This is a genomic window from Marivita sp. NO-S04, assembly GCF_059070475.1.
The window spans coordinates 4,365,871-4,420,837 of the sequence record NZ_CM180980.1; the positions used below are offsets into that span (position 1 = coordinate 4,365,871).

The window sequence follows — 54,967 nt, forward strand, 5'->3', positions numbered from 1 at the left end:
GGGCATATCCGACCAGACCCTCAACAGCGCCTTTATCGTTGCCCTTACCCGGTCGGCCATAACGATCTTGGATGAAGTAATGCGACAGGAACCCACTGAACAGCTTGGTCCGCTTGCGCGAGCCGTCCGGCAGGATCTTCGCGACCAGGCATCGATCGTTGTCATAAAGAACCGACTGCGGAACCCGGCCGAAGAATGCAAAAGCATGAACATGGCCATCAACCCAAGCCTCGGAGACCGCCGCAGGATAAGCACGCACAAAGCAGGCATCGCTGTAGGGCAGATCCAGTGCAAAGAAATATGCCTTCTGCTCGACCCCGCCAATCACGACCATCGCCTCGCCAAAATCCGCTTGGGCATGGCCGGGGGCATGTGCCAGAGGGACAAACATCTCTCGGCTGCGCCGCCCTTGTTCCCGGACATAGTTCTTGACCGTCGTATAGCCGCCTTGAAACTGGTGCTCGTCGCAAAGCCGTTCAAAAATGCGCTTGGCGGTGTGGCGCTGTTTACGGGGACGGTTCAGATCGTCTTGCATCCATTCGTCGATGAAGCCGGTGAACCCGTCCAGCTTGGGCCGCTTGATCTGCGCCGTTCGCTGATAACCCGGCGGGACCGAAAACATCATCATCTTCTTCACGCTCGCACGCGAGATCCCGAAATGGCCGGCGGCCTCCCGTTCGCTCATACCGCCCCGACGCGCGAGGCGGACCTTCAAATATAAATCCACGACTAAAATCTCCCGCCCTCCCTGCAAACAGAAAGGGCCAAAGTGGCAACATTTTACGCTGCCCGCAGCGAGATTATCACGCCACTTCCGTGGCCAACTTTTGCACTGCCGTTCTCATTTCCTTGAGCTTGCGACGCGCATGCGCCCAGCAATGGGCGACAACGATCGGATCACCGCCCTTGCGGTCAGGGCGCGTCAGCCGGTTGTAGCCCTGGTAGCCATCGAGTTGCAGCGTGCCGTTGAAGCCGGTCAGGAATTTCTCGGCATTCTCCCCGCGGCGATCGGGAGCATAGAAAAAGACGACCCCGGGGGGATCATCGCCGCCCCATGACCGATCATCGCGCGCCAGAGCCCAGAGGTAGCCTGTTTTTGTCCGCCCGCGGCCCGGATCGAGGACCGGCGCCGTGGTTTCGTCCATGAACAGCTTCGTGGATGTCTTCAGGTGCTCGGCCAGCCGGTCCACGATGGGTCCAAGGTGGAAAGCTGCCACACCGACCCAATCAGCCAGCGTCGAGCGGTGAATGTCGATGCCAGAGCGGGCGAGGATCTGTGATTGTCGGTAGAGCGGGGCATGGTCCGCATATTTGCTGACCAGAACATGCGCGATGGCGCCTTCGGTTGGGAGCCCGCCCTCGATCAGCCATGCGGGCGTCGGTGCTTGTGTGACCCCATCGGTGCAGGTGCGGCAGGCATATTTTGGGCGGACCGTCACGATCACACGGCACTGTGCCGGGACGATGTCGAGCCGCTCGTTGCGGTCCTCGCCGATCCTGTGCATCTGCCCGCAACCACAGGGGCACATCAGGCTGTCGGGTTCGACTACCTGCTCGATGCGTGGCAAACCGGCGGGCAGGTTGCCGCGGTTGCGCCTGGCCACTCGCTTTCGCTTGGGCTTGTCGTCTCCGGGCGTCTGCACCTTCTTTTGTTCACGGGCCTCGGCGACGGCAGCTTCAAGATCCTCGAAGGTCAGCTGGCGATCATCTTCGCTGAGCTTCTCGGACTTCTTGCCGTGGACCACCTGGTTCAGCTCGGCCACCAGATGCTCAAGACGTTTGACGATGTCCTCCAGCTCCGCGGCCCGCGCAGCTTTTGCCTTCAAGGCCTCAAAAGCTACGCGGTATTCCGGTGGCAGGACGGACAGATCGAGGTCTTTGGCAGCGGCGCTCATGATCAGTATTATACACTGGGATCAAAGCCATGATCCCTGCATTCGTCGCCCCGAGTCACTCCGCCGCAGCTGGTGGGCGGGTCTCCAGCGCCTTGACCTTGCGCCAGTCCAGCCCGGAAAAAAGCGCCTCGAACTGTGCGTGGTTCAGCGCCATCATTCCGTCCTTGATCGTGGGCCAGGTGAAGGTCGTGTCCTCGAGCCGTTTGTAGGCCATGACCAGACCGCTGCCGTCCCAATAGAGAAGCTTCAGCCGGTCCAAGCGCTTGGCCCGAAACAGGAACACTGTCCCGGTGAACGGATCTTTGCGGAGCACGGTCTGCACCATGGCTGTCAGCCCGTCGTGTCCTTTTCTGAAGTCAACCGGCTGCGTTGCCACCAAAATGCGCACACGGTTCGAAGGGAAGATCATGCGCCACCCCCAAGCGCACGCACGATGTCCCCAATCCGGGCTGCAGGCGTGGCACCGTCCAGCCGGACAGAAACCGATCCAGCTACGATCTCGATTGCCCTACTCGCCGAACCCGTATCTTCCGCCGATGGCGAACTTTCGACATCGAACATCACCAACGGGGCGAAGTCCGTGTCAGCCTCTGGCGCGGGCAAAACAAGTTCACCATCCTTGGCCAGCCGCCGCCATCCCGACAGGTGGTTCGGGCGAAGGTTATACTTGCGCGCAACGTCATTCACCGTTGCTCCAGGCACCAGCGTTTCTGCCACGATCCGCGCTTTCACACGATCTGGCCACCGTCGGCTCCCGGTCCGTGAGACCTCAACGCCCAAACGCGTGAGAAACTCGTTCGTAGTCTCCATGGCGAAACTCACCTCCTGTTATCCAACAGGGCGTGAGTCTCAAATCACAAGGATCAAGAGAAGGTGGGCGCCACACAGCGCTTACGCGCTGATCACCAACGCCCCCGACCTCAGCCCTGCTGACGCAGTCGCACGCTACAAGGGTCTCGCGGACATCGAGCGTGGCTTTCGCGTTCTGAAATCGGATATCGAGATCGCGCCGGTGCATCACCGGCTGCCCGATCGCATCCGCGCTCACGCCATGATCTGTTTCCTCGCGCTTGTCCTCTACCGCGTCATGCGCATGCGCCTGAAGGCCAAGGGTCACAGCGCGAGCCCGCGCACCGCACTCGATCTACTCGAACGCATCCAGCGCCATACGTCCAAAATTGGCGAGCGCACCCTGAACGGACTTTCGACAATCACCCCAGAACAATTGGAGCTATTCGACACCCTCGATATACCAAAACCCGCTTGATCCCTTCTCGGTAGTCACACAATGGCAGATCCCGCCATAACAATATCAATCACTTACCCGTTTAACTGTCGAACTTAGGTGCCCCGGCCCAGGGTCGCTGATCACGCACATAGGCCCAGATCCGGCCTTGCTTGACACCCTTGCCAAGCCCTCTGTTGCGCATGCTGCGATCAAGCACCCGGATGGGGGTGTCGTCCGCATGCAGCAGGTCGCTGGCCATGATGTCCGCCTCGATCCGTACAATGAGCGGCTGTAAGGTCTTCATGGCTCGCCCGCACCAGCCAACAAGCGTGCTTTCGGGAATGTCTGCTCCCATGCGGGCGAAGATCTCGTGCTGGCGATATAACGGAAGGTGGTCGTCGAACTTCGAGACCAGCACATGGGCCAGCAAGTTCGGCCCTGCAATACTGCCGGGGATCGGACGGCTGGGTGCTGGTTCCTGCACCATCCGCTCACACCGGCGGCAGGATTTCTTGATCCGGGCAATATGGATCACCTTCATCTGAGCGGCGATCATGTCCAGCAGTTCGCTGACATCCTCACCCACCACACGCAGATCGCCGCCACAGTCGGGGCAGCAGGCACCGGGGTCCAGTTCACGGCGTTCGCGCGGGGTCGCATCCGAGACACGTGGCTTGCGGCGCAAAGTGGGCGCATCGGCAGCTTCCGCTGATGGCTCATCCGGCCCTTCGTCGATTGGCGCTTCATCGTCTTCGGCCACGGCAACCAGCAGGTCTTCAAGCGCCAGTTCCAGCTGTTCGATCTCGCGCTCAATCTTTTCCGAGGATTTGCTGAAGGCCAGTTTCTGAAGCTTGGCGATCCGTAGGCGCAGGGCTTGCACCAGCTGGTCGTGAACCCGTAGCGTGGCCGATATCTTGGCGTTCTCTGCCGCGATCCGCAGGTTTTCAGCCTGTAGAGCAGCGATCATAGCGCGCAATTCAGCGGGATCATCAGGCAGGTTTTCAGCAGGTTCAGACATGCGCTTGACTACCAAAAAACAGGCTCAAGCGCCATATAAATAACGATAATTCGTGCGTAGAATTACCCCACGCGCGCTGGCGGAGCGCCCCAATCCGGACGTCTCCAGTCGATCCCCTCCCACAGCATCGCGAGCTGTGCCGATGTTAGCCGCATCGACCCATCCGCAGCATTTGGCCAGGGGAAGCGGCCACGCTCCAAGACTTTGTAGTAGAGACAAAACCCCTGGCCATCCCAGAACAGAAGCTTGATACGATCCCCGCGTCGCCCACGAAACGCAAATACCGCACCATTGGCTGGTTTCTGACGCAACACATCCTGCGCCAAAGCGGCCAGCCCCGCGATTCCCTTTCGCATATCCGTGACACCACACGCCAGATACACACGCACACCAGTGCCGGGACCGATCATGCGGCGTCCACCGCGCGGATCAGCACCGACAGTGCAGTCGGATCAATCGTGCTTTCAAAATGTAAACTACGGCCGCCACGCAAACGCAATTCAACCGCAACCGGTGGCGACGTTTCAGCGGCCGTATCCTGCGCTGTCGGCACTCCAGCCGCCACTGGCATATCCAAAGGGTAGAAAAGCGCCCCGGCCTCCGGCGACCACAGACCCTTCTTCTTCAGGTCGTGCCGCCAAGCGTAAATCTGCTGCCGCGTCACTTCATGGCGCTGCGCCACCTGCGTCACCGTTGTGCCACCAACCCCGACCGACATGATGACCTCGAGCTTGTCCTCATCACGCCAGAAGCGCCGCCGCTCCATCCCAAGAATTTCACCACGCATCAGGGACCCCGCATAAGACACGTCGCTAACGACGTAGTTAAACACGTGTCTTAGATCACCGCACCAACCTCAGGCAGGCGGTGCCAATGGCGCGGTTACGCAACGCAGCCGGTTGACTTCAGAAAAGGACACGACGGGCTGAGAGCCATGGTGCAGACCGTGCTCCGCAAAGATCCGTTCACCGGGACAGTGTTCCTGTTTCGGCCCAAGCGCTTGGACCGGCTGAAGCTTCTCTATTGGGACGGCAGCGGTCTGGTCATGGCCTACAAACGGCTCGAGGACACGACCTTCACCTGGCCCACGATCAAGGACGGAATGATGGCGCTGAACCACGCACAGTTCGAGGCGCTTTTTTCCGGGCTGGACTGGCGCAAGGTCAAGGCGCTGGAGACCCGCCCACCAGCTGCGGCGGAGTGACTCGGGGCGACGAATGCAGGGATCATGGCTTTGATCCCAGTGTATAATACTGATCATGAGCGCCGCTGCCAAAGACCTCGATCTGTCCGTCCTGCCACCGGAATACCGCGTAGCTTTTGAGGCCTTGAAGGCAAAAGCTGCGCGGGCCGCGGAGCTGGAGGACATCGTCAAACGTCTTGAGCATCTGGTGGCCGAGCTGAACCAGGTGGTCCACGGCAAGAAGTCCGAGAAGCTCAGCGAAGATGATCGCCAGCTGACCTTCGAGGATCTTGAAGCTGCCGTCGCCGAGGCCCGTGAACAAAAGAAGGTGCAGACGCCCGGAGACGACAAGCCCAAGCGAAAGCGAGTGGCCAGGCGCAACCGCGGCAACCTGCCCGCCGGTTTGCCACGCATCGAGCAGGTAGTCGAACCCGACAGCCTGATGTGCCCCTGTGGTTGCGGGCAGATGCACAGGATCGGCGAGGACCGCAACGAGCGGCTCGACATCGTCCCGGCACAGTGCCGTGTGATCGTGACGGTCCGCCCAAAATATGCCTGCCGCACCTGCACCGATGGGGTCACACAAGCACCGACGCCCGCATGGCTGATCGAGGGCGGGCTCCCAACCGAAGGCGCCATCGCGCATGTTCTGGTCAGCAAATATGCGGACCATGCCCCGCTCTACCGACAATCACAGATCCTCGCCCGCTCTGGCATCGACATTCACCGCTCGACGCTGGCTGATTGGGTCGGTGTGGCAGCCTTCCACCTTGGACCCATCGTGGACCGGCTGGCCGAGCACCTGAAGACATCCACGAAGCTGTTCATGGACGAAACCACGGCGCCGGTCCTCGATCCGGGCCGCGGGCGGACAAAAACAGGCTACCTCTGGGCTCTGGCGCGCGATGATCGGTCATGGGGCGGCGATGATCCCCCCGGGGTCGTCTTTTTCTATGCTCCCGATCGCCGGGGGGAGAATGCCGAGAAATTCCTGACCGGCTTCAACGGCACGCTGCAACTCGATGGCTACCAGGGCTACAACCGGCTGACGCGCCCTGACCGCAAGGGCGGTGATCCGATCGTTGTCGCCCATTGCTGGGCGCATGCGCGTCGCAAGCTCAAGGAAATCTTCGATCGCGATGGTTCCGAGATCGCCGCCGAGGGCCTGCGCCAGATCGCAGGAATCTATGCCGTCGAGAAAGACATCCGCGACACGTCCCCGGGCCAGCGCCTGTCAGCGCGCCAGGCACGATCCGCGCCACTGGTCGAAGCCTTCGGCATCTGGCTACAAGCGCAGCGCCTGCGCATCTCGGCCAAATCGCGCCTCGGAGAGAAGCTTGCCTACATCCACCGACACTGGGATGGTTTGCAGACCTTCCTGACGGACGGACGCGTCGAGATCGACTCCAACAAGGTCGAAAATCTGGTCAGGCCGATTGCTTTGAACAGGAAAAACGCATTGTTCGCCGGTCATGACGAGGGGGGCAAGGCATGGGGCCGCATCGCATCCCTGATCGAGACCGCCAAGATCAACGCCATCGAGCCTTTCGCCTATCTCAAGGCTACGCTCGAAGCCATTGCGGCCGGACATCCGCAACACCGCATCGACGAGTTGCTTCCTTGGAACTTCCAGCCGTCAAGCTGAAACCCAAGTGCCCTTCAGACACCGCTTACCATCAACTCGGAAGACTGCCGCAACTTTTTCAAAGCCGCCGGATCCACCGTAACCGCCTCGTTGATACCGCGGCCTACGCGGCTTGACTGCTCATTGCGGATGTCACTGGCGCCCAGTTCCACGGCAGCAATTCATCGAGCCTTTTGATCTTGTGATTGTGGATGCGGTCGTAAGCCTTCGGGGGCAGCCGTCTGATCTTGGGATCGCTCCGATGGTAAGTCCGCCCTTATGTCCGACTTTATCAACCGCCCTCAAATCGAAGTTCTGTCCGCTGCCGATGGTGAACGCCGCCGGTACTGGTCAGATGATGACAAACTGCGCATTGCTAAGGAGAGCTTTATCGGCCACCGCCAGGTGGCAGCCACGGCGCGGCGACATGGCATTTGCCGATCACTGCTGACCACGTGGCGGCGGCAGTATCGGAACGGTGAGCTTGGATCTTCTCGCCCGGTATCGTTCGCGCCGGTGAGCGTGACGAAAGCGCCCGCGCTGCAGACCAATTCCGTTGATCCCTGTCTGCCGCCGGACTGTCAGGTTGAAATAGTCCTGCCAAATAAGCGCCGTCTGATCGTGCCGGTGGGCGTGGAGCCTGAAGCGCTTGCCCGGATTCTGGCAGTGGTGGACGGGCAATGATCGCGTTTCCGGCGGGCGTGAAGGTTTGGATTGCGGGCGGCACCACCGATATGCGGCGGGGCATGAACACTCTGGCGCTACAGGTGCAGGAAGGGCTCGGCCGCGATCCCCATGCGGGCGAGATCTTCTGCTTCCGAGGCCGTAAGGGCGATCTGGTCAAGATCCTGTGGCATGATGGCGTGGGCATGTCGCTTTATCTCAAGCGCCTGGAAGCGGGCAAGTTCATCTGGCCAGTGAACCGGTCCGGCGACGCGGTGCAGATCTCGGCGGCGCAGTTGGGCTATCTTCTGGAGGGCATTGACTGGCGCAATCCACGCTGGCCGCAACGCCTTGCCAAGGCTGGATAAATCGTTCTGAACACCCTGTTTTTATTGGTGTTTCGTGGCTCCGGCTGATAAATATCGGCTATGTCTGATGCCGCCTCCGAACTCGCCAAATTACGCGCTGCCCTGGCTGCTGCCGAGGCCCGTGCAGATGTTGCGGAAAGCGAGCTGGCACAGACCCGCGCGGGGATGTCCCGCTCTCTGTTGAAACTCGCCTGAGCGGCGCTGCTTGGTTCGAGGTTATGCGGCGTCCTTCATCTGTTCAAGCTGGCCTTTTTGACGGTAGTCAAGAAGAGCTTGCTTGAGAATGGGCAGCTGCTTGTAAGCCTTGAGGCGCCGGAAGCCCTTCTTGGCTTCGAACATGCCTGCGGCGGTCCAGCGCAAAGCCATCTTTGCATTCCGCCACCGCTTCACGTTCCGGCAGACCTGTCGGATGACGCTGTTCATCGACTCGATGATATTGGTGCTCGCCAATGAGCGCCGGAGTTCAAGCGGCAGCCCCAGCCTGACCACGGTGAGGATTTCGTCGAGCCCTTCGAGGATCGAACGCGAGACATCAGGGGCCTCCTGCTCGAAGCGCCGTGCGAGATTGCGGATCAGGCGCTCTGCCTTTTCAGCATCGTGCATCTCCCAGGCCTGCTTCAGGGCGCGGCGTACAGCGGCATGATGCTTGGGAGCGAGGCGGTCGGTGATGTTGCGCGCCTTGTGGACCTGACAGCGCTGGATCGGAATGTCCGCCCCGAAGGTTCGGCGCAGCGCCGTGCTCAGAGCCTTAGCCCCATCCACAATGAACAAGTAGCAGCCCGCGGGGTTCACTCCACGCTCGATCAGGTTGTTGAGCAAGGCTTGCACCGTTGCTGCGTTCTCGGTCGCCCCCTCGACGACACCCAAAGGGTGCTTTTGCCCGGAAGCCTCAATCCCGACAGCGCCAAGCATCAGAAGATGATCGTCCAGATGCACCCCGTCGATCTGGATGGCGACCAGATCCAGCTCCGACAGGTCGGAGGCCATCCATGCGTCGAGTTTGGCCTGCGTCAGCGCCTTGAACCGCCGGGAGACCGCAGACTTGGATAGGCCGCTGCCCGCCTCCGCAGAGATGCCCGCTTCCGGTAGTCGCACAGCGCGGCCGAACTTGCGCGTCGCCATGTTCATCACCATCAGATTCACGGCCCATTGGTCGAGATACCCGTCAGCAGATATCTCTTCCCAACTTGGGCGGGCCATTTCCTTGCCCGTCGCCTTGCTGCGCACGCGCGGGCGATCGACCTCGACCTTGCCGCCGTGAAAGCCCGCTTGGGATTTCGTGTGACCCCAACGGTAACCGGGTTTATCAGGACAATGCTCGTAGCGATCCCCCGCCAATCGGGCCACGTCTTCGTTCATCATCTGCGTCAGGCTTTCGATGCCCGCCATCAGGCAGAACTGCTCAAAACTCTCCGCCAGGGCGCCATAAGCGTCCTCGACAAGCGACGGCCCGACAGGTGCGATGGCCAGGGCGCTGGCAGATGTGGTAGTCGTCTTCACGGTGTTGCTTCCTTTCTTGGTTTGAACACCCCGAGCCTATGGCTCAGGGGAAGCAACGCCACCCTTTTTCAAAGTTTCAACACCGGCCGGGACATCCCCCTGCAGGACCTTGAGCTGTGCTGCGACTAGGTCGAGCATCTCGCTGACATCCTCGCCCACAAAACGCAGGTCGCCACCGCAATCCGGGCAGCAGGTGCCAGGGTCAAGCTCGCGACGCTCGCGCGGCGTGGCATCTGACACGCGGGGACGACGGCGGGGCTTGTGCTCAGCGGTATCTTTGCTGGCATCTGCAGACGCGTTATCTGCGGCATTCTTGTCCGCGGTGGCGCTTTCGGCGGCTGCGATCAGCAGATCTTCCAGCGCCAGTTCGAGCTGTTCGATCTCAGTCGGTTTCTGCGAGAATGGCGTAATGGGTGACCCATCCATCGAGATGGGGCAGGCCTTCGGGGATGCCGTGACTGGCCTCGGTCTGGGCGGAGATGCCGCGGCGTTGCCATTTGTCGATCGTGGCCTCGAGGGCGGATTTGGTGTTGGTCTCGCCAGAGCGCAGGGAGTCGATGACATCATCGGCGAAGTGACGTCCCATCTTGCTGTCGAGGAAGTCGCGGATGCCGATCATCTCGGCCTCGCCTTGGGCGTTGATCGCCTCGGCGATCAGGGTGCTGGCCAATGTCCAGAAGACGGCGCTGGCGCAGTCGCGCAGCGGGCAGGTCGTGACAGTGCCGTAAAAGCCGTAGGCGGTGTTCTGGCTGGGCAGAATGGTGCGGTTGGTCATTTGGGTGTCTCCCCGTGTTCATGGCGCGCGCGATGCGGGCTTGCTTGCGGCCGCGTCCATCGCGGCGCTTCTACCGCCGCAAGCCCGGACCAGCCGGGCAGGGGGGCACGCTGCGTGATCAGGACCATGAGAACTCGATGCTGGCGAAGTCCTCTTTCTCGAACCCGTCTGTCGCGAAGTCGTCAAAGATGTCCTGCGGGGTGCGTTCGGTGTCGAAGTAAAAGCCCCCGATCAAGCGGTTAGCGGTCTTGGCTTCGGTCTCCAGAAGGATGCTGCCAAGGGCACGCTCGATGCTGTCGTGTGCGGTGCGCGGGTTTGCAAAGCGGATGGTGACTTGCATGTCGGTGTCTCCCAAGACGGGGCCGCGTGCATCGCGGGCCTTCTACCGCCGCGAGCCCGAAGGTCCGGGCTGTTGACGCACGCCGAGGGTCAGGCGGCTGTGTGGGTCTGGATGCAGATCTCTGCGAGGTAATCCCGCAGGGGGGTGTTCACCGCGAGTTCGGCGAGCATCTCCGTGATCGGCATGTCCACCTTCTTGGCGAAGACCTCGACGGCGGTGGGCAGGGCGATCAAAGCCTCAGGCGGCATGCGCATCTGCGCGGCAATCGGGGCGAGGGCTTCAGGTGTCAGGGCCATGTCAGGTCCTCCGGGTTTGGGAGCCGTTTCCGGCGAGGGACCAACATGTTCGCTCTGCTGAGCCCGATAGTGTAGCCAATTCAGCATCATAAGATTGCTGATATAGGCGGGCGATTGTCCAATCAGAGCACATCGAACCAGCGCATGGCGGTTTGCAGCAGGTGGTCATAATCGCCGGATGTGGCCTCGGTGACGAAGGCGTTGATCTCGCTGTCCCGCAACCCGGCCTCGCGGGCGGCTTTGCGGCAGCGCCCAAGGACGGCGAAGGCGTTTCCATCCTCGCCGGTGAGCGGAACGGTGATGTGCGGATGCTTGGGATTCATGGTAATGTCCGTTTTTCCAACTGTTTGAATGCGATTTGCATGCGTCATGGGCGTGTCTTACTGCGCTTCGTCTTTCCAAATCGGGCTGTGGCCGCGGCCTTTCGCATGGGTGATGGCCGCCTCCACTGTCTCGAAGCTGGGGGCTTTCCACATCATGGGGTCGTTGGTTTGAGGGTCGCGGAATGCCCTCTGCCCCAGGATGGCAGCGCGATCTGCGGGGACCTGTTCGCAGATGTCTGTGGGCACGGACCCGACATAGCCAAAGCGACCAGACGGGAATTGAATGATGTGCAGGCTGACCTGTGTGCCAGTGATGCCAAGCATGGGTGTCTCCTCGCTGTTGCGTCGCGCCGCGCAGATCGCGCAGCTGCTACTGCCGCAAGCCCGGAGGGGCCGGGCAGACGCGGAGGAGGGGATGCCGTCAAAGGCTGTTTCGGCACACAGAATTGATCGTTTCGCTGCTGTTATCCACAATAATCGGGGTCAGAAGATGGCTTTCTCGCCGGCATCCTTGTCATGATCTTACCCGGGGTTGCCATCGGCTTCGCTGTCGGTTTTTTCATTGGTGCTGGCCTGCGCGTCAGAGCGCGCCCCAAAGGCCTGTCCAGTGCTTTCCAGCACGGCAACCTCTCCCGTGAAGTCCTGCCAGCGTGTAACTGCGACATCGACATAGGCCGGGTTCAATTCGATGCCCAAACAGACCCGTCCGGTCATCTCCGCGGCAATCAGCGTGGTGCCTGATCCCATGAAGGGCTCGTAGACGGCCTGACCCGGGCTCGAGTTGTTCTCGATCGGCCGACGCATGCAGGCCACTGGCTTCTGGGTGCCATGGATGGTGCTGGCATCCTGATCCTTGCTGGAGATGTGCCACAGGGTGGTCTGCTTGCGATCCCCCGCCCAATGGCCCTTGCCGGAGGTGCGGACAGCGTACCAGCATGGCTCGTGCTGCCAGTGGTAATCGCCGCGGCTCAGAACAAGCCGCTCCTTGGCCCAGATGATCTGGGAGCGGATCGCAAACCCGCAGGCCTCAAGGCTCTCGGCCACGGTCGCAGAGTGCAAGGCGCCGTGCCAGACATAGGCCACATCGCCGGGAAAGAGCGCCCAGGCCTCGCGCCAATCGGCCCGGTCGTCATTCAGCACCTTGCCCGTCCGCTTGGTCTTGGCAGCACCCGCCTGGTTCCGCCAACCGGGATCATACGCCACCCCGTAGGGCGGATCGGTGCACATGAGCAGAGGTTTGACGCCTCCCAGCACCTTTTCGACATCGGTCGCCACGGTGCTGTCGCCGCAGAGCAGCCGGTGCACGCCGAGGATCCACACGTCACCCGGCCGTGTCACCGGGGTTTCAGGCAGGTCCGGCACATCGTCCGGATCGGTCAAGCCGCCTGTGGTCTCCAACAGGGCGTCAGGCAGCATCTCCGCCAGGTCGTCCGCGCTGAAGCCGATCATTCCGAAATCTTCGATCCCGAACTCCGACCGCAGGTCCTCGATCTCCAGACGGAGCATCTCCGGGTCCCACTCGGCGATCTCGGCCAACCGGTTGTCCGCCAGCGTGTAGAGCCGCCGGTCTTCCTCCGTCCAGCCACGGGCCACCATCACCGGCACTTCAGCCAGGCCCAGCTGTGCCGCCGCCATCAGCCGTCCGTGGCCCGCGATGATCGTGCCATCCTCCGCCACAAGCATCGGGATGGTGAACCCGAACCGCTGCATGGACGCCGCAATCTGGTCGATCTGGTCCGCCGGGTGCTGCCGGGCATTCCGGGCATAGGGCACAAGATCGGCGACCTGCCACATCTCGACCTGCGCCGCGGGCCAGGCCCGGGCGGTGTGTTCTACATCAGCTGTCATCTTGGACCTGCTCTTTGGGTGCGAAAACTGGGCCGGCGAACCGAAACGGGGCCGGAGTTAGATTAATCAATCTGGGGTGGTGCTGCGCCAGCCCTGCGACTGATCAAGCGGGTATTCGATGCAAAAAACACGCTGTTTTGCAGCGCCGACTGTTCGCTAATTCGACGCCTAAGTCATTGAAAACATTCGGTCAGACGCCCTCTGAACCGAACAAGATCGCGGTTTCAATTGGCGAAACCAGCGGGGGGCATTTCGGCAATTTGAGACCTAAGCCATTGAAATCCTTGCATCGGACCCCCTCTGAAACGAAGCGAAATGGATTTTTCAAAAAATAAAAAACACGAAAATCCCGCGAGGCGGCGGCCCCGCATGAGATCAAACCCCCGGAAGGGACCCAAGGGGTGGGGGGCTGGAGGCCGCGGCTGGCCGACATCGCGCCGAGTCGGGCTGCGGTGCGGCCGCTCGCGTTCAGAGCGGCAACGATACGGGCGTGTTTGTGCGTCATTGGGCTGGCGTTCGATCCTATCGTGCCTGATCTTCGAGCAGGTGTTGGAGCTGTCGTGTGGCCTCTGCCAGCACGTCTGGCTGCGCGGCCTCGAAGGCGGCGCGCGTGGCGTCCTGTACCAACTCCTTCGGGATGGATGGGCCGAACATCTTCTTGATCGGGAACCTGGCCTTGCCCTCACGGACAAAGGCGTTGTTGCCGAGGGAGCCGAGGAGGAACGCGCTCTCGAACCGTTGCCAGCGGCCCCAGGGCTTGGCACGGACGCCGTAGCCGAACTGCCGTGGGCTGAAATGCGACAGACCGAGGTAATCACCACGTGCCTCGATCGTGTAGGTCAGGTGTGCAAAGGTTGACCGGATCGTGCGTGTCTCGCGGTTGATCAGCGCGGCTTTTGCGCCGGTCTGTTTGCGCAGGGCACGGTGCACCTGCGTGCGGACCTTGTTGCCTTCGGAGTTGAGCGCGCGGTTAAAGGCGCGCGTGGCTGCCTGTTCGCCAACCCGGTGGATCGCCGCTTCGAAATGTACACGGGTCTGGTCGAGATCGCGCAAGATCACGTTCATGGGCCACCTTTATCGAGTTGATTGTCATCGGTGTCAGAGCGACACCAGTCATGCTGCATCGCGCCCGGCCCGCCAAACTGCGGGCTCCATCTGGTAGAAGGCAGCGCGCGACGCGTTGTCCCTGACCACCAGAGGACACGATGCTGAAACTCACCGATACCCAAAACCTGATCCTCAGCCGCGCGGCGACACGCCCGGGCAATCTGGCCATGCCGCTGCCCGAGGGTCTGCACGGCGCTGCCGCCAGGAAGGTCGTCACGATGATGACCGATCGCGGTTGGCTTGAGGAGGTCGATGCAGACCTGCGCAAGGGCGAGCCGCTCTGGCGCGAAACCGGCGATGGTCACGGCACCACGCTGGTGGCCACCGCGTCCGGACTTGAAGCCATCGGCATTGAGCCCCTTGTGGCGCAAGTTACCGCAGCCGTTCGAAAAGCCCGCACGCAGAAGGTCGCGCCCAGCGCGTCTGACACTCCCGCCCAGCGCGCCGGCACGAAGCAGGCTCAGGTGATCGAGATGCTGCAACGCCCCGACGGCGCGTCCATAAAAGAGATCGTGGCGGCCACGGCGTGGTTGCCGCACACGGGAGTTATGGCTGAATCTGGTGTCTGGGCGGTTTGAATGACGGCGGTGCATCTGGTTGGTTTGTTGTTGCGACACAAGCCACCATCCAAAGGAGCACCACCATCATGGACGACGCTACCATCATCGATTTTGCGGGTCGAGACGCCATCACGGACCCGCTGACAGACCTTCTGCGAAAAGGAGCCCGGGAATTGCTTCAGGCCGCTGTTGAAGCTGAGAGAGACGCCTTTCTCGCCGCGTTTGCTGAACGCCGGACAGCAGAAGGCCGTGCTGCGGTTGTTCGCAGCGGATATCATCCAGAGCGCGCGGTGCAGACCGGGATCGGACCGGTCACGGTGAAAGTGCCGAAGGTACGGGCGAAGGACGGCAAGCCCGTGACATTCCGCTCGGCGCTTGTGCCGCCCTACGTCCGAAAGGCCAAAACTATCGAAGCCGCGCTGCCCTGGCTCTATCTCAAGGGTATCTCGACAGGCGAAATGGGCGCGGCTCTGAAGATGCTCTTGGGCCCGGAGGCAACCGGTTTCTCTGCCAAGACAATTTCACGTTTGAAAGGCCAGTGGGCGGCGGAATACAATGATTGGCGCAAGGCCGATCTGAGCCGTGACGAGTGGGTCTATATCTGGGCGGACGGCATCTACAGCGGGCTCCGTGACACTGATGATCGGCTCTGCGTGCTCGTTGTGATCGGGGTCAACGCCCGTGGCGAGAAGCACTTTCTGGCCATTGAAGATGGCGTCCGGGAAAGCACGCAAAGCTGGCGCGAGGTGCTTCTCGGCCTCAAAGCCCGTGGGCTCGCTGCTCCGAAGCTGGCCACCGGTGACGGGGCCATGGGGTTCTGGGCGGCATTGGAAGAGGTTCTTCCAACCACGCGCCAACAGCGCTGCTGGATGCATAAAACGGGCAATGTGCTCAATTACCTCCCCAAGCGCACCCAGCCCAAGGCTAAGAAGATGCTTCACGACATCTGGCAGGCCGAGACCCGCGAGGATGCCCATGCTGCGTTCGATCTGTTCATCGAAACCTTCGAGGCGAAATATCCGAAGGCGACCGAATGCCTGATCAAGGATCGGGATGAACTGCTGACATTCTACGACTTCCCAGCCCAGCATTGGCAGAGCATCCGGACGTCAAACCCGATCGAAAGCGCGTTCGCCACGATCCGGCACCGGACCAAGCGCACCAAAGGCTGTCTCAGCCGGGACGGCATGCTTCACATGATGTTCAAACTCGGACAATGCGCTGAGCAAAGCTGGCGCAAGCTGCGCGGCTTCGTTCATCTCGCCGACGTCATCCAGGGCGTCGATTTCGTCAACGGCATCAAGCCAATAAACCAGCAGCTAACCGCCGCATGATGATCGCTTGGGCACCAGATTTGACAATAACTCCGCACACGGCGCGCGCGGTGATTTCGTCCGCGCTGAAGAAACGCCTTGGTCTCCCCATCACCTCGCAGAAAGAACCGGGTAGGGGGACCGTGTACAGGTTGCCGTCTGCCTGACGGTACAGATTATCGCCAGCGTTCAAACACACGGCGCAGCGCATAGCTGCGGATCAATGAGACGCCGACAAAGGCTGCGCCGATGGCAAGGTTGTCCTGCAGGCTCACGGTTAACCCGAACCACGGGAACAAGATCCTCTGTGTCAGCACGGCCAGCGCGTAGCCAACGACGACGTTGGTCACTGCCTCAAGCAGCGACAACCGACGAGATTGCGGCATGGGTTCGCCTCACGAGGAAGTTGGTGAAGAACATCGCGGCGCGTTTACGGGCGAGCTGACGTAGGGCCCAGCGCGTCCATATGTTCAAAGAAAAAGCGCCCGGGCGAACTTTCATCCGGGCGCAACTCTTCGATGATTAAGGGGTACGTCAAGGGGGCTAGAAATGTCAATCGTAAATGTGAATCGGAGTCACTTTTCTTGAAGATGTTGATTTGCGTGAAGTCACTGGAAAACTGTGCGGACGACAAAGGCAGAAAGACAGCAACCGAATATGCAGCTTCCTTGCCGCGTTATCCGGCCTGAGCGGCCATTCGATCATGTGGCCGGGGATGCGAACTGCCGGAGTGTAAAAACGGCAACGACATTTACTTTAGTTATTTCAAGGAGACTTGAAGATGCAGCTGCATTCTTTGCTGAAGTCTCCACGAAACAAAGTCAGGTCATCACAATTTTTCCCGTTCCAGAAACTGTCGCCAGTCGCCAAAGCCGCTGATGTCTTCAGCCTGACGCTTACCGAATGCTTCGCAAAGGAAGCCTTTCACTTGTGAGCCATCCTCAATCTCGACGGTGCCGATAACGAGCGGCGCGGGAATCCGATTGATAAAGTCGCCAAACGCCTCTTTCGGTATGGCCCAGACCTCCAGTGCGATGGATGTGCCCTGTTCATCGTCGCAACGGAACAGGCCAGGTCGAGCGGGGGGCCCACCTGGCAGGGCATAAAGGGAGTAGCAAGGAGCTGTCCTGGTAGCCCTAAGGAAGCGCGCGCCACGCGACGTTAATTCTATGTTGAGAGGCAAACCCGACATATGGGCGCCGCAGACGGCAAGGCTCATCTCGCTCTCGGACAAATCCGCAAGCTCCCTGTTCGGTATATCGGGCGTGCGACTCCCCGTCGCCCCAAGCAAGGGCCGGCGGGCCTCCATCAGGCGCTTTCCTTCCGCTGCAATCACTCCATCCCCACCTGCTGCTGCGATAAGTGTTATCCCTCCGGGGCGACCGTCGCTGCGGGGTCCGGTCGGCACGGCCAATGCGCAGAGGTCCAGCAGGTTCACGAAGTTTGTATATGTTCCGAGGTTGGAATTGGGCGTAACCGGGTCGGCCTCAAGCTCGGCGCAGGTGGCGAAACGCGGGATCGTCGGCACGCACAGCATGTCGGCCGCGTCGAGGATCGGGGCGCAGGCGCGGCGCAGGTCCGCCAGCCGGTAGAACCCGTTGAACGCGTCGACCGCACTCTGGCCCTCGGCCTTGGCGATGATTGCCCGGGTGACGGGATGGACGGCATCTGGCCGATCGCGCATCATGCCTTCGATCGCGGCATAGCGCTCGGCGATCCATGCGCCGTCATAAAGCATTTGCGCGACGTCATAGAACGGCTTGAAATCGACCCGGTGGATCCGTGCGCCGCCTTCGGCCAGCGTCGTCAGCGTCGCTTCGAAATCCGCGGCCTGCACGTCATCGCCGAAGAAGATCAGGCTGGCGGCATCCGGCGCCGTGATGCGCGGTGCGGGGGACGGGGCGGGCATCGGCGCCGCTGGCAAAGGACGGGAATAGGCGTCTGCCGGATCGAACGCGGCGGCGGCACGGAACACGTCATGCGCATCCGTGACGGTCAGCGCGAAGATCGAGATCGTGTCGAGCGTCCGGCAGGCGGGCACGACACCACTGGTCGAGAGCGTGCCAAGGCTGGGCTTCAGCCCGACGATCCCGTTCAGCGCGGCGGGCACGCGGCCCGATCCTGCGGTGTCGGTCCCCAGAGCAAAAGGCACGATCCCATGCGCCACCACGACGGCCGAACCAGAAGACGACCCACCCGGCACGATGTCCGCATCCAGCGCGTTGCGCGGCACTCCGTAGGGCGAGCGCACGCCGACAAGGCCGGTGGCGAACTGGTCAAGGTTGGTCTTGCCGACGGGAATGGCGCCCGCCGCGCGCAGGCGGGCCACGACAAAGGCGTCGCTGTCAGCGGCATAGGCATAATCCGGACAGGCGGCTGTCGTGGGCATTCCTGCCACGTCGATATTGTCCTTGACGGCAAAGGGTATGCCCCACAGCGGACGGTCGGGGTCGAAGGCTCCCAAGGCGGCGGCCTCGGCTGCGAGGTCTTCGGCACTGGCAAGGTGAATGAAGATCGCTGGATCGCGGACAGCCTCCAGTCGGGCAAGAACCTCTGTCATGACCTCTGCGGGTGTCACGCCCGAGGCATAGGCATCGCGCAGGGCGGCAAGGGTGAAGGGCAGGTCTGAAAGAGGCGTGGTCATGGGCATGTTCTCTTATTCGGCTGCTGATTTCGCAGCTTGGGTGGTCGTATTCGTGGTCGGGGGTTTCGGTGCTGCGGCCAGCAGGGTGCGGGTATAGGGATGGCTGGGCGTGTCCATGACCTGCGCTGCAGGCCCCTGTTCGACAATTTCGCCGCCCTGCATGACGATGACGTGGTCACAGAGCAGGCGCACCACGTTCAGGTCGTGGCTGACGAAGAGGTAGGTCATGCCAAGACGGGCGCGCAGGTCCGCCAGCAGGTTCAGCACCACCGCCTGGATCGACACGTCGAGCGCCGCAGTCGGCTCGTCCAGGATCAGGAACTTGGGATCAAGCGCGATGGCCCGCGCGATGCCGACCCGCGCCTTTTGCCCGCCCGAGAGCTGATGCGGAAAACGGTCCAGCAAGGGCAGGGGCAGGCCGCAGAGCGTCGCCAGTTCCTCGATCCGCGTCTGCAGGGCTGTCCCGCGCAGATCGCTCATCCGCAGGATCGGGTCGGCGATGGTCTGGCGGGCGGAATGGCGGGGATTCAGGCTGTCGGTGGCATCCTGGAACACCATCTGGATCTGACTGCGCCGCTTGTCACGCACGAAGCGGTCGGCGGAAATGTCGGCAATGTCCAATCCCTCGAATAGGATATCGCCCGACGTGCGGTCGAGCAGCCGCACCAGCATCGACGATGTCGTGGACTTGCCACAGCCCGACTCGCCCACGAGACCAACGCTTTGACCCTCGCGGATGATGAAGGAAATTCCCTTGACCGCGTGGACCGGCCCGGATTTGGCCGGATAGGTCTTGACCAGGTCGCGCACCTGAACCAGCGCGCGGTCGCCCGGCACATGATCGGCCAGCGGTGTGCGCGCCTCAAGCGGCAGCAGGTCGCGCAACCCTGCGCCCGCGCGCGGTGTGGCATCGACCAGTTTGTGCGTATAGGGGTGTTGTGGGTCTGCGAACAGCGCGGCGGCGGGGCCGGTTTCGACGATCTGCCCGTCCTTCATCACGGCCAGCCTATCGCAATACTCAGCGGCCAGGCCAAGATCGTGGGTGATCAGGATCGACGACATGCCGCGTGCGCGGGTCAGGTCGCGCACCAAATCCATCACGGCCTTCTGGGTGGTGATGTCGAGGCCGGTCGTGGGCTCGTCCGCGATCAGCAGGCGCGGCCCGCAGGCCAGCGCAATGGCAAAGACGACCCGCTGGCACATGCCGCCGGACAATTCGAACGGATAGGCGTCGTAGCGGGCCTCGGCGTCGCGGATGCGCACCGCCTCCAGCGCCTCGATGGCCTTGGTACGGGCATCGGTGCGGGTGGCGCGCCCGTGGCGGCGCAGCACGTCTTCAAGCTGATGCCCGACCTTGCGGATCGGGTTGAGGGCTGCGCGCGGGTTCTGAAAGATCATGCTGATCTCGCGACCGCGAATGGCCTGCATGTCGCGCTCGGCCGCCTGCGCCAGGTCACGCCCGTCGAAGATGGCGCTGCCCGCCTTGATCCGACCACCTGCGTCAAGAATGCGCATCAGCGCGTAGGAGGTGACGGATTTGCCGGACCCGCTTTCGCCGACGATGCCGAGCGTCTCGCCCTCTGAGAGGTCCAGAGAGATGCCACGCACCGCCTGCACCTCGCCACGCCTTGTGCGGAAGGAGACCGCGAAATCCCGGATGTTCAGCATGGCTCAGGTCCTCCGGCGCGGATCGACGATGTCGCGCAGACCGTCGCCCATCAGGTTGAAGGTGAAGACCGCCAGCATCAGCCAGAGCCCCGGGAACAACGCGACCCACCAATGACCCGAGATGATGTAATTGGCCCCCTCGGCGACCATGATGCCCCATTCCGGTGTCGGCGGACGCACGCCGAGCCCGATGAAGGACAGACCGGCGGCGTTCAGGATCGCCCATCCCATGTTGAGCGAGACCTGCACCATCATCGGCGGCAAGGCGTTGGGGAAGATGTGAAAGGCCAGCGTGCGGAAGTGGCTGTTGCCCGACAGACGCGCGGCCAGCGCAAAGCCCGCCTCGCGCCGGATGTTCACCTCGGCCCGGACAAGGCGGGCGTAGAAGGGGATGTTGATCAGTGCGGTGGCGTAGATGATGTTCTCGACCGTGTTGCCCAGGGCCGCGACGATCCCCATGGCCAGCACGAAGAGCGGGAATGCCATGATCGTATCAAGCACCCTGTTCAACACCGCGTCGATCCAGCCGCCCCAATAGCCTGCGATGGCTCCGAGCACGGACCCGATGACAAAGGAAATCGCCACCGCCAGCACCGAAATGGTGAGGTCCAGCCGCGTCGCCACCACCACGCGGCTGAACACGTCCCGCCCGAGGCTGTCGGTACCGAACCAATGGCTCCAGTTGGGCGGTTGCAGCGCGTTCGCGGCATTGGTGGCCAGCGGATCATGTGGCACGATCAGCGCACCGAAAAAGGCCTGCAGCAGGAAGAACGCGAACATGCCGAAGGACAGCATTGTCACCGGGTTTTCGCGCAGCACATGCAGCAGATGTGCCCACGCGCCATCGGGCTTTCGGCCCGGTATATCGGTAGCCTGCGTCATTTGGTGTCGAACCCGATGCGAGGATCGATCAGCGCGTAGCTGAGGTCGATGATGAGGTTGAGCGTGACGAAGAGAAACGCCATGGCCAGCACGAAGCCCTGCACGGCGGCATAATCCGAGGCGACCAGCGCCTCGACCGCGTAGGATCCGATGCCGGGCCAGGCAAAGACCTTTTCCACCAGTACGTTGGCGCCCAGAACGAAGGAAAACACCATGCCCAGCGTGGTGACGACAGGCAGCAGCGCGTTGCGCAACCCGTAGCCGAACAGGATCTTGCCCCGCGACAGGCCGGCCGCACGGGCGGTGCGGATGTAGTCCGACGACAGCGCTTGAAGCATCGCCGCTCGGGTCATCCGCGCGATGGGAGCCAGCGTGAAAAGGGCAAGCGTTATCGTCGGCAGGGTGAGTTGGCGCAATGTGGCGGCGAAGGTCTGAAGATCACCCGCGATCAGGCTGTCGACGAGGTAGAAGCCGGTCACGCGCGGAGGCTCGAAATAGATGAAATCCAGCCGACCCAGCGGCGAGGGCGCCCAGCCCAGCAAGTAGTAGAAGACATAGACCAGAAGGATGCCGGTGAAGAACGTGGGCAGGGACACGCCCGCCGTGACCAGCACGCGGCACAGGTGATCGACCCAAGACCCCTGCCGCACAGCCGCCAGAACGCCCAGCGGAATGGCGATAAGACACGAAAGCACCAACGCCGACAGCGTCAGCTCCAGCGAGGCAGGCAGGCGCGCGGCCAGATCGGTCAGCACCGGTTGCCCCGTGCTGATGGATCGGCCCAGATCGCCCTGCGCCAGATCTCCGACATAGAGGAAGAACTGCGTCACCAGCGGCTTGTCGAGGCCAAGTGCCTCGCGCACCTGCTGGATGGACTCGGCATCCGCCATGGCACCCGCGAAATAGACCGCCGGATCGCCGGGCAGGGCGCGGGTCAGGATAAAGCTGATCACGATCACACCGATGATCACCGGCACGGTCTGTGCCAGCCGCATCCCGATCGCGCGCGTCCGCCCGGCCATGGCTCAGACCCCCGTCATGCGGCGCGGGTCGAGCTGGCGGTGAAACCAGAACTCGTAGCCTGACGCGCCATTGACCGCGACGTTCAGCGCCGGCTGATAGAGAGGGATGCGCGGCAGGTCGTCGATCACGATCTGGAACATCTTCTTGACCAGCGGCGCCCATTCCGGGTCATCCATCGACATGTGCAGCGTCTGTTCGGTAAGGGCGTGAACCTCGGGATTGTCGTAGTTCGACGAATTGAACAGCCGGTCCTTCTGATAGGCCCAGAAGAAGTAGTAATCGGGCGTGTTCAGCCATCCACCGAAGTTCTCCAAGTGGAAATCGAGCGACTTGTCGACCAGCGCCACGGTGCGCCAGTTAGCACCGGGGATGCGTTCGACGGTGGTGGTAATGCCAAGCTGACCAAGGCTTTCCTGAATCAACAGGGCTGTCGGTTCCATCCAGCTTGCCAGGTCGAGGCTGATCGACATCTGCACCGGGAAGCCGCTCGCAAAGCTGGACGCCTCGAGATGTTCGCGCGCCTTGTCCATGTCGGTGGCGTAGGGGAACGGGCGGGGCCAGGCGGTATCGGTGATCTCGGTCGGGCCGCCCCACATCGGCGCGCCGCGCCCGTAGGCGGCGGATTGAAAGATCGCCTCGTAGGGGATCGCATGTGCGATGGCCTTGCGCACCTCGGGGTCCTGGAACGGCTCGAATTTCGTGTTCAGGCAGGCGCAGTGGATGCAGTTCTCGATCGGGGTCGAGAAAACATCGACGGTGCCCACCAGTTCCGAAGCGTCGCGGTCGGGGATGTCGAAGGACACCTGCACGTCGCCGCGTTCGATCAGCGCGCGGCGGGTCGAGTTGTTCGGCACCTCGCGCATGATGACACGCCGGATCTCGGGCACCGGTCCACCGACCCAGCCGTCGTTGCGGTCATAGACGATCTGCTGGCCCTGATCCCACCGCGTCACCGTATAGGCACCCGATCCGGCAGTGGTGGTGTGCAGGTATTCCATGGCCCAGGGATCGGCCTCCGTCGCATTGGCGATGGCCACCTTTGAGTTGATGATGAAGGGCACAGGCACGGCCAAATTCGGCAGCGACAGCTTGGACGGGTAGTCCAGCCGCAGCACGAAGGTCTGGTCGTCCACAGCCTCGAACTGGTCGGGTCGGAAGAACCCACCGGCGCGCATCTGCGTGGACGGGAACCCGCCGACCGAAACGGCGCGGTCGAAGGACCATTTCACATCCGCCGCCGTCACCGGGCTGCCATCGGTGAAGGTGGCGTCGGGCTTGAGCGTGAAGGTAAAGACAAGGCCATCGTCGGAGATGGTCCAGCTTTCGGCCAGTTCCGGCACGATGGTGTCATAGTCATACGACATCTCGCCGGTCGGCAACTGGCGCGACCCGAAGCCGACCAGCCGGTCATAGCAGTTGATCGCGACCTGATAGCTGGCGCGGTTGGTACCGGTGCGGTGCAAGTCCAGACTGTTGATCGTCTGGCCCGAGGCCACGACCATCGTCTCGAGCCCTTGCGCATCCGCGCGTGTGGCCCATGCAAAGGGCGTCATGGCGGCACCGCCCGCGGCGGCGGTCAGTTTCAGAAAATTTCGTCGATTGGTTTGCATCGCTTGCAGCCCCCTTGGCATCGGTCAGATTTCTGCTGTGCAGCATGGCATGTTGTAGCCAGTTCGAAAAATGCTATGATTTCACCAATCCGGTGCATTCAATGCACCACTTGGAAAGCGTCATGATGCAGCACCTGGACACATTCCGCCTGATCGAGGCGATTGCGCGTGCCGGTTCGATCCGCAAGGCGGCAGAGGATTCCAACATCACCGCCTCGGCCCTGAACCGACGCCTGGCCCGGTTCGAACGCGAATTCGGCTCGCAAATTTTTGAACGGCTGCCGCGCGGCGTGCGCCTGAACCCGGCCGGAGAGTTGGTGCTGCAGCACTACCGCGCGCAACGCTCGGACCTGGCGCGGGTGAAAAGCCAGGTCGCCGACCTTTCGGGGGTGCGCCGCGGTCATGTCACCATCGCCTGTTCGCAGGCGCTCCTGCCGTTTTTCCTGCCGCAGCAGATCGCGGCCTATCGCAATGCGCATCAGGGCGTGACCTTTGCCGTCAACGTGCGCGACCGCGAACAGGCCGAGGCGGAGCTGGTCAGTTTCCGCAGCGATCTGGCGCTGGTGTTCGAGCCCCGCGTTCTGGTGGATTTCGAGGTGCTGCACGCCATCCCGCAGCCGGTTTGCGCACTGTTCACGCGGGATCATCCGCTTGCGGATCGGGCCGAGCTGCGGCTGCGCGACTGTCTTGACCATCCGCATATCGCACCTGCGCACAAATACGGCGTGCGCGGGCTGCTCGACATGGCGGGCAAACGGGTTGGCCGGACTGTGACGCCGGTGGTGGAGACGGAATCCTTCGAGTTGATCCGCTACTACGTGATGCATGAACGCGCGGTCGGATTCCAAATCCCCATCGGTCTGTCGGCGGAACAGGATACCGGCATGGTGTTCCGACCGATCTCGGATCGGGACATGCCACCGGGTAACCTTCTCTTGGGTCAGATGCGAGGGCGGGTCTTGTCCGTCGCCACGTCTCGCTTTGCAGATCAGGTGTCACTTGCGCTTGCGCAGATGTCGGATGCTTAAGGCCGCAGGGATGCGGGTGGAAAAGAGGTACGATTAGGCCTATGCTGAACGCACAAAATGTCGTTGCACTTCCGCATAGAACCAAGCTGTATCGCAAAGACCCGACCGAGCGTCTGAACAAGGCGGTGAAGCGGCGTGTCGACGTCGTTTTTATCTTCCTGAACGATATACCTACTCAAACGAATTACCTAACAAGCCAAGCAATGGCAGCAAAAAATCACCGGTCACTGGGTCTAAAGCGTTTGCGTGGAAGTTGTCGATAGTTTGCTTTGCTGTTTGGAGGCTTAGGTCACTTCCATCGTATAATGCCATCGCTATCGCTGCTTCTGATGTATCAGAAAGGCCTTTGTGCACGGCAAAATAAGCCCCAACATTGACCTTGTTGTCCAAATAGTTTCTATCAGATGAATCGCCTGCGACTCCGCCAAGAACTTCCAAAATGAATCGGTCTCGGCTAACGGACCCGGAGTTAAGGCTATTGACCCAAAAATCAAATCCGGCCTGATCTGGAGTTCTCCCGAGTACATTCTTGTACACAGTTGTTGCAAATTCTGTGCTTGATGTGCCCTCTGGATAGGTTCTGAGCGTTTCAGATTGTCCGGCGAACAGCGTGGCCATTTCTTCCTTACTGGTCCCGTTGGCGTAAGCTGTACCCCAAAAGTTGAGGCCAATCGCATCCGGTGCACGATTGTAATAGGCGATATAGAGCTCAATGAACTCTCTTAATTCGACCTCACTGAGAGATGAAGCTCTACCGAACTGAGCGAGGTTGAATTCCTTATAGGGACCGTCGTCGAACAGCAGAAATTCCGTATTCGTCAATGTGTCGGTGCCATTGCCATCGGTCCGACGGTCGTGGACTTGAACGCCTGAATATGTCAGTATCACCGTGTAGTTGTTTTGGTTTCCATCATAGGAAACTCTATCTATGCCGCTTCCGCCATCAATGGTGTCATTGCCTTCGCTTGCCGTGATAAAATCATTTCCGCCTTTGGTCGAAATCACCTCGGATGATTCTGTTCCTATGAAGCTATCGGCAGCATCCGTCGGATTGCTGGTTTCGGGGTGCATTTCGCTGTTGCCCGTGCCGCCGAGGTCGGTGTCCAGAAAATCGCCCTGGTGCTTTGCGTCACCCGGATCGAGATCAAGCCCGATCAACAGCGGGTCATGGTCAGAATTGCGGAATGGAGAGCTGCCATCGAATAATGCTGGCAATCTCTCGAAATCGAGATTGTAGTCTAGAATATCCGGCTCATCGGCGTTGACAGGCCATTTTGTGGCGCCGGTGAGCTGTTCCGCCAGACTGCCATTCACAAGCCCATAATCGAGCGTGCCGATCGTTCCATCGAACAGGAACGAATATTGCGTTCCATCGCTGAACAGATCGAACACGTCGATATAACCAGCTTCTTTCAAAACAGTGATCGGGTCTTCCATGGCGTACGAATTCAGATCTCCGATGATCATGAAATCCTCGTCACCGGAACCTGTCGGATCAGTCTCGAGCCACTCCGCGAGTGCCCTAGCAGCACCGGTCCGAATGCCGTTGAACGCGCCTTGGCCGTCGCCGATATCGGCATCGTCCGCTTCGCCGGTGCCACCCTTCGATTTGAAGTGATTGACGGCCACGGTGAACGTGCCGCCCGTGCTCAGTTCGGTAAAGGTAGCGGCGAGAGACGCACGGTTGGTGTTGATGCCGTCGAAAAGTGGCCCAAGATCATCCAAGCCAAGCTCGGGCAAGATACTATCGTCGAGGATTGCGATCGAGGTGCCATAGGTCACCTCGACGGTTTGCGTGTCGTAAATGAAGCCATTCGAGATTGCATCGCCGGTGTCGACAAAGCCGCGGCCGGGATCGACTGGTGCATAAACACGACCGGTGGCGCTGTTAAGACTGTCGACCAGAACTTGGATTGCGAAGCGACCGTCACCGTTCTGATCGAACGAGAACTCGTTCTCCAACTCGATAAGCCCGAGGATATCGGCGTCGAGCGCTGCTATGGCTGTTGTCAGCTTTTCGAGTTGGCGTTCGAATTCCTCGACACTGTCGGCACCGCGCGGCTCCAACCTGTTCGGGCCGGACCTTGCATCGGGATCGCTATCTATGGTCGTGAAGAAGTTAAGCACGTTGAAGGAGGCAACCGACAACGACCCACCCACATCTTCTGGCGCGGCCCGACGGGGGTTGGTGCTGATCACAACTGTGTCGAACAAATCTTCAACCGGCTGAATGCGGTATTCCCCGAAGGTGTAGCTGAGAACGCCACCCAGCCCAGTTACCTGATCGCCGCCGCGAAAGCTGTTATCGGATGAGAATGCGCTGCCGTCAGGCAAGTGCAATTCGGTCGGATTCTGGTTAATTCGACCGTCGTCCAGAAGGATCGCTCGGGTCTCAAGTTCGGCCTGAAACGCCGCATATCCTTCGATGCTTGGCGCGTTCAACTGAGTATATTGGTAGGGTCGACCGTTGAAGCCGACTTCGAAATCTAGGCCTGCTGTCACAGTGTCACCGGCAAAGAGCCGGATCTCGCCAAAGCGGTCGTAGTTGAAATACTCGGTGATCGTTAGGGTATTCTCGATCTCGACAAGCGTCCCTTCGAGCGCTTCGAGGTTCGCGCTGTCACCTGGCAGACTGATGCTGCTTGCCGTAGGAAGTGCATTGCCGGAACTATCCACCGTGACGGCCACCTCGGTGAGTTGAGTAAGGCCGTGGAATTCGATAACGCGCCCCGTTATTGTGACAAGGTCTCCCTTGGCCACGTTGACGGTAGGCGAGTCGCCATCAAAGATGAACAGACCCTCCGAAGTAAGGACATCTGTATCCTTGTCGGCATCTTCCTCTTGCACGAAGAAGCCGTTGAGATCGCCGTCAGTACCTGCGCCGCCGTCCTGATAATCGCCGACAACTATAGCCTGGATCGTGACCGTTTTCCCTTCGAGCGGGCTGGAGGCGCCCCGTCCCTGAACCTCATGGATCCTGACAGCCGAGGGCTCGGGCAACTCTGTCAAAGTTGACGATGTGGGCGTGTTTGCGGAACCCAAGTTGAAGTCGGAGATTTCCCAGTCGCTTGCGGCGTCGGTATCGACGAAGTCCGTGGCCCGACGTACTCCGGCGGGGAAGAAGGAACCGTCCGGCCCGATCACAGGCGCATTGAAGAAGAAACTGTCGCCAGCTCCGCCATCGGTGATCGCAACGGTATCGATCACGACTTCCGCACCGGTCACTCCGCTTCCCGCGAGGCTTGCCGTCTCGACCAAGGCGATAGTCAGGCTGCTGTTTTCAAGGAAATTGTCCCCGATTATGAAATCAGGAAGGACGCCGTAGTTTTGGGCGAGACCATTAGGATTTCCGATCAGGAAAATGCCGTTTTCTCTGATCACATCTGACGACGTGAAGTCTATCCGTCGATCGATCTCGCCGTTCGATATGCCGGCGTCACTTTCGACGACTATCAGGCTCAAACCCTCCAGCGAGGCTCCTGCCGTTCCGCTGATCTCGATAAACTCGGTATCGTCGGCGCCTATATGCGATGCCAGCACTTCGTTGATCAGGATGGGGTTCGACGGCTCCGTGCCTTCTTCTGTCACGGTGAAGGCCTCGGTCGGCATGATTTGGCGATCCGTGTTGCTGCCGCTCCAATTTGCCGGATTGTTTATCGCGGCAAGCAGCGCTGCCCGGGTGCCCGACGTCGTGCCAGAGTAAATGGCGTTGTCTATTTCGCTTAGCGCAATGGCCGTCATGCCATCGACTAGGCCCGTTGGAAGAGCTGATGCGTTGGAATTTAGCGCGTCCGTCTGCCAGATGCCTAGACCGTCTGAACCCTCGGAGTTGATGGCCGCGACGAAGATTGGCGCGTTGCGGTCACCCTGATACGCAATGATCTGGTCACCACTGGTCGCGAGTGCCACACTCGACACAGCCGGATTGATCACGGTCCCAGCCGCAATGAACGCTGGCGCCGTCCATGTGAAAGAGCCCTCGGTTTCGCGGAACCCGCCAGTCGCGAACCAGCCGTTGTCGGTAAATATGACTTCCGTGCCGGCATCGATATCAACTAGGGTAACAAACGCAAATTCATCTGGATTGCCGAAATTGAATCCGACAAAAGCGATATCCCCCGCGCTGAGAACCGTCGGCACTGTGACCTCCAAGGGCGAGCTTTTGCCCAAGCGATTTTGCTACAAGATAAGATTTTTTATATTGGCTTTCTAAGCATTTATGGTTGCATGCCTCGGACACGCATACAAGTCCCTTGAGCCGAGTCTCGGGAGTCCGCCGAGAACAGCTCGCTCATCAATTGCTTCGATGTTCCGTGTGCTTGTGGTCATGTCGGCAAACGCACCCTGTCCACCACCTTTAGCTTCCGAGCGTCACTGATCCCGGCGGAATAAATCATGGGTTCGGACAATTCGGACAGGCGCATCCGAGGTCAGTGACAGCGCTACAGCGGTGAGCACCGCTTTCGTCATCCGCGGCAAGAGCTCATCGATGTAACCCCGGTCCTCTGCGGGTCCACGGCTGCAACGATGGCATTGTTTCCGACAGTTTCACGTCCCGCAGTAATCCAACCGTACTTAACCCATCGCGAACCCAATCCAGCGCCTGCCACCAATCTTCGTAGGATTGCCGTGCGCTATCGATTTGGCGCCGGTCTGGTGAAAATCGAACGGGGCATGCGCGCACTTCGACGCTACGCCATTTGCCATCGACCAACGCGCGCTCGGTACCGACCACCTCGCTGACTGCGCGATCCCCATGTCGGTTTCGTTTCATAGCCACGGGCACACAGCGTGGCACGGCTCCCGGCATCCAGTCTGGCGTCATCCCCGCCCGCGCGAGCTCTGCCACGCGGATGGCCATGCGCTTGCCGCCGAGGCTGTCGGGGAGCCCGGCAACAATCGCGGCAATGACCTCGGCGTCGGGATGGGTGTAGCTGCCCAACTTGTAGCGGCCACCATCGACAGCTGTGCCAAGGACGGCGCGCTGCGCCAGGACGTATTGCAATCCAAAGCTCTGGGGTTCCCCACCGTCGGTTTCAGGCTCGGGCAGCTCGAGCTGGGCTTTCTCGACCCCGAAGGCCCATTCAAGGGCCTGCTGGACGGATAATCTGCGCTTGGCGCGGGCGCCTGCGCCGGAGCATCCGTGCAGGCTTTGATCGTGTTTCACTGGATGTTCCTTTCGCGCAGGCGCTGGGCGGTGACGAGGCCGCGGTTCAGCATCTGATCGCGCATGGCGTTGGTGATGGCGTTGGAGGGCAGGTAGCGGTTTGAGTTGACCCAATCGGCGTAGAAGGCGGGTGGATCGGCGCTGGGCGGGCTCGCCGTGCACGCGGCGGTGGCCTTCGCCGAGACGCGACACGGCGCGCCTGCAGCTTCCGCCTTGCGCCGGGCTGCACGCTGCATGACGCGATCCAGCGCCTTGGGCCCATCCGGCGGGGCAGGGTGGGTGTCCCGAGAGGCCGAGGCCGCCGCAACGATCTCCGCCTCGGTCAGACCAAGATCGATTTGCCACCGCCGGACGTGTTCCCGGGGCGGCCAGCCTTGCCACCAGCCGGGCAGGGCGCCGCTGGGATCGAAGCCCAGCGCCGTGAGCAGCGCTCCAAAAAAATCTTCGTCGAGGCTCGCGCGCGCCTGCGCGCCCTCCTCCTCCTTTACTGGTTTACTTAAAGGTTCCCTTACAGGGTTAGTGTCCCATTTTGAGACACGGGAATCGCCATTTTTGAGACACGGGTTTGCGCCAAAATGAGACACGGGCCCGTGTCCCGGTTCGAGACACGGCGGAGCTGGGCTGGGGGGCTGCGCGCCCATGCCCTGCATGGCGGTGTCGCCTGTACCCCCGTGTCCCAAATCGAGACACGGGGCGTCTAGCGGCGCTGCAGGTGGATGTGATGGGGTTTCCGCCCCGCCATCAGGATCCGGCGCGCCCTTGGTCAGGCCAGTGAGCTCGAAGCCGAGCAGATACCGGGTCGGGCGCTGCTGGCCGGTTTTGGTGTCGATGATCGGCACCCGGCGGATGAGACCACGGGCCTCCAGATCGTCGAGATGCCGGTTCAGCGTGGCGCGGCCGATCTCGCAATCCAGAGCCAGGCGCTCCTGCGTCGGGAAACACCCGAAGTCGGGATTGTAGCGATCGCAAAGATGCCAGAGGACAATCTTTGTTGTGGGCTTCAGCCCGCGTTGCTGGATCGCCCAATTGGTGGCGGCGTGGCTCATGACGACGCCCTCCCGGAACAAGCTCGAGACCCGGAGACGCCCAGCGCCGGGCTGCCGACAGCGCCAACCACCCGTGTGGTGAGCCCGTGATCCGCCAGAGCGCCCAGCGCGTCATCCAAGGAGCGCACCAGCGCCCAGCCAAACCCCTGCGCCTGCACCGCGTCGCGAAACGCCTGCTGCGCCGGGCTGAGCTGCCCCTTGCGGGATTTGAGCTCCAGAAACAGCACACGGCCATCACAAAGCACCACCAGATCGGCAAAGCCGGGGTGCACCCCCATGCCGGTCAGGATGGCCTGGCGCTTGGCGCCCCGAGGCCCGGCCTGCGCGACCTCGTTTGCGCTGTGATGCACGATCGCCCCTTTGGGCAGGACGACCCGCAAGGCGCTGACCATAGCGCGCTGCAGGTCCGCCTCCGGTGTTCCGCGTGTCTTCATCGCCGGTCCTCCGGATCAGCCCAGGCGGGGCGCCCGCGGCCATGGGCTTTGCCCCCCAGAACGACGAGCAGGATGCGGGCATCCTCGCGCTCCTCGGGCGTCTGGCCATGCTGGACCAGCACATTGCAGGCCAGCCTGACCATGTGGTCGGAATGGTGCACCACATCGGCCACCACGATGCGGGCCTCGCGCAGGCGCTCGTCGACCCAGTCCTGGCGGCTGTCATCGCGCGCACCGCGCCGGCGTTGCGCACGGAAGGGAAGGGGAAGGCTCATCGGCGTGCCCTCCGCGCATGAGAGGGCGATGCTTCCTGCTGTAAGAGCCACTCCTGCACAGCGTCGCGGCGATAATAGATTTTCCGGCCGGCCCGGACACAAGGCGGTCCAAACCGCAGCTTTTCCCAGCGATGCAGGGTCTCCACGGTTACATCAAGTTCCAGCGCGAGGTCGAGACGGCTTATCCAGCCGCTCAGCACGCGCAGTTTACTGGGTCCGGGGGACGTCATGGTTTCTGTCATCTGATTTCTCCTGTTCGGCGCCCAACACGGGCGCAGGTCAGGACGTCAGAAACGCAGACAGAAAGGGGTGGCAGGAAGGCAACGACCGGCAGCGAAACGCCAAACCCTTGCCGGTCATCGATATCATTGAGTTTTTCGGATTTCGGTTCAGGCGCATATCCTTGTTCAACACGACTTTGTGTCTCGGAAAATCGCTCTGCCCCGATCGTGAAACTCTGATCCACCGCTGATTTACAAGAATTCAGCGTGTTTTCAGGTGATTGACTGACATTGAAACGGATTGGCCAAACCGGCAAGGGGTCAGACCCCTTGCCGGTCATTGATTTTAAACGGAATTTACAGATTTCGAGCTTCCAAATGGGTGAACTGGCTGTTTGAGCGGTTCAATTATCGTTCTTTGGCGCCGATCGTCGGCCTCGATTTTGGCCGCTTGGCCGCAGTCCTGGCAGCAGAGAACGCATATTGTTCAACAATTTCAATGACCGGCAAGCTTTTTCTGTTTCGCTGCCGGTCGCTGCCTAGACGCCGGTCGGTCGCACATGATCCGCTTGATACCTCTGAATATCTACGCCTGTGTCCCAGGCGGAAGGAGCTGTGACCATGGTGAACCGACCGCGCTTGACCGAAAAATTGGTACGTGACCTGATGCCCGACGTGGATCGCGCGTATCAAATCTTTGATACGGATGTACGCGGGCTCTCCATTCGGGTGATGCCCTCTGGCGAGCGATCTTTCGTGTTGGACTACCGTTTTGCGGGGCGGCAACGCAGGATGACGATTGGGCGTTGGCCGGAATGGAGCGTGACCACGGTTCGAGACCGTGCCCGCGAATTGCGCCGACTGATCGACGCAGGGACTGACCCGCTTGACGAACGAGGTGCACTGCGCGAGGCACCAAGGTTCAAGGATTTGATCGATCGGTATCTCGCCGAGCATGCGTCGACCCTGACGCCACTGAGCGCATCGGATCACAAATCTTTCCTGTCCAAACTGGTGGCGCCACATTGGGGCAACAAGCTTGTGGCAGAGATCTCCCCACAGGATGTGGCCTCGCTGCTCAATTTGATCGCCGAGGGCAGGGCCCGGCCTTCCAAGGCAAAGCCCAATAACCGGGCGCGCAAATTGCAGGGGAGAAAGCCCACCCCGGTTCGGGCCAATCGGATCGGGGAAGTCCTGCGAAAAATGTTCAATCTCGCCATCCAATGGGGCTGGCGTACAGACAATCCCGCACAAGGGTTCAAGAAACGCGTTGAAACCGCGCGCGAACGCTTCTTGTCCCACGAGGAGATTGCGAGGCTTGCGGATGTCTTGGACGCGGCCGAAGATCAGCGGGCTGCCAGCATTATCCGGTTGTGCATGCTGACGGGTGCGCGCGTTGGTGAGGTGCGGCAAGCCCGGTTTGAGCAATTCAATCTTGAACTCGGTATCTGGTCAAAACCTGCAGCCACCACCAAACAGCGCAAAGTCCACAGGGTGCCGATTTCGGCGGATGTGGCAGCCATCGTGCGACAGCGGTCAGGCAGTGTGCCCAGAGGCAACCCGTGGCTGTTTCCCGGCGATGTGCCGGGCCAACCCGTCAAAGAAATCCGCCGCTTCTGGATCATGGTCCAGCGAGAGGCAGACCTACCGGGAGTTCGGATTCATGATTTGCGTCATACATTCGCATCGCTTCTGGTCAGCGGTGGAGCCTCGCTGGAAATGATCGGCAAGCTGCTCGGGCACAGTCAGATGCAAACCACGCTGCGCTATGCGCATCTGATGGACTCGCCGTTGCGTGCCGGCGTTGATGCTGTGGCGGGCATGGTCAGACCACGCCCCAAGCTCGTCCACAACGCGGATGCAGAGCCGAAAACCAAACGCGCCTGAGACACGCTCAGGTCTTGCCACGCATAGCGCGCCAGAACGGACGCAAGCGACGACGGATGGTGCTCTCATCGGGGATATCCCCATTCTCCGCGACTTCAATGAACCAGTCCTGCAACTCCGCGATGAGTTCCGCCTGGGTCTCAGGCAGGCCGTTTTCATGCACGCGTTTGAGCAAAGTGACATACATCCCCTCCCAGTCATAAGGGGAAAAACCACCGGTGCCGCCACTGATCCGCCGAAACAGATCGTAATCGTCTTCAAACTGCCGGACGTCTTTGCCGCTGATCATCAGGTCGGCAATCGACACTTCGACGCCGTCACTGGGAACCGTGACATAGCACCATTCGCCCAAATCCTCCGGCTTGATCCGCTGGAGCTTGATCACAGTAGGGCCGGTACCGTTGCGGCGAAAGAAGGGCAGCATGTCCATGGGGGAAATGGTGATCTTGCCGGACACCATTTCGGTGCCGCAGATGGCCAGGGGAATGCCGGTGACGATCTCCAGCTTGCCTTCGTTGGCCCAACCGCCAATATCGGCAATGGTGCAGCCCCATCGCGACGCGGTTTCGTGCAGGGTGAAGAACGCTCGTGGTGGTAGTGCCATATACGCCCAGTCTCCTTTTGCGTTTACGTGGTCAGGCACGAGACGCTTGTTGCGCGCCGTGCGGGCAGCTTTGAGGGACCAAACGACCAGACCTGATCGGGTGCCCGGTAAAGGCTCACTTGAGTCACGGCATTGATCAAACTCTGTGTTCGGCGAATCGCCCTCATATCGACTATACCGGAGCCACTACGTCAAAAACTGTCGGGGTTGTGCGCTTATGTCGTTTCAGAAAGCAAAGGACTTGCTGAAGCTCGCCAACATGTCCGCCAGCCGACACCGAGGTATCAGCGTGCAGGAGATCGCAGAGGAATTTGCCGTCAACGAACGGACCGCCCAGCGCATGATCCAAGCATTAAAAGATGTGTTTCCCACCGTCTCGCATGTGACAGACAGCGACCGGCGGCGAAGATGGAAGGTACGCGAGACCAGCAAGCTTGGGATGCCGGGTCTTTACGATCACGAGCTTGTTGCGCTGGAGATGAGTATCCGGCGGGCAGAGCGGGAAGGCGCGCAGTCGGAAAAGGACGCTTTATCTGGGCTGCGCGATCGCCTGATGGCGACATTGCCGCCATTGCATGCGCGCCGCGCAGAGGTCGATGCCGAGACACTTCTGGAAGCGCGCGGTTATGCGTGCAGGCCAGGTCCCCGCGTGAAGACCTCCGAGGGGATGTTGAAAAGCATTGCCGGAGCCATGAGAGGACCCTATCGGCTGACATTGATGTATCAAGGTGAACACGATCCTGAACCGAAACATCGTGTCATCGAGCCCTATGGTCTGTTGTTTGGTACGCGCCATTATTTAATTGGGCGCGATATCGCGAAAGATGACCGGTTTCGTCGCTTCCGCCTGGATCGCATGTCAGATGTGGAAATCACCATTCAATGGTTTGAAAAGGACAAGGACTTCGACTTGCAGGCTTATGCGGAGCAGTCTTTCGGCTCCTTCCATTCCGATTCAGAGTTCACGCGGATCGTGTGGCGATTTTCAGCGGCTGCAGCGGCGGCTGCGCGGGAGTTTGAGTTTCATCCCAAGCAAGAATTTATCGACCAAGATGACGGGTCACTTCTTGTCATTTTTGACGCCAGCGGTCTCGTGGAAATGGCATGGCATCTGGCCAAGTGGGGGGATGCGGTAGAGGTCATCGAGCCTGCTGCTTTGCGTGATATGGTGTCTGTCTATCGCAACTCGCCAATCAAAGTGCGGCCATGACCAGCACCACGCCGAACAATTTCAGCTCCGATGACAGTGGCGCCACATGCGATGGCAGTGCGGGCGAGATGTCGACACAGAACGCATCCAAGAACGAAGGGACGCCGAATGTTGAACGGCTCTATCTTGATTTCGACAGTTTCTTTGCGTCGGCCGAGCAGCACTTCAACGCAGAGCTGCGCGGCCGGCCCCTTGGCGTCGTGCCACTGGACTCGCCTCATACCAGTTGCATCGCAGTCAGCCGCGAGGCCAAGGCACGCGGTGTGAAGTCCGGAGCAACAATCCGTGCTGCCCGCCAAGTGATCCCCGACATGGTGTTTGTGATCGCACGGCATGACGCCTATGTCCGGTTGCACAAACGCATCCTTGCCGTCATCGGCACCATCTTACCAGTGGAGCGCGTTCGGTCTATCGACGAGGTTGTCTGCCATTTGACGCCGAGCGAGGCGGCGGAAGGAAGAGCACTTGCAGATCGCATCAAGACCGCACTGGCAGGTGCGTTCAGCCCAGCGCTGACATGTTCCATCGGCATGGCCCCAACCGAGTTGCTCGCCAAGATTGGTGCTGAAATGAACAAGCCAGACGGGTTTGTGCTGATCAAGGTAGAAGACCTCCCTGGATGCCTGTCACATCTCGACCTCCGGGACCTGCCGGGCATCTCGAAAGGCATTGGTGCGCGCCTCGCGGCAGCTGGAGTCGAAGACATTGACGCTCTTTGGCGGCTGGCACCGAAACAGGCGCGGAAAATCTGGGGCAATGTCGAAGGCGAACGATTCTGGAATGAACTCCACGGCATTCACGCCGAGCGACCCGACACCAAGAAAAGCATGTACGGCCATAGCCGTGTTCTGCCCCGAGACTCCCGCACACCTGACAAGGTGGAAGCCTGTGCCCGGCAACTTCTGCTGAGTGCCACCCGCCGAATGAGACGAGACAACCTGCGAGCGACAGAGCTGACCCTGGCGTTTCGGGGCGGACGGGGTGCCGAGGATGGTCGATGGAATTGGCGTGATACATTCCCGGCAGCTCGGGACGACCGTACCTTCATGCGCGCTCTGTCGGAGGGGCTTCGTGAGGCCCGCCGGACGCTGCGCTTTTCGCCGCAAGCAGTCAGCGTGACGATACACGGCGTGGTCTCCGATGCGGAGATCACCGGTGACCTTTTTGGCGGCACACTGGAGATGGGGTCGGACACCGCTTCGCGGGAAAAATGGGAGACGGTCAGTGACCTCATGGACACTCTTCGCAAATCACACGGTGCGAAGGCCTTGTCCCTGGGCGTACAAGACGAGGTCTTTGGTGGCTATGTCGGGGCGAAGATTGCCTTTGGTCGTATCCCGGACGAAGCTGATTTCAGCGAGGCGGCAACGGCGGACGAGGAGACGCACTTCCTGTCCTTTTGAAGTGGATTTGGGTGGACAGCCAGATCGCTGTTCATGAAAAGGAGGCGCGGCACATAGGTGCGCTGGGTTGTACAAGGTGGTGATGGAAATGATCGAGACTTGTCTGATGGACCGTCCAAAGACCGATAACGAGAGAAGCACGTTGCTCTGGGTGAATCGTTGGGCTGTGCAACTGTCGAATAATGCGGATGCGGTCCTAGACCTCGTCGATGCACTGTCCGAAGACGAGTCTGACTGCGCTGATGATTGCCTCGTCCTGCTATCGCGGATTTTGGACGAAGCGCGTATGAACATCGAAAATGACGAGCGCGGGGCTGCTGATTTTTTCGAGGGTTTGGCCGCGGGCCTGGCAGAGCGTGCTGATGCAGATGAACTCGATGCTGGAACCTGCTTTGGAATTTCTCAGGCATACCTCCGTGCAGGGCTGACGCCTCCCGATCAGCTGCGCAGCGCACCAGAGGCCTTTATGGAGGTATTTGCGGCAGGGGAACCTGTTGAACTACCGGACGTTGGGGATTTGGTAAACGGGCTGGTTCCAGAGGGTTCGACACCTTTTGAAATATATACCGGGCTACGAGAGATGCTCGGTGCCATGCAAACCGAGGTAACGACGACAATTCTGACGCATATGATCGGGCAGGGTAACCCACGCATGGTTGCGATAGGGCGGTATTTTCTGCTCGATCCCGTGGCCGAGATGCGCGATGCGGCTATTAGCGGCTTCGAACTTCTGGCGGATCATGCCAAGATCGACGCGGCCGTGTTGTCCGATCTCATCCGGGTCCGTAACTGGATCCCGAATGGCCCAGCGCTGGATAAACTGATCAAGACTGTGCTCCGACGGGAGCCCTCTGGGGGCACTGTTCCGCAACCCTGGCAGCTTCACCGGGTCATGACGTCTCTTCCGGATGGGACCGGTTCACAAAGCATCATGGGCGTCTGCAGCCGCGGCAACACACGCGCCGTGGCCGCGGTCATGATCAAGGCCGGACACGGGATCAAGGATGCGTATGTCATCGCCTGTGCCAGCCGAAATGATCAAAAAATGATGGTTGAACAGATCGAACGCGCCATGGCGATGTATGATGTGTCACCTTCCTATCTCGCCCGCGCCTTTGGCGTTGCGCTTGGAGATGGGCTAGAGCGGGGTAGGGTGACGGCACCGGGGTTTCTGGATGTCGCCCTAATGTTCGGCGTGAGCGATGTGACGCCACAACATGGTGCGCATGACGCTGTGCTGGCAGCGATCGATCCCCTGGGAGAGCTTGCTGCGCTGTCGGACAATCGCCGTAGCCGGTTGATTGGCAAGAGTCGGGACTGGTTCTCCGAGTATGACATCACGAGCAGCTGGTTTATGTCCGATGCCAGTTTGATGACCGCGCTGGAACAAGCTCGGACGGAAACATCTGCCAAGAAAATTGTAGCAGGGCACCTTGAGACAAAGCGTGAATTCTGGGCAAAACTCTTCGCCCGTTCCGCGCTGATCCTGAGCCATGACAGCAGCGCGGCGTCTGATGCCTGGTTGAGCTTTGCTGCTGTCGCACAGGCGCTGGCATCCGGACGGGAAACCAAAAAAATACCCGTGTTTGAGGATATTCTCCAGCATACGCTATACGTCGCCGCGGAGCGCGCGATGGAAGAGCTCGAAGCTGAAGGTGCCTGGGACGACGACGAAACTGGACCGCCAGCGATCGCGCCCGAGCAAAAAGGTGAACTGGCCAAGTTGCTCAAAGGCAGTCGGCTCAAGCCAGATCAGATTGACGGGTATTTGACCGCCGTTCTGGTCGCCCCGGAGTTCATGCCACCGCACGCATGGCTCATGCCGCTGATGCAGGGGGTCGAAGTGAAAGGGCAGGGCTCCATCCAGCGCATACTGGACATCATCATGGTGCGGTTCGGCCTGCTGAACGAGGCCGTGCTCCTTGGTGAAATCGGTAGCAATCTGCGCGACCTGCCCACGAAGCAGTTTCAGGCATGGGCTGAGGGATTTGCGCATGCGGTCGATGCCGTAAAGGGCGCATGGCCGAAACGGGCCCAAAGTCGTGATGACAAGCAAGTCATCGACATGATCCGCAGAGCCGCTACCGAAGATTTAACGGCAACCCTCAGACCCCTCCTGCCCAGCTGGTTGCAAGCGACTGCGAGTAAATGGCGCGAGGAAGTGTGATGCGTACCATGATGAGCGCCGCTATCGGCCCAAAGGCGACCTTGAGCAGCGTGTGCAGATGCTGCAGGCGCTCCCGCATTGCTGCCGTTCCTGGAGGGTGCAGCATACTGGGCTCGAGTCACGGCTGGGTCACAGGACAACAATGTCTTTGCTAGGATCGCTTCGTGCAGGCTTTGTTGCGGTGGGCTGATGCACAAAGGCATCGGCAGAAGCTGACCGCTTACGGGTTTACGTGCTCCTAGCTGCCGACCGACCCATTGACGCGCCCTCGCCAATGAAAAGCATTGCGCCAGCTGTCGAAGGTCTTGCCATCGAGATTATCCCAAGCCCTGGCCTGTGCCGTCGCCCAGGCCAGGGCGAGGTTGCACGACACTGCCGGCTTCAATCCTTCGTCCAACCCGGTCAGGATCGGACCGAGCGTGGCCATGCCTGTGCCCAACATGAGCACCGCATCCGCGTCACTGTCGCACAGCTCGCGATATGACGTGAGCACACCGGAGCCCGCCATCGCGTAAATCGGATGGAAGGCCGCGCTTTCCAGTGCTGGGCCCGCCTTGGCGACAACCTCGAACCCGAAGCTTTCCCAATAGGGCAAACACGGCCTGTTCAGCGTCTCAGGGTAGGGTGTCAGTAACGCGATCCGCTTTGCCCCAATGGCGCGCAAAGCGGCAACTGAGGATAGCGCTGCGGTCAGAAAAGGAACGCCAAACCGCGTTTGCATGTCATCGACAATCTCAGCCTCGCGTGCGGCCCCGATCAGATACGACGCACCCGTGCAGGCCGCGGCGATGCAGGTCACTGGTGCATTTGCAAAGCGCGCTGCCGTTTCTCCAAATCGGGTCGTGTAGTCGACCAACCGGTCTTCAATGGTCCCACAGTCAGACACAAGTCGCGCATTGATCAGCGACTGTCCCGGCGGCAGCAACGCCCACATCTCAGGCTCAACGGTCGTGTTGGCTTGCGGTGTCAGCACGCCCCAAAGGCCGTTTGGACCATACTCAACCGTCATCACAGCCACCCCAAAACGCCGGGCAGCCATAAGCTAAGCGCCGGGAACAGGATCAGCACGATCAACCGCACCAGATCGGCCAAAAGGAACGGCGTCACGCCGCGGAATATCGTCCGCAAAGGCAGGTCCCGCGCCATGCCGTGCAACACAAAGACGTTGATCCCGATGGGCGGCGTGATCATCCCCAACTCGATCACAACGATGTTGACGACCCCCCACCAGATCGGATCGTAGCCAAGCCCGATCACCAGCGGATAGACAAACGGCAACGTCAGAACCATCGCTGCAATCGTGTCAAAGATCGACCCGAGGATCAGGAAGAACACCATCAACAGTGCAATCACCGCCAGCGGCGGCAGACCCATCGCTTCGATCCACGCGACGATGGCCGCGGGCAGGCCCGAGAGGGTTGCGAAGTAGGAAAACACCGACGCGCCGATGATGATCACAAAGATCAGACCGGTGTTCGAGGCCGTGTCGCCAAGGCTGGCCAGAAAGCTTTTGCCAGTCAGGCGACGGCGCACCAATGAGATGATGAGCGCCATCGACGCGCCGACCGCCGCCGCTTCGGTAACCGTGAAAATGCCGGAATAAATGCCACCCGACACTGACACGGCCAGCAATACAACGGCCCAGCTGTTGCGCGTCTCGCGGCGGCGCTTCGCCCAGCTTAGCTTCTCACCTCGCGGCGCGGTTTCGGGGTAAAGGCGCACAACGATGCCAATCGCCACGAAGTAAAACACTACCGCCAGCAGCCCCGGCACGACAGCGGCAAGGAACAACGTGATGATCGAGTTCTCGGTCAGGATCGCGTAGAGGATCATCACCACCGACGGCGGCACGATCATCCCCAGCGTGCCACCCGAGGCTATCGCACCCGCAGCCAAGGACCGTGCGTATCCACGTTCGATCATTTGCGGCAGCGCGATCCGCGCCATCGTGGCTGCCGTCGCCACGGACGATCCGCAGATCGCGCCGAACCCGGCGCAGGCCCCGATGGTGGCAAAGATCAACCCGCCGCGGCGGTGGCCAAGAAACGCATAAGCAAGCCGATAGAGTTCGTCCGACAACCCGCCTGCATGCGCAAGGTTGCCCATCAGCAGGAAGAGCGCGATCACGGCCAAGCCTTCGGCTGACATGGCCGAGGATGGCTCGGTCGCCAATAATGTGAGCGCGGGTTCAAAGCCTATAATCAAGCCGGTGCCAACAACGCCGACGACGCCCATTGCAATGCCCACAGGCACTTGCAGAAGGATCAGCACAAACATCGCCGCCAGACCAAGAAGCCCGGTCGTCAAAGGATCGGCGACCATCAGCTGCTCCCGCTTAGTGTATCAAGTTCGGCTTGGGACAGACCTTCGTGGTCGGCGTGTCTCTGTGAAACCGCGGCCCGAAGCCAACTGAGAAAGACATAGAATTGCACCGGCACGCAGGTCGCCATAATGGCCGTTGTGACCCACCACCACGGTGCCAGCGGAATGCCAATCGTGCGCGTCGTGCGCCCGGCATCGGCGTACTTGCCTGTCAGTTTGACGAACTGCCAGGCAAGGATGGCAAAGAAGACCAGCACGACAAAGGCGGCAAATGCCTCAAGCCAGGCGTTCAACCTGCCGCCACCCACTTTGCCGAATACCCGGACGGTGACGTTGGTTTGCCGCAGCAACCCCGCCGGAAAACAGCTGGCGATCACCAGTGGATAGACCACCTCTCCATAATCCTTCAGCCCGTGAATGCGCGGCGCGTTCAGATAGCGCGCCCCGCCGTCGTAAAAGATGAGAAATGCCACGCCCACCAGCCCGGCGAACCCGATCAGGGCCACCGCTTGCGTGATGCGGTCAAGTCGCCGGGCGGTGGCCGTGGGGCCCATCACATCGACCCACGCATTTCGGTCAAGGCCGCAACCGCCGCGTCATACACAGCCTGCCCATTCGGCGTCGCGTCGATCCAAGCCTGATGGACGCCCTGCGCCGCTTCAGCCCATTGCGCAAGCTGCTCATCGGAATACTCGACAATCTCGATCCGGCCTTCTTCGACGATGCCAGCACGGATTTCTTCACCAACGGCGGTGTAGGCTCCGCCACCCATCTCGGCCATGGCCATGCCACCGTGCATCATGATTTTTTCCTGCGCCTCTGCTGGAAGCGCGTCCCACTTGGACTGGTTCATCAGCAGCAAGAACGGGATCGCGCCAGCGGGAACAGCGTGCGCCTGATCCACCAGTGGCAGCGATTTGAAGGTGCGCATCCCGGTCCAACCTTGAACCGCGCCGTCTAGCGTACCCCGGTTCAGCGCCTCGTTCATTTCGGCAGAGCTCAGCGTTTCGGACGCCGCGCCAAGGCTTTCCAGCCACGAGGCGTGGATACCGCCAACCGCCCGGATCTTCATGTTTTCCAAACCGGAAAGATCGTCAGCCTTGGTCTTCATGAAGAGCGCATTCGGTTCGGCAGCAAAAAAGCCGATCACGTGCACACCATCAAAGCCGGTCAGAAGACCTTGTTCGTGCAGCTTCCACCCCACAACACTCGCCTCTTCGGCTGTGCGAAACAGGAAAGGCAGCTCGAACACGCCCATTTCAGGGAACTGCCCGGCAGTATAGGACGGCAGCACCCAGCTGACATCCATCACGCCGTTCTGCACCAGTTCGAACTGCTTGAACGGCGACTTACCAAGCGTCCCACCCCAGAAACCTTGCAGTTTGACGCTGTCCGTGTCGGCGCTGACCGCCTCCATCCACGGCTTGATCACGCGGGCCACACCCACGGACTGTTCAGGCACAAAGGTGCCGATTTTCACAAGGTCCTGCGCGGAAGCTGGCAGCCCTGCCAATGCCACCGCTGCAGCGGCCATCAGTGTCTTGAAGTGTTTCATCACATACTCCTTGTCGGGTTATCCGCCCGTCTCTCCAAGCCGCCGCAAGGGCGGTGGGGTCTTGGGCAGGGTGACGGTTTTTTCCTCGGTGTAGAATGCTTCGCAGGCCGCGCCGCCTTCGCGCCCCACTCCCGAGTTTTTGTAGCCGCCGAATGGCGCGCGCAGTTCGCGCATCATTGGCGTGTTCACCCACACAACGCCCGAACGCAGCCGTTCAGTCATCGACATGACCGTGGGTAGGTGATCGGACCACACATAGGAGACGAGGCCGAACTGCGTGTCATTCGCAATGGACACTGCTTCCTCTGCCGTGTCGAAGGGCAGGAAGGTGGCAAAAGGTCCGAAAATCTCGTCCTGCGCAGTGCGCGCGGCATTGTTGGGCACGCTGACAGCTGTCGGCGAGACAAAGTACCCATTGCCCAGATCGTCGCGCCGCGACCCGCCGGTCAAAAGCGATCCACCATCAGATCGAGCGGTTTCGACAAAGCTCAGGACCCGCATCATGTGCGGATGCGACGCCAGCGGACCAAGCTCTGTCTCGGCAAGCGTCGGATCCCCGACACGGATCTGTTGTGCACGTTCGATGAAGCGACCGACGAAATCGTCAAAGATCGGGCGTTCCACGAGGATTCGCGATCCGGCCAAACACTGCTGCCCATTGTTCGAGAAGATACCCAAAAGCGCGCCATCAAGCGCGCGCTCATAATCGGCACTGGCAAAAATCACATTTGCCGATTTGCCGCCCAATTCCATCGTGGCGGGCACCAAACGCTGCCCCGCTGCCGACATGATCGCGCGCCCTGTCTCTGTTCCGCCGGTAAAGCTGACCAGATCGACACCCGGGTGATCAACTAGCGCGGCACCCGTAACCGGCCCGCGTCCGTTGACAAGCGTCAGCACGCCCTCGGGCAGCACCTCTTGCAACAAGGCAACCAACCTCGCCAGCGCCAGCGGCGTTTGCTCGGACGGCTTAAGAACACAGGTGTTTCCAAACGACAGCGCCGCGGCGATCTTCATCGTGGCCAGCGCCACCGGTGCGTTCCAGGGCGCGATCAACGCCGCCACGCCGACCGGTTCGCGGACTACTGTCGTCATGTAGCCGGGCGTCTGGTCATACCGCTCGCCCGCACGCTGACTGATGTAGTCTGCAAAAAAGCGGAAATTGTAGGCCGCGCGGGCCATGTGCCGCTCTTTCAACTCGCGCAAAAGCAACCCGGTCGCCGCACATTCCAGCCGCGCCAATTCATCGGCATTGTCGCGGATCACCTGTCCGCAGCGTTCGAGAACAGCGATCCGCTCACCAGTGGACAGCCCCGGCCAAGGACCAGTGTCAAAGGCCCGCCGCGCCGCCGTGACGGCGACATCCACCGATGCCGCATCATCCTCAACCAGCACCGAGATTTGCTGCCCCGTCGCTGGGTAAAAGACCGGCAGGTCAGGACCACCACCCGGCGTTGCGCGGTCTCCGGCCCAGCCGGTAACACGTGAGGGCGGCGTGATCGGCAGTTCAAAACGAGGATGTTCAGTCATGGCATATACGTGCCTCCGTTCACGTGAAGCACTTGTCCGGTCATGTAGCGGGACGCATCCGACAAAAGAAAAAGGATCGGCCCGGTGATATCCAACGGCTCTGCGATGCGCCCTAGGGGAATCGCACGAGCATAGGCGTCGAGATCAAGGCGAACCTGCTGATCCTCATCCGACCGCCCGGTCCCACCGCGCAGGAACGCCGTGTCGACCGCGGACGGCGCGACGGCATTCACCCGGATGTCGGGGGCCAGTTCCAGCGCAAGCTGCCGGGTCAAAGCCGCAATCCCGGCCTTGGCGACGGCGTAGGGCCCATAGCCCGGGCGGGCGAAGTGCCCCAAGCCGGACCCTGTCATCACGAACGAACCGCCTTTGCCCAGCTTTCGGTGCAATACCCGCGCGGCTTTGAAGCTCGCGGTCAGATTTCCGCTCAGAACTTCCTCCCACCTGTCGGTCTCCGTCTCGGCCACCGGTTGGTTGTCCGACATGAAACCCGACAGGTTGACCAATCCCACGAGATCCGAGGGCAACGCGTCCGTCGCGCGCGCGAGGTCTGCTTCGGATGTCGCGTCGGCTGGAATGGCAGAGACCGGAGGCGGATGTGCCTCGATCGATTGCGGCAAGTCCACGACATGAACATCGTAGCCCGCGTTCACCGCCTCGCTGACCAAAACGCGCCCGATGCCGCCGCACCCTCCAAGAACTGCCAGTGACCCGGTCATGCCAGCGCCTCCGACCGTCGAAGCCCGTCGATCATCGAAGAGCGCAACAGAAATTCGCGGGCTTTCACCGGATCAGCGGCGGTCTCCTGCAAGCTTTGCAGATAGGCACGGCGCTCTGTTTCGTCGGTGGTGTTCATCCGTGCGCGGTTCTTGTCGGCTTGTGCCACGATATCATCGCGCGCGATGGGGCGACGCCGGGCCTCGTAGGCGTCCAGCCGCGCGGGATCACCGCCGTTGGCAACCTCGATCAACAGGTCAGCCAGACACCACGCGTCATGGATGCCTCCGTTCATGCCCATACCGCCCTTGGGACTGTTCAGGTGCGCTGCATCGCCCGCAATGAACATCCGGTCCTTCCGGTACTGCGTGGCCACGCGCCGGTGCACCCGGTAGATACGCTTTTCCACGATGTCGATGTCGCCTGCTTGCGGCAGAACTTCACGCGTTTGCGCGCGGATTGATGCGTCTTCCAACGCGTCTTCCGGGCTTTGCCCATCGGTAGGATGGAGCGAAATCCGCCAGAGGTCGGGCAACCGCAGCAAGGAATACGTCCCGCCCGGTTTCCAGATGTAATTGACGCCAGACAGGCCGCTCAGGTGGTCTTCGAACGGAAAATGAGTTGTCACAAGGATCGTGTTTTCAGGGTACGTCGCCCCCTCGAACTCCGCGCCAATCGCCTCGCGCACCAAACTCCGGGCACCGTCACATCCGATCAGCACACTGCCGCGCACAACCGCATCGTTCACCGTGATCGATACGCCGGATTCGTTCTGCGCGACGGCGGTCACGGGTGATCCGAAATGAACCGTACCGTCTGGAAGTCGCGCCGCCAGCGCCCGGCTCAACAAGGCTTGTCGACACTGCAATCTGTACGGGTGTCCGGTGTCTTCGCTTAGAACGGCAAGGTCGAATTCGGCGCGGTCGCCTGTTGTGTGCATCCGAATCTGCCATGTCGGTGTGATACGCCCCGCCGCGATCAGCTCGGCGGTGATTCCACTTTCATCGAAATAGTCGAGCGTTGGCGGATGGAACGTTGAGGCGCGCAATTGATCCGCGATTTCGTCTTCGGCTTCAAACACTTGTACCGGCAGACCCGACTGCGACAGCCGCCACGCAAGGGTCAACCCAACTGGCCCTGCGCCCACGATCAGTATCGGTTGCCGTGTCAAATCCACCCCGGTGTCCCCTTTCAGCGTGCAAAGATGTTATTATAGTGTATCATTATAGCAATAGTCTTCTTGTGAACCGGATAACCTTTCCAATGCCGATGCCCCAGTCCACGCCAATGCCGCTCGACACTGCCAGTGGTGTCCCGCTGTATCGGCAGATCGTTGTGATCCTGACCAGCCGGATGAACGCCGGCACGCTCCGCCCCGGCGATTCGGTTCCGGGCGAAGCAGCGGTCTGTGAAGAATTCGGCGTCTCGCGTATCACGGCGCGACGTGCTCTGAATGAACTTGCCGCCATGGGCCGCGTGATCCGGGAACGCGGCAAGGGCACCCGCGTGCTGCCTTTCGAAAGGGCTCCGGCCCCGATGACGGCATCCATTGACGGCTTGCTTGAAAACGTCGGCCATATGGGACGCACGACAACGGTCCAGGTTCTGGACTCCCGGTATCTGCCAGCCACGGCAGACGTTGCCGAAGTTCTGGAGCTGCAGGAGGGCGCGACAGTGCAACGGGCGGTGCGGGTGCGCGCCTTGGGTGGCGCGCCGATGTCTTACCTCGTTACAATCGTACCGGAAGACATCGGCCGACGCATCGAAGGCAAAGACCTGTCGCAGACACCGCTGCTTTTGTTGCTCGAAGATGCCGGCGTTCCGGTGGCTTCGGCGACGCAAACCATCAGCGCAACGGTCGCGGACGCCGAAGTTGCGCGCGCCTTATCGGTTGCGGCGGGCTTCCCCTTGATCGAGGTGAACCGGCTGGTCCGCGACGAAACCGACCGCCCAGTCGAAATGATCCGCGTGCTCTACCGGCCCGAACTCTACCGTTTCGAAATTTCCATGCGCCGCGTCACAGCCGAGGCCGGTCGCACATGGCAATCCGACGCGCCAGACCGCCTGCGCAGCCTCTGAAGCGCGACCCATTCGCAGTGGTTGAGGTTCACTCAAAGCCAGCTTAACTACTCCTAACAAGTCTGACTTGCAGGCGCAGCGAACTTCCGCTTCCCGCCCCTCGAGACGGTGCCCGTCTGGCCGCCGAACGGCCCATTGCTGCCATTGCCGATTTAGTCAATCGCTGCGGCGCAGCTTCACCAGACAGGACTCTCGCGGCAACCGCAAAATCGAGTGTACTGCGAACTGGTGGTCTGCGGACGAAGGCGACTTTCGTCCTCATCGAAGCTTGACCTGTCTATAGCTTCACACCTTAGGAATGGTCTCGACGGTCGAGAATCGGTGTGAGCGGACAGGGCGGCGGATGTATCAGATTTCGGAACTTGCGGAGAGCGTGGGCCTGTCGCGCGCGACGCTGCTCTATTACGAGAAGCTCGGGCTGCTGACGGGAAAGCGACAGGCAAACGGGTATCGAGTCTACACGGATGCCGACCGACAGCGCCTGCGCCTCATGCAGCAGCTTCAGGCCGGTGGCCTCAGCTTGCAGGAGTGCCAGGCCTGCCTCGATGGCAAACTCGATCATGACATGATGGGCCAGCGGCTCGAAACGCTGGAGCGCGAGATCGCCGAGAAGACGCGGGCGCGCGACCTGCTCGCAGCGCTTCTGGGGCGCGGCAGCCTGAAGGACTGGCACGAGGAGGTCGAGCGGGTGGCGCCCGATCTGCATCGCGCCTGGCTCATGGCACAGGGGTTTTCCAGCGAGGAGGCCGCGCGTCTCGCGTGGCTATCGAAGGACATGAATGCACATGACGATTACATGGCGGTCTTCATGGAGGTGTTCTCCGGGCTCGACTGCTGGGGACCGGCGACCGAGGCCGCAACGTTAAAGGCCCTGGCCATGGTCCCCTTCGCGCCGAAGAGCATCCTCGAGATTGGCTGCGGCCCTGGCATGGCAACGATGAGTCTAGCCGAGGCCACCGATGCCCGGATCCTGACGACGGACACGGACGAGGGCGCGCTGGACAGGCTGCGCGACAGGGTGGTGGCAAAGGGCCTCGGCGAGAGGGTCGAGGTGCGCAACGTGGACATGGCGCAGCTGCCCGCGCCGGAGCAGCAGTGGGACGTGATCTGGGCCGAGGGCAGCGCCTATATCATCGGCGTCGAGCGCGCGATGCGTGACTGGAAGCGGCTGTTGCGCCCCGGCGGCGTGCTGGTGTTCTCCGAGATGGTCTGGCGGACCGATGCGCCCTCGGAAGACCTGCGCGCGTACTGGGCCTCGGAATACCCTGCGATGACGCGGGTTCCCGTCCGGCTCGAACAGGCGAAACAGGCCCGCTACCGCGTGCTGGGGCATTTCGACATGGGGCGGGAGGCGATGGACAGCTACTACCAGCCCTTGGAGGCGCGCGTCGCGGAGATGGAGACGCAGCTGGCGGGCAGTCGCGTTCTCGATGACCTGCGCGCGGAACTGGCCACTTACCGCGCCTGCGACGGGATCGTGAGCTTCGAGATGTTCGTGCTGCAGAAGCCCTGACGGGCAGCTTGAGACCAATTTCCAACAACCGGCAGGTTCAGCCTGCCGATGGAGACATGATGATGGACTTTTCAACGGACTACGAGACCAAGGCGGACGCGATCGCGGACCTGTTCGCGTCGAGCTTCACTGCCTCCGAGGGTGTGGAGGAGGGTGCGCTGATCGGCGCCCTCGCGCGTCGCCTGATCGCCGAAACCCCCAGTGAGGACCTGCGCGTGTTCACCGCCTGGGAGGAAGGCATGCTCGTCGGCGGCATCTTCTTCACGCGCCTTACCTACGAGGGCGATCCGCGCACGGTCTTCATGATGGCCCCCGTGGCGGTGGCGACCGAACGGCAAGGCCAGGGAATCGGGCAGCGTCTGATCGCCCACGGCCTCGATGCGCTCCGGCAGGAGAGCGTGGACATCGCCGTGACCTACGGCGATCCGGCCTTCTACGGCCGCGTGGGCTTCGAGCCTGTCTCGGCGGCCGACCTGCCGGCGCCCCAGCCGCTCAACCAGCCGCAGGGCTGGATCGCCCAGTCCCTGACCGAGGCGCCGCTGACGCCGCTACGCGGCCCTGCCCGTTGCGTTGCCGCCTTCGACGACCCCGCGCTCTGGTAGGTCCATGGTCCGCGACTACTCCGCCTTCCTGCCAGGTGGCACTCCGGCGCGCCGCGAGCCCGCGGCGCTGGAACGCCTCGTTTGGGGCCCTGCCTTCGCAAGCCAGATCGACGCAGACGCCCTGACCGCGACGCCCCCGGTGCGTGTCGTTGCCGTGCACCGCAGCGGCTTGCAGGTGGCGGGCGACGGGATCGACGAGACCATCCCGCCGGGACTGGACGCCACGGTGGGCGACTGGCTGCTCTACGATTGCGAGCGGCCCCGGTCGAGCCGGGTGCTGGAGCGCAACAGCCTGATCAAGCGCCGCGCGCCGGGCACGGGGCGCGAGGTGCAGCTGATCGCGGCGAACATCGACACCGTCTTCGTCGTCACCTCCTGCAACGCGGATTTCAATGTGGCGCGGCTGGAGCGCTACGTCGCGCTCGCCTTCGAGGCCGGGAGCGAGCCCGTAATCGTCCTGACCAAGGCCGATCTCACCGAAGACACCGCGCCCTATGTAGAAGGGGCACGGAAGGTATCGGACCGGGTGCCGGTGGTGGCGCTTGACGCCCGTGGCGAAGAACCGGCGGAGGCGCTGGCTGATTGGTGCAAACCGGGACGAACGGTCGCGTTTCTGGGCTCCTCTGGGGTCGGCAAGTCGACCCTCGCCAACGCGCTTCTCGGCACTCAGGCCATCGCCACCCAAGGCATCCGCGAGGACGACGCAAGGGGCCGGCACACCACGACGCGGCGCGAGTTGCACGCCATGCCCGGCGGCTGCCTCGTCCTCGACACGCCGGGCATGCGCGAATTGCAGCTGACCGACGCCGCCACCGGCATCGCCGATGTTTTCGAGGACATTGAAGCGCTTACCAGCCGCTGCCGCTTCACCGACTGTCGTCACGAGACCGAGCCTGGCTGCGCCGTCCAGGCCGCGATCGAAGACGGCAGTCTCGATCCTGCCCGCTTCAACCGCTGGCGCAAGCTGCAGGCGGAGGATGCGTTCAATTCGGCCAGCCTAGCGGAACGCCGCGAAAAGGACCGCGCCTTTCGCAAGCTCGTGCGCAGCGCGGTGAAGGCGAAATCGGATCGAGAAAGATAGGTCCGAGTCCCACTAAGCCGGTCCGCTCCGGGCTCGAAGCGGTCACACGGCGACGCAGAGCAGAGTCCGAGTTCAGGGTGGTCTGAATGTCGGCTTCCAACTTCCCACCTTGGATGGCTCGCTGCGGCGGCGAAGGTCGGCTCTCCGCCCTGAATGACACATGCTGCACCTGCGAATGTCATGACTTTCGTCTCGTTGTGTACAGCGGTCGCTGTCGCTCCGCCTCTACGGGGTTACTGCCCACCTTGCGCGCACACAGGCCCATGGATTACTCATTAGGCCATCAACCGTGTCAACGCCATGTCAACGGACGTACGTCATTTTGAGTCGATCTGTTGGGGTGAATACTTGCGAACGTCTGCCAGTGTAATGAGTGGATTTTTGTGAATTCAAACACTTGTCGGCTATGCTGTTGAAATTACTAACCAATTGGATTCATTGAATTATGGGCTCATAACCTGAAGGTCGTAGGTTCAAATCCTACCCCCGCAACCAAAATCTACAAATATTTCAAACGCTTGCGTGATGGTAATCTGATACCCCACGCTATTTTGCGGTTTACGTCAACGCCACGTCAACACCGCTCCAGAAAAACAACATTCGTCCACAATCGCGTGCGTTCGCATACGGCCCACGCGCACTCGCCGACATTCAACCCTCCCAAAATCGACGTTGGCCGCTTCCATGACGGTTACCTTATTCAGTAAATGTGGGGTTTTGATCTGATCGAATCTCATCGTTTTTACCGTTTGCGATAAATTTCTGTGAAAGCCCCATGGGGTCTCCATCCTTGTATAAAGCGGAAGGGTGAAGCTCTTGGTCAATGGTGAGAGATGATCTGGGCCGCGTTACCCGCGAGGTCCGGAGCGACCGGACTATTAGCCTTGAACAGTTAGCGCTGCTGACAGGTATCTGCGCACCTGCTTTGTCCGAAATCGAAAATGAACAGCGTGACCCACGGATAGCAACTCTCAACCGGATCGCTGAAGCGTTACCTGTGCCTCTTGCATTTTTGAATGCCGGCCGGGTGGGCGTCGCAGCGCGCGCCGGAAAGTTGAGATAAGCAGGCTACGATGTCGAAGAATAGGAGTGACCTCATGGTGCGGTTGGGGAATCGCCCATCTTGTCACAGCGCCGTGTGATGTGTAGATGACTAAGTCATACTTGAGGCTTCGCCATGACAGTCAAAACCACGCTCAGTTTCACAGATCGCCATCATCGTTTCCTGACTGACAAAGTAGGTGAGGGCGTCTTCGCCTCGCAGAGCGCAGCTGTAGCGGCAGCGCTTGAACAGATGATCCGGGATGAAGAAGAGCGCGGGATTGCGCTTAATGCCATGGCAGATGAAATCCGCGCGCGCATGCGAACACCAAATGCGGAATATGTAGATCCCGAGGACGCCTTTGCGGCGGCGCGCGCCCGTATCGGCGTCGTGCGGCAGGGATGACATATCGAATCCGGTTTCACCCGGCTGTCGCGGATGACTTGGCATCGATCGTGGAGCTGATCGCCGATTACGCTGGGCCGGAAGCGGCCGAGCGGCGGCTTTCAGAGATTGAGGCCGTAATTTCCAGTCTGGCTGACACTCCTCTGAAAGGCAGCGTTCGCTCAGAAATCGCTCTGGGTCTTCGCGCGATACCGGCAGGACGCAAGGCGGTCATTGCCTTTACTGTCAACGAGGCCGAGCGCGAGGTCTTGGTGCATGCCATCGGTTATGCTGGTTCGGACTGGATCGCGCGCAGCACCGCGCGGGGGCGTTAGGGGATGGCGAAGGCAGCAGCACATAAATGGGCGTTCAAGCCGGGCATGCGGGCGGGCACTTACAGCTGGCGGTCATCGTCCAAGGCCATTGAACGTCTGAAATCCGCAAGCTCAGAAATTCGGGCTGTTGCACGGGTCGATCCTGTGACAGCGGCAGAGGGTGTCATAGCGCTTGCGGAGCGCATCTGGCGAGCCTTCGAGCATATCGACTCGTCGTCGGGCGCGCTAGGCAATGCCGTGCGCCGGACGCTCGAGGGATTGCTGCCGGTCCTCATCGATGCGCCCGCTGATGAAAAAACTCGCGCGAAATGGCTTGAACAACTGCGCGAGGCGATCGAAGACGACGATGTGGATTATCTCGCGCCGATCGCAGACCGATTTGGCCAAATCGCAGCTTATCCTGCGCTGATGAGCCTTCACGCCGACCGGGACCTCGAAATGATCGAGGCAGCTTGGTCCGACCACATGCATTTTATTCATGTGCCAACGGGGACGTTGACGCTGTCCTGCTTGTTAGAGGCTGGGCGGTATGACGAGTTGCTGGAGCTTCTTGAGCGGAAAAAGACACGCCTCTGGTTTGATGAGAAATTTGGCGCCGAGGCACTGCTGCGCCAAGGACGCGAGGATGACGCTCTTGCCCGTGCTGAGGCATTGCTCCTGGATCAGCGTCGACAATGGGGCCATGTCGAGATTGCTGCGTTCTGTGAACGCATTCTCGTAAGTCAGGGCCGCGAGGAAGAAGCCTATCGCCGCTTTGGCCTGCCCTCGGTCTCGGGCAACACCTATCTCGCGATGTGGCGCGATCTGGTGAAGCGTTACCCCGACCTCGACGCGCGCCGAATCCTCGAGGATTTGATCGACACGCATGGATCGAAGGGAAAGTGGTTCGCCGCCGCGAAGACAGCGCGGTTCCTCGATATCGCGCTTGACTGTGCCGCACATCACGATGCGGCACCTGCGACCCTGATCCGCGCAGCACGGGACCTGAAACTCAAGGAACCGGGCTTCGCAATGGCGGTCGCTTTGCAGGCCATTCGGCATCTGCTCGAGGGCCGTGGGTATGAGCCGAGCCCGATCGACATCGATGACGCCGTTGAGCACCTGATGGTAGCGGCTGCGCGTCTTGACGAGGTGGATCAGGCGCGGCAAGCGCTTCAGCGAATTGCAGGGACCGCGCTTTCGGCGGGGCTGATGGCCGAAAGGCTGGCGTGGAATATTGCGGCCCTTTCGGAAGCAGATCGCGACGGCTGACTCAGCTAGGCCGCTAGTTTGCCGCCGAGCCACTCATCCAGCTTCGACCAGCGCCGCCGCACCGAGATATTTTTCGCCAAGATCGCCCCGGCCTTCGTCTGGCAAACGCGAACGATAAGCTTCTTGCCCGGTATTATCCCGGTATAGATCTGGTTGCGCTGCAGCATTGGGTAGTGCTGTGTCACGATTGGAATGACCACGGCGGGATATTCCGCCCATCCCTCTTGTAGAGGGTCGTGGCATAGGCTGGGACCAGCGTATCGTAGGGTGGTATCCCGAAGCGAAGAGACACTGAATTGCACGCATGCATGCTCAACCAAAAATGCTGCACCGCAGAAAATCCTTGCAATGCTGCACTGCAGCACATACGTTTAGAGCATCACCAACGCACAGCGGGGTGGACCCGCCGAGCAAAGAAGGATTTGCGACAATGAATAAATCGACAGACATGGCGGCGACCCTCAAGGAGATGATGGACGCGTTCCCGGTTGATACAAAATCGATGGAAAATGCGTACAAGAACTCGCTGGCCCTGACCGAAAAACTGTCTCACGTTGCCATCGAAGCGGCAGACAAGTCCGCTGAAATTTCCACAAAATGGACCAAGGACACGCTGGCGAAACTGGCTGAGATGTCGAAGGCCAAAGCAGAACCAGCCGATTATGCGCAGTCGATGAGCGATTTCCTATCCGCTCAAGCAGAAGTTGCTACCGAGAACATGGCTACCTTCGCAGAGATTGCCAAAAAACTCCAGATGGAGACCTTCGACCTCATCATTGGTGCCAGCAAGGACCTCTCGGGAGAAGCGGCGACTGCCCTCAAAAAAACAGCCGCAGACTTTGAAATCGCTGCAAAAAAGACATCAGCTGCTGTCTGAACTTCTCGCTATCGGGTGTGCCGCCACACCAGGGAAGTGAGCCACCATTAATCGGTCGGATTCCCCAGGGGTCCGACCGTACCTCGTGGAGTTGATCTGTAAGCGCTGTGTGGCGCCCACCTTCTCTTGATCCTTGTGATTTGAGACTCACGCCCTGTTGGATAACAGGAGGTGAGTTTCGCCATGGAGACTACGAACGAGTTTCTCACGCGTTTGGGCGTTGAGGTCTCACGGACCGGGAGCCGACGGTGGCCAGATCGTGTGAAAGCGCGGATCGTGGCAGAAACGCTGGTGCCTGGAGCAACGGTGAATGACGTTGCGCGCAAGTATAACCTTCGCCCGAACCACCTGTCGGGATGGCGGCGGCTG

58 protein-coding genes and 3 pseudogenes (2 of these 61 running past the window's edge) are annotated in these 54,967 nt (G+C 60.9%); 23 read left to right on the forward strand and 38 right to left on the reverse strand.

The window, feature by feature from the left end:
* From istA to tnpA (ACK3EW_RS22095), 4 genes are all read right to left on the reverse strand, one after another.
* Positions 1–727: the 5' end (the start) of an IS21 family transposase gene (gene istA, locus ACK3EW_RS22080; protein ID WP_493806662.1), read on the reverse strand. Its footprint begins 764 nt before the window's first position; only the first 727 of its 1,491 coding nucleotides appear in the window; the start codon lies at positions 725–727; its stop codon lies off the left edge, out of view.
* Between the two features lie 76 nt (positions 728–803).
* On the reverse strand, positions 804–1,895 hold the full coding sequence (tnpC, locus tag ACK3EW_RS22085) for an IS66 family transposase (protein ID WP_493807892.1): 1,092 nt from the start codon (positions 1,893–1,895) through the stop codon (positions 804–806).
* Between the two features lie 55 nt (positions 1,896–1,950).
* Complete coding sequence (gene tnpB / locus ACK3EW_RS22090; RefSeq protein WP_301070749.1) at positions 1,951–2,304, reverse strand: IS66 family insertion sequence element accessory protein TnpB; 354 nt, start codon at positions 2,302–2,304, stop codon at positions 1,951–1,953.
* Positions 2,301–2,705 (reverse strand): IS66-like element accessory protein TnpA, encoded by a 405-nt coding sequence (tnpA, locus tag ACK3EW_RS22095; RefSeq protein ID WP_301070753.1) that lies wholly within the window; start codon positions 2,703–2,705, stop codon positions 2,301–2,303. The genes tnpB (ACK3EW_RS22090) and tnpA (ACK3EW_RS22095) overlap by 4 nt, the downstream gene beginning before the upstream one ends.
* Before the next feature lie 88 nt (positions 2,706–2,793).
* Here tnpA (ACK3EW_RS22095) and ACK3EW_RS22100 point away from each other — a divergent pair.
* Positions 2,794–3,162: pseudogene (locus ACK3EW_RS22100) on the forward strand (IS1634 family transposase); the annotation flags it as partial.
* Positions 3,163–3,241: 79 nt separating this feature from the next.
* Here the strand turns inward: ACK3EW_RS22100 and ACK3EW_RS22105 are convergent.
* The 3 genes and pseudogenes from ACK3EW_RS22105 to tnpA (ACK3EW_RS22115) form a co-directional block, all read right to left on the reverse strand.
* Positions 3,242–4,141 (reverse strand): annotated as a pseudogene (locus ACK3EW_RS22105) (IS66 family transposase); the annotation flags it as partial.
* A 62-nt stretch (positions 4,142–4,203) separates the two neighbouring features.
* Entirely contained in the window at positions 4,204–4,551 is a 348-nt protein-coding gene (gene tnpB / locus ACK3EW_RS22110; RefSeq protein WP_037967155.1) for an IS66 family insertion sequence element accessory protein TnpB, read from the reverse strand.
* Positions 4,548–4,928, reverse strand: a complete 381-nt coding sequence (tnpA, locus tag ACK3EW_RS22115) for an IS66-like element accessory protein TnpA (protein ID WP_493807893.1) — start codon at positions 4,926–4,928, stop codon at positions 4,548–4,550. Before tnpA (ACK3EW_RS22115) ends, tnpB (ACK3EW_RS22110) begins: the two co-directional genes overlap by 4 nt.
* A 54-nt stretch (positions 4,929–4,982) precedes the next feature.
* On the opposite strand from tnpA (ACK3EW_RS22115), the gene tnpB (ACK3EW_RS22120) reads away from it, so the two are divergent.
* From tnpB (ACK3EW_RS22120) to tnpB (ACK3EW_RS22135), 4 genes are all read left to right on the forward strand, one after another.
* Positions 4,983–5,345: an IS66 family insertion sequence element accessory protein TnpB gene (gene tnpB, locus ACK3EW_RS22120; protein WP_493809777.1), complete on the forward strand. Its 363-nt coding sequence runs from the start codon at positions 4,983–4,985 to the stop codon at positions 5,343–5,345.
* A gap of 55 nt (positions 5,346–5,400) precedes the next feature.
* Positions 5,401–6,969 (forward strand): IS66 family transposase, encoded by a 1,569-nt coding sequence (gene tnpC, locus ACK3EW_RS22125; RefSeq protein ID WP_301070747.1) that lies wholly within the window; start codon positions 5,401–5,403, stop codon positions 6,967–6,969.
* Positions 6,970–7,227: 258 nt separating this feature from the next.
* Positions 7,228–7,632 carry an IS66-like element accessory protein TnpA gene (gene tnpA / locus ACK3EW_RS22130; RefSeq protein ID WP_493807894.1) on the forward strand — a complete coding sequence of 135 codons (405 nt, stop codon included), beginning with the start codon at positions 7,228–7,230 and terminating at the stop codon, positions 7,630–7,632.
* The gene (gene tnpB / locus ACK3EW_RS22135) at positions 7,629–7,979 is read left to right on the forward strand and encodes an IS66 family insertion sequence element accessory protein TnpB (protein WP_493807895.1); all 351 of its coding nucleotides are present in this window, start codon (positions 7,629–7,631) and stop codon (positions 7,977–7,979) included. Before tnpA (ACK3EW_RS22130) ends, tnpB (ACK3EW_RS22135) begins: the two co-directional genes overlap by 4 nt.
* Positions 7,980–8,195: 216 nt before the next feature.
* On the opposite strand, the gene ACK3EW_RS22140 is transcribed toward tnpB (ACK3EW_RS22135), so the two are convergent.
* The 9 genes and pseudogenes from ACK3EW_RS22140 to ACK3EW_RS22180 form a co-directional block, all read right to left on the reverse strand.
* Positions 8,196–9,479 (reverse strand): IS256 family transposase, encoded by a 1,284-nt coding sequence (locus ACK3EW_RS22140; protein WP_493807896.1) that lies wholly within the window; start codon positions 9,477–9,479, stop codon positions 8,196–8,198.
* Positions 9,480–9,578: 99 nt separating this feature from the next.
* A pseudogene (locus tag ACK3EW_RS22145) lies at positions 9,579–9,749 on the reverse strand (IS66 family transposase zinc-finger binding domain-containing protein); the annotation flags it as partial.
* Between the two features lie 112 nt (positions 9,750–9,861).
* Complete coding sequence (locus ACK3EW_RS22150) at positions 9,862–10,254, reverse strand: hypothetical protein (RefSeq protein ID WP_493807897.1); 393 nt, start codon at positions 10,252–10,254, stop codon at positions 9,862–9,864.
* Positions 10,255–10,372: 118 nt separating this feature from the next.
* On the reverse strand, positions 10,373–10,594 hold the full coding sequence (locus ACK3EW_RS22155) for a hypothetical protein (protein WP_493807898.1): 222 nt from the start codon (positions 10,592–10,594) through the stop codon (positions 10,373–10,375).
* A gap of 89 nt (positions 10,595–10,683) precedes the next feature.
* A complete protein-coding gene (locus ACK3EW_RS22160; RefSeq protein ID WP_292270697.1) occupies positions 10,684–10,890 on the reverse strand; it encodes a hypothetical protein in 207 nt (68 codons plus the stop codon).
* Positions 10,891–11,012: 122 nt separating this feature from the next.
* Positions 11,013–11,213: a hypothetical protein gene (locus ACK3EW_RS22165; protein ID WP_493807899.1), complete on the reverse strand. Its 201-nt coding sequence runs from the start codon at positions 11,211–11,213 to the stop codon at positions 11,013–11,015.
* A 57-nt stretch (positions 11,214–11,270) separates the two neighbouring features.
* Positions 11,271–11,537: a hypothetical protein gene (locus ACK3EW_RS22170; protein WP_493807900.1), complete on the reverse strand. Its 267-nt coding sequence runs from the start codon at positions 11,535–11,537 to the stop codon at positions 11,271–11,273.
* Between the two features lie 198 nt (positions 11,538–11,735).
* Entirely contained in the window at positions 11,736–13,061 is a 1,326-nt protein-coding gene (locus ACK3EW_RS22175) for a site-specific DNA-methyltransferase (RefSeq protein ID WP_493807901.1), read from the reverse strand.
* 522 nt (positions 13,062–13,583) lie between these two features.
* Entirely contained in the window at positions 13,584–14,126 is a 543-nt protein-coding gene (locus tag ACK3EW_RS22180) for a hypothetical protein (RefSeq protein ID WP_493807902.1), read from the reverse strand.
* Positions 14,127–14,266: 140 nt separating this feature from the next.
* On the opposite strand from ACK3EW_RS22180, the gene ACK3EW_RS22185 reads away from it, so the two are divergent.
* The 3 genes from ACK3EW_RS22185 (at position 14,267) to ACK3EW_RS22195 (ending at position 16,208) form a co-directional block, all read left to right on the forward strand.
* Positions 14,267–14,746 carry a DUF3489 domain-containing protein gene (locus tag ACK3EW_RS22185; protein ID WP_493807903.1) on the forward strand — a complete coding sequence of 160 codons (480 nt, stop codon included), beginning with the start codon at positions 14,267–14,269 and terminating at the stop codon, positions 14,744–14,746.
* Between the two features lie 68 nt (positions 14,747–14,814).
* The gene (locus ACK3EW_RS22190; protein WP_493807118.1) at positions 14,815–16,062 is read left to right on the forward strand and encodes an IS256 family transposase; all 1,248 of its coding nucleotides are present in this window, start codon (positions 14,815–14,817) and stop codon (positions 16,060–16,062) included.
* Entirely contained in the window at positions 16,062–16,208 is a 147-nt protein-coding gene (locus ACK3EW_RS22195) for a DUF3489 domain-containing protein (protein ID WP_493809778.1), read from the forward strand. The genes ACK3EW_RS22190 and ACK3EW_RS22195 overlap by 1 nt, the downstream gene beginning before the upstream one ends.
* A 9-nt stretch (positions 16,209–16,217) precedes the next feature.
* Here the strand turns inward: ACK3EW_RS22195 and ACK3EW_RS22200 are convergent, their stop codons facing one another.
* The 6 genes from ACK3EW_RS22200 to ACK3EW_RS22225 all read right to left on the reverse strand — a co-directional run bounded on the left by ACK3EW_RS22200 (position 16,218) and on the right by ACK3EW_RS22225 (position 23,868).
* Positions 16,218–16,427, reverse strand: coding sequence for a DUF7220 family protein (locus tag ACK3EW_RS22200; RefSeq protein WP_493807904.1), 210 nt, complete (start codon positions 16,425–16,427; stop codon positions 16,218–16,220).
* A 443-nt stretch (positions 16,428–16,870) separates the two neighbouring features.
* Positions 16,871–18,685: an allophanate hydrolase gene (atzF, locus tag ACK3EW_RS22205; RefSeq protein ID WP_493807905.1), complete on the reverse strand. Its 1,815-nt coding sequence runs from the start codon at positions 18,683–18,685 to the stop codon at positions 16,871–16,873.
* Positions 18,686–18,697: 12 nt separating this feature from the next.
* Positions 18,698–20,353 carry a dipeptide ABC transporter ATP-binding protein gene (locus tag ACK3EW_RS22210; RefSeq protein WP_493807906.1) on the reverse strand — a complete coding sequence of 552 codons (1,656 nt, stop codon included), beginning with the start codon at positions 20,351–20,353 and terminating at the stop codon, positions 18,698–18,700.
* A gap of 3 nt (positions 20,354–20,356) precedes the next feature.
* Positions 20,357–21,235 carry an ABC transporter permease gene (locus tag ACK3EW_RS22215; RefSeq protein ID WP_493807907.1) on the reverse strand — a complete coding sequence of 293 codons (879 nt, stop codon included), beginning with the start codon at positions 21,233–21,235 and terminating at the stop codon, positions 20,357–20,359.
* Entirely contained in the window at positions 21,232–22,257 is a 1,026-nt protein-coding gene (locus tag ACK3EW_RS22220) for an ABC transporter permease (protein ID WP_493807908.1), read from the reverse strand. Before ACK3EW_RS22220 ends, ACK3EW_RS22215 begins: the two co-directional genes overlap by 4 nt.
* 3 nt (positions 22,258–22,260) lie before the next feature.
* Entirely contained in the window at positions 22,261–23,868 is a 1,608-nt protein-coding gene (locus ACK3EW_RS22225; RefSeq protein WP_493807909.1) for an ABC transporter substrate-binding protein, read from the reverse strand.
* A 122-nt stretch (positions 23,869–23,990) separates the two neighbouring features.
* On the opposite strand from ACK3EW_RS22225, the gene ACK3EW_RS22230 reads away from it, so the two are divergent.
* On the forward strand, positions 23,991–24,896 hold the full coding sequence (locus tag ACK3EW_RS22230; RefSeq protein ID WP_493807910.1) for a LysR family transcriptional regulator: 906 nt from the start codon (positions 23,991–23,993) through the stop codon (positions 24,894–24,896).
* Positions 24,897–25,067: 171 nt separating this feature from the next.
* Here the strand turns inward: ACK3EW_RS22230 and ACK3EW_RS22235 are convergent, their stop codons facing one another.
* The 7 genes from ACK3EW_RS22235 to ACK3EW_RS22265 all read right to left on the reverse strand — a co-directional run bounded on the left by ACK3EW_RS22235 (position 25,068) and on the right by ACK3EW_RS22265 (position 32,356).
* Positions 25,068–29,036 carry an ExeM/NucH family extracellular endonuclease gene (locus ACK3EW_RS22235; protein WP_493807911.1) on the reverse strand — a complete coding sequence of 1,323 codons (3,969 nt, stop codon included), beginning with the start codon at positions 29,034–29,036 and terminating at the stop codon, positions 25,068–25,070.
* 343 nt (positions 29,037–29,379) lie between these two features.
* Positions 29,380–30,063 carry a hypothetical protein gene (locus ACK3EW_RS22240; RefSeq protein ID WP_493807912.1) on the reverse strand — a complete coding sequence of 228 codons (684 nt, stop codon included), beginning with the start codon at positions 30,061–30,063 and terminating at the stop codon, positions 29,380–29,382.
* Positions 30,060–31,109 carry a helix-turn-helix domain-containing protein gene (locus tag ACK3EW_RS22245; RefSeq protein ID WP_493807913.1) on the reverse strand — a complete coding sequence of 350 codons (1,050 nt, stop codon included), beginning with the start codon at positions 31,107–31,109 and terminating at the stop codon, positions 30,060–30,062. Before ACK3EW_RS22245 ends, ACK3EW_RS22240 begins: the two co-directional genes overlap by 4 nt.
* The gene (locus ACK3EW_RS22250) at positions 31,106–31,543 is read right to left on the reverse strand and encodes a VRR-NUC domain-containing protein (RefSeq protein WP_493807914.1); all 438 of its coding nucleotides are present in this window, start codon (positions 31,541–31,543) and stop codon (positions 31,106–31,108) included. Before ACK3EW_RS22250 ends, ACK3EW_RS22245 begins: the two co-directional genes overlap by 4 nt.
* Complete coding sequence (locus ACK3EW_RS22255; protein WP_493807915.1) at positions 31,540–31,818, reverse strand: hypothetical protein; 279 nt, start codon at positions 31,816–31,818, stop codon at positions 31,540–31,542. Before ACK3EW_RS22255 ends, ACK3EW_RS22250 begins: the two co-directional genes overlap by 4 nt.
* Complete coding sequence (locus ACK3EW_RS22260) at positions 31,815–32,060, reverse strand: helix-turn-helix domain-containing protein (protein WP_188483857.1); 246 nt, start codon at positions 32,058–32,060, stop codon at positions 31,815–31,817. The genes ACK3EW_RS22255 and ACK3EW_RS22260 overlap by 4 nt, the downstream gene beginning before the upstream one ends.
* Positions 32,057–32,356, reverse strand: a complete 300-nt coding sequence (locus ACK3EW_RS22265; RefSeq protein ID WP_493807916.1) for a hypothetical protein — start codon at positions 32,354–32,356, stop codon at positions 32,057–32,059. Before ACK3EW_RS22265 ends, ACK3EW_RS22260 begins: the two co-directional genes overlap by 4 nt.
* 304 nt (positions 32,357–32,660) lie before the next feature.
* On the opposite strand from ACK3EW_RS22265, the gene ACK3EW_RS22270 reads away from it, so the two are divergent.
* Positions 32,661–33,926: a tyrosine-type recombinase/integrase gene (locus ACK3EW_RS22270; protein WP_493807917.1), complete on the forward strand. Its 1,266-nt coding sequence runs from the start codon at positions 32,661–32,663 to the stop codon at positions 33,924–33,926.
* Between the two features lie 7 nt (positions 33,927–33,933).
* On the opposite strand, the gene ACK3EW_RS22275 is transcribed toward ACK3EW_RS22270, so the two are convergent.
* Entirely contained in the window at positions 33,934–34,530 is a 597-nt protein-coding gene (locus ACK3EW_RS22275) for a hypothetical protein (RefSeq protein ID WP_493807918.1), read from the reverse strand.
* Between the two features lie 217 nt (positions 34,531–34,747).
* Between ACK3EW_RS22275 and ACK3EW_RS22280 the strand changes: the two genes are divergently transcribed.
* The 3 genes from ACK3EW_RS22280 (at position 34,748) to ACK3EW_RS22290 (ending at position 39,310) form a co-directional block, all read left to right on the forward strand.
* A complete protein-coding gene (locus ACK3EW_RS22280; protein WP_493807919.1) occupies positions 34,748–35,740 on the forward strand; it encodes a helix-turn-helix transcriptional regulator in 993 nt (330 codons plus the stop codon).
* A complete protein-coding gene (locus tag ACK3EW_RS22285) occupies positions 35,737–37,143 on the forward strand; it encodes a Y-family DNA polymerase (RefSeq protein WP_493807920.1) in 1,407 nt (468 codons plus the stop codon). The genes ACK3EW_RS22280 and ACK3EW_RS22285 overlap by 4 nt, the downstream gene beginning before the upstream one ends.
* Before the next feature lie 82 nt (positions 37,144–37,225).
* The gene (locus tag ACK3EW_RS22290) at positions 37,226–39,310 is read left to right on the forward strand and encodes a UPF0149 family protein (protein ID WP_493807921.1); all 2,085 of its coding nucleotides are present in this window, start codon (positions 37,226–37,228) and stop codon (positions 39,308–39,310) included.
* Between the two features lie 238 nt (positions 39,311–39,548).
* On the opposite strand, the gene ACK3EW_RS22295 is transcribed toward ACK3EW_RS22290, so the two are convergent.
* The 7 genes from ACK3EW_RS22295 to ACK3EW_RS22325 are packed head-to-tail and all read right to left on the reverse strand — an operon-like array spanning position 39,549 to position 46,611.
* Positions 39,549–40,319, reverse strand: a complete 771-nt coding sequence (locus ACK3EW_RS22295) for a maleate cis-trans isomerase family protein (RefSeq protein WP_493807922.1) — start codon at positions 40,317–40,319, stop codon at positions 39,549–39,551.
* Positions 40,319–41,632, reverse strand: coding sequence for a TRAP transporter large permease (locus tag ACK3EW_RS22300; protein WP_493807923.1), 1,314 nt, complete (start codon positions 41,630–41,632; stop codon positions 40,319–40,321). Before ACK3EW_RS22300 ends, ACK3EW_RS22295 begins: the two co-directional genes overlap by 1 nt.
* Positions 41,632–42,186: a TRAP transporter small permease gene (locus ACK3EW_RS22305; RefSeq protein ID WP_493807924.1), complete on the reverse strand. Its 555-nt coding sequence runs from the start codon at positions 42,184–42,186 to the stop codon at positions 41,632–41,634. Before ACK3EW_RS22305 ends, ACK3EW_RS22300 begins: the two co-directional genes overlap by 1 nt.
* Positions 42,186–43,187, reverse strand: coding sequence for a TRAP transporter substrate-binding protein (locus tag ACK3EW_RS22310; RefSeq protein ID WP_493807925.1), 1,002 nt, complete (start codon positions 43,185–43,187; stop codon positions 42,186–42,188). The genes ACK3EW_RS22305 and ACK3EW_RS22310 overlap by 1 nt, the downstream gene beginning before the upstream one ends.
* A gap of 18 nt (positions 43,188–43,205) precedes the next feature.
* Positions 43,206–44,717 (reverse strand): aldehyde dehydrogenase, encoded by a 1,512-nt coding sequence (locus tag ACK3EW_RS22315; protein ID WP_493807926.1) that lies wholly within the window; start codon positions 44,715–44,717, stop codon positions 43,206–43,208.
* On the reverse strand, positions 44,714–45,436 hold the full coding sequence (locus tag ACK3EW_RS22320; protein ID WP_493807927.1) for an SDR family NAD(P)-dependent oxidoreductase: 723 nt from the start codon (positions 45,434–45,436) through the stop codon (positions 44,714–44,716). The genes ACK3EW_RS22315 and ACK3EW_RS22320 overlap by 4 nt, the downstream gene beginning before the upstream one ends.
* A complete protein-coding gene (locus ACK3EW_RS22325) occupies positions 45,433–46,611 on the reverse strand; it encodes an FAD-dependent oxidoreductase (protein WP_493807928.1) in 1,179 nt (392 codons plus the stop codon). The genes ACK3EW_RS22320 and ACK3EW_RS22325 overlap by 4 nt, the downstream gene beginning before the upstream one ends.
* Positions 46,612–46,697: 86 nt before the next feature.
* Here ACK3EW_RS22325 and ACK3EW_RS22330 point away from each other — a divergent pair, with 86 nt between their 5' ends.
* The 8 genes from ACK3EW_RS22330 (at position 46,698) to ACK3EW_RS22365 (ending at position 53,721) form a co-directional block, all read left to right on the forward strand.
* Positions 46,698–47,513: a GntR family transcriptional regulator gene (locus tag ACK3EW_RS22330; protein WP_493807929.1), complete on the forward strand. Its 816-nt coding sequence runs from the start codon at positions 46,698–46,700 to the stop codon at positions 47,511–47,513.
* A gap of 343 nt (positions 47,514–47,856) precedes the next feature.
* Positions 47,857–49,026, forward strand: coding sequence for a MerR family transcriptional regulator (locus tag ACK3EW_RS22335; RefSeq protein WP_493807930.1), 1,170 nt, complete (start codon positions 47,857–47,859; stop codon positions 49,024–49,026).
* 56 nt (positions 49,027–49,082) lie between these two features.
* Positions 49,083–49,628 (forward strand): GNAT family N-acetyltransferase, encoded by a 546-nt coding sequence (locus ACK3EW_RS22340; protein WP_493807931.1) that lies wholly within the window; start codon positions 49,083–49,085, stop codon positions 49,626–49,628.
* Between the two features lie 4 nt (positions 49,629–49,632).
* Positions 49,633–50,709 carry a ribosome small subunit-dependent GTPase A gene (gene rsgA / locus ACK3EW_RS22345; RefSeq protein ID WP_493807932.1) on the forward strand — a complete coding sequence of 359 codons (1,077 nt, stop codon included), beginning with the start codon at positions 49,633–49,635 and terminating at the stop codon, positions 50,707–50,709.
* Positions 50,710–51,532: 823 nt separating this feature from the next.
* Positions 51,533–51,772 carry a helix-turn-helix domain-containing protein gene (locus ACK3EW_RS22350; protein ID WP_493807933.1) on the forward strand — a complete coding sequence of 80 codons (240 nt, stop codon included), beginning with the start codon at positions 51,533–51,535 and terminating at the stop codon, positions 51,770–51,772.
* A gap of 114 nt (positions 51,773–51,886) precedes the next feature.
* Positions 51,887–52,156, forward strand: coding sequence for a hypothetical protein (locus ACK3EW_RS22355; RefSeq protein ID WP_493807934.1), 270 nt, complete (start codon positions 51,887–51,889; stop codon positions 52,154–52,156).
* Positions 52,153–52,470 (forward strand): type II toxin-antitoxin system RelE/ParE family toxin, encoded by a 318-nt coding sequence (locus tag ACK3EW_RS22360; RefSeq protein WP_493807935.1) that lies wholly within the window; start codon positions 52,153–52,155, stop codon positions 52,468–52,470. The genes ACK3EW_RS22355 and ACK3EW_RS22360 overlap by 4 nt, the downstream gene beginning before the upstream one ends.
* Positions 52,471–52,473: 3 nt before the next feature.
* The gene (locus tag ACK3EW_RS22365) at positions 52,474–53,721 is read left to right on the forward strand and encodes a hypothetical protein (protein ID WP_493807936.1); all 1,248 of its coding nucleotides are present in this window, start codon (positions 52,474–52,476) and stop codon (positions 53,719–53,721) included.
* Between the two features lie 5 nt (positions 53,722–53,726).
* On the opposite strand, the gene ACK3EW_RS22370 is transcribed toward ACK3EW_RS22365, so the two are convergent.
* A complete protein-coding gene (locus ACK3EW_RS22370) occupies positions 53,727–53,888 on the reverse strand; it encodes a hypothetical protein (RefSeq protein WP_493807937.1) in 162 nt (53 codons plus the stop codon).
* Positions 53,889–54,151: 263 nt separating this feature from the next.
* Between ACK3EW_RS22370 and ACK3EW_RS22375 the strand changes: the two genes are divergently transcribed.
* Complete coding sequence (locus ACK3EW_RS22375; RefSeq protein ID WP_493807938.1) at positions 54,152–54,598, forward strand: phasin, PhaP; 447 nt, start codon at positions 54,152–54,154, stop codon at positions 54,596–54,598.
* A 183-nt stretch (positions 54,599–54,781) separates the two neighbouring features.
* On the forward strand, positions 54,782–54,967 hold the start of the coding sequence (gene tnpA, locus ACK3EW_RS22380) for an IS66-like element accessory protein TnpA (RefSeq protein WP_301070753.1). It continues 219 nt past the right edge of the window; the window shows 186 of its 405 coding nt (coding positions 1–186); its start codon is at positions 54,782–54,784; the stop codon falls past the right edge of the window.

Coding starts and splice junctions, on each gene's coding strand:
- tnpC (WP_493807892.1), bottom strand. CDS start 1,895: ATGAGCGCCGCTGCCAAAGACCTCGATCTGTCCGTCCTGCCACCGGAA.
- tnpB (WP_301070749.1), bottom strand. CDS start 2,304: ATGATCTTCCCTTCGAACCGTGTGCGCATTTTGGTGGCAACGCAGCCG.
- tnpA (WP_301070753.1), bottom strand. CDS start 2,705: ATGGAGACTACGAACGAGTTTCTCACGCGTTTGGGCGTTGAGGTCTCA.
- tnpB (WP_037967155.1), bottom strand. CDS start 4,551: ATGATCGGTCCCGGCACTGGTGTGCGTGTGTATCTGGCGTGTGGTGTC.
- tnpA (WP_493807893.1), bottom strand. CDS start 4,928: ATGCGTGGTGAAATTCTTGGGATGGAGCGGCGGCGCTTCTGGCGTGAT.
- tnpC (WP_301070747.1), top strand. CDS start 5,401: ATGAGCGCCGCTGCCAAAGACCTCGATCTGTCCGTCCTGCCACCGGAA.
- tnpA (WP_493807894.1), top strand. CDS start 7,228: ATGTCCGACTTTATCAACCGCCCTCAAATCGAAGTTCTGTCCGCTGCC.
- tnpB (WP_493807895.1), top strand. CDS start 7,629: ATGATCGCGTTTCCGGCGGGCGTGAAGGTTTGGATTGCGGGCGGCACC.
- ACK3EW_RS22150 (WP_493807897.1), bottom strand. CDS start 10,254: ATGACCAACCGCACCATTCTGCCCAGCCAGAACACCGCCTACGGCTTT.
- ACK3EW_RS22155 (WP_493807898.1), bottom strand. CDS start 10,594: ATGCAAGTCACCATCCGCTTTGCAAACCCGCGCACCGCACACGACAGC.
- ACK3EW_RS22160 (WP_292270697.1), bottom strand. CDS start 10,890: ATGGCCCTGACACCTGAAGCCCTCGCCCCGATTGCCGCGCAGATGCGC.
- ACK3EW_RS22165 (WP_493807899.1), bottom strand. CDS start 11,213: ATGAATCCCAAGCATCCGCACATCACCGTTCCGCTCACCGGCGAGGAT.
- ACK3EW_RS22170 (WP_493807900.1), bottom strand. CDS start 11,537: ATGCTTGGCATCACTGGCACACAGGTCAGCCTGCACATCATTCAATTC.
- ACK3EW_RS22175 (WP_493807901.1), bottom strand. CDS start 13,061: ATGACAGCTGATGTAGAACACACCGCCCGGGCCTGGCCCGCGGCGCAG.
- ACK3EW_RS22180 (WP_493807902.1), bottom strand. CDS start 14,126: ATGAACGTGATCTTGCGCGATCTCGACCAGACCCGTGTACATTTCGAA.
- ACK3EW_RS22185 (WP_493807903.1), top strand. CDS start 14,267: ATGCTGAAACTCACCGATACCCAAAACCTGATCCTCAGCCGCGCGGCG.
- ACK3EW_RS22190 (WP_493807118.1), top strand. CDS start 14,815: ATGGACGACGCTACCATCATCGATTTTGCGGGTCGAGACGCCATCACG.
- ACK3EW_RS22195 (WP_493809778.1), top strand. CDS start 16,062: ATGATCGCTTGGGCACCAGATTTGACAATAACTCCGCACACGGCGCGC.
- ACK3EW_RS22200 (WP_493807904.1), bottom strand. CDS start 16,427: ATGCCGCAATCTCGTCGGTTGTCGCTGCTTGAGGCAGTGACCAACGTC.
- atzF (WP_493807905.1), bottom strand. CDS start 18,685: ATGACCACGCCTCTTTCAGACCTGCCCTTCACCCTTGCCGCCCTGCGC.
- ACK3EW_RS22210 (WP_493807906.1), bottom strand. CDS start 20,353: ATGCTGAACATCCGGGATTTCGCGGTCTCCTTCCGCACAAGGCGTGGC.
- ACK3EW_RS22215 (WP_493807907.1), bottom strand. CDS start 21,235: ATGACGCAGGCTACCGATATACCGGGCCGAAAGCCCGATGGCGCGTGG.
- ACK3EW_RS22220 (WP_493807908.1), bottom strand. CDS start 22,257: ATGGCCGGGCGGACGCGCGCGATCGGGATGCGGCTGGCACAGACCGTG.
- ACK3EW_RS22225 (WP_493807909.1), bottom strand. CDS start 23,868: ATGCAAACCAATCGACGAAATTTTCTGAAACTGACCGCCGCCGCGGGC.
- ACK3EW_RS22230 (WP_493807910.1), top strand. CDS start 23,991: ATGATGCAGCACCTGGACACATTCCGCCTGATCGAGGCGATTGCGCGT.
- ACK3EW_RS22245 (WP_493807913.1), bottom strand. CDS start 31,109: ATGAGCCACGCCGCCACCAATTGGGCGATCCAGCAACGCGGGCTGAAG.
- ACK3EW_RS22250 (WP_493807914.1), bottom strand. CDS start 31,543: ATGAAGACACGCGGAACACCGGAGGCGGACCTGCAGCGCGCTATGGTC.
- ACK3EW_RS22255 (WP_493807915.1), bottom strand. CDS start 31,818: ATGAGCCTTCCCCTTCCCTTCCGTGCGCAACGCCGGCGCGGTGCGCGC.
- ACK3EW_RS22260 (WP_188483857.1), bottom strand. CDS start 32,060: ATGACAGAAACCATGACGTCCCCCGGACCCAGTAAACTGCGCGTGCTG.
- ACK3EW_RS22270 (WP_493807917.1), top strand. CDS start 32,661: ATGGTGAACCGACCGCGCTTGACCGAAAAATTGGTACGTGACCTGATG.
- ACK3EW_RS22275 (WP_493807918.1), bottom strand. CDS start 34,530: ATGGCACTACCACCACGAGCGTTCTTCACCCTGCACGAAACCGCGTCG.
- ACK3EW_RS22280 (WP_493807919.1), top strand. CDS start 34,748: ATGTCGTTTCAGAAAGCAAAGGACTTGCTGAAGCTCGCCAACATGTCC.
- ACK3EW_RS22285 (WP_493807920.1), top strand. CDS start 35,737: ATGACCAGCACCACGCCGAACAATTTCAGCTCCGATGACAGTGGCGCC.
- ACK3EW_RS22290 (WP_493807921.1), top strand. CDS start 37,226: ATGGAAATGATCGAGACTTGTCTGATGGACCGTCCAAAGACCGATAAC.
- ACK3EW_RS22295 (WP_493807922.1), bottom strand. CDS start 40,319: ATGACGGTTGAGTATGGTCCAAACGGCCTTTGGGGCGTGCTGACACCG.
- ACK3EW_RS22300 (WP_493807923.1), bottom strand. CDS start 41,632: ATGGTCGCCGATCCTTTGACGACCGGGCTTCTTGGTCTGGCGGCGATG.
- ACK3EW_RS22305 (WP_493807924.1), bottom strand. CDS start 42,186: ATGGGCCCCACGGCCACCGCCCGGCGACTTGACCGCATCACGCAAGCG.
- ACK3EW_RS22310 (WP_493807925.1), bottom strand. CDS start 43,187: ATGAAACACTTCAAGACACTGATGGCCGCTGCAGCGGTGGCATTGGCA.
- ACK3EW_RS22315 (WP_493807926.1), bottom strand. CDS start 44,717: ATGACTGAACATCCTCGTTTTGAACTGCCGATCACGCCGCCCTCACGT.
- ACK3EW_RS22320 (WP_493807927.1), bottom strand. CDS start 45,436: ATGACCGGGTCACTGGCAGTTCTTGGAGGGTGCGGCGGCATCGGGCGC.
- ACK3EW_RS22330 (WP_493807929.1), top strand. CDS start 46,698: ATGCCGATGCCCCAGTCCACGCCAATGCCGCTCGACACTGCCAGTGGT.
- ACK3EW_RS22335 (WP_493807930.1), top strand. CDS start 47,857: ATGTATCAGATTTCGGAACTTGCGGAGAGCGTGGGCCTGTCGCGCGCG.
- ACK3EW_RS22340 (WP_493807931.1), top strand. CDS start 49,083: ATGATGATGGACTTTTCAACGGACTACGAGACCAAGGCGGACGCGATC.
- rsgA (WP_493807932.1), top strand. CDS start 49,633: ATGGTCCGCGACTACTCCGCCTTCCTGCCAGGTGGCACTCCGGCGCGC.
- ACK3EW_RS22350 (WP_493807933.1), top strand. CDS start 51,533: ATGGTGAGAGATGATCTGGGCCGCGTTACCCGCGAGGTCCGGAGCGAC.
- ACK3EW_RS22355 (WP_493807934.1), top strand. CDS start 51,887: ATGACAGTCAAAACCACGCTCAGTTTCACAGATCGCCATCATCGTTTC.
- ACK3EW_RS22360 (WP_493807935.1), top strand. CDS start 52,153: ATGACATATCGAATCCGGTTTCACCCGGCTGTCGCGGATGACTTGGCA.
- ACK3EW_RS22365 (WP_493807936.1), top strand. CDS start 52,474: ATGGCGAAGGCAGCAGCACATAAATGGGCGTTCAAGCCGGGCATGCGG.
- ACK3EW_RS22370 (WP_493807937.1), bottom strand. CDS start 53,888: ATGCTGCAGCGCAACCAGATCTATACCGGGATAATACCGGGCAAGAAG.
- ACK3EW_RS22375 (WP_493807938.1), top strand. CDS start 54,152: ATGAATAAATCGACAGACATGGCGGCGACCCTCAAGGAGATGATGGAC.